Source organism: Rhodococcus sp. IEGM 1302 (genome assembly GCF_030056935.1).
GTDB lineage: Bacteria > Actinomycetota > Actinomycetes > Mycobacteriales > Mycobacteriaceae > Rhodococcus_F > Rhodococcus_F qingshengii.
Map to the genome: position 1 here is coordinate 1 of NZ_JASHKY010000025.1, position 57,465 is coordinate 57,465.

The following is a 57,465-nucleotide window of genomic DNA, read 5'->3' on the forward strand; positions in this document are numbered from 1 at the left end:
TTCAACGATCCGAGGAGTCGACCCATCGGGGTACGAGCTCCCGCAACAATCACAGTGGTCGTGTCGGTCATGCCAGTTCAACTTTCAGTTCGGTGCCGGTTGCGGCGACTACGTCTTCGACGCTGACATCGGGGGCGAGTTCACGCAGGACGAGTGGACCTTCGTCGCTCACGTCGATGACGGCGAGGTTGGTGATGATCCGATTCACCACGCCCTGGCCGGTCAGGGGCAGGGTGCACGCGTCGACGATCTTGGGGTTGCCGTCGCGGTCGTTGTGCTCCATGACGACGATGACACGCCGGGCACCGTGGACGAGGTCCATTGCGCCGCCCATGCCCTTGACCATCTTGCCGGGGACCATCCAGTTTGCGAGGTCACCCGTCTTCGACACCTGCATACCGCCGAGGACTGCGGTGTCGATGTGGCCGCCGCGGATCATCCCGAACGAGAGGGCCGAATCAAAATATGCCGCACCGGGGTTGACGGTCACGGTCTCTTTGCCGGCGTTGATGAGGTCAGGATCGACGTTGTCCTCGGTGGGATACGGTCCGGTGCCGAGAATTCCGTTCTCCGAGTGCAGGACCACACGAACGTCCGAGCCCAGGTATCCGGGAATCAGTGTGGGAAGGCCGATTCCGAGATTGACGTACTCCCCGTCGATCATCTCTGCAGCCGCCCGCGCTGCCATCTGCTGGCGCGTCCAACCCGTCACTGTCACTGGTGCGGTCATCGTGAGGTTCCTTCCGAAGCGCTGACGGTTCGCTTTTCGATTCGCTTGTTCTGAGGGCCGGTGTGGACTACGCGCTGGACGAAGACCCCAGGTAGATGCACCGATGCCGGGTCGATTTCACCGGGCTCGACCAGACGTTCCACCTGCGCGATGGTGACCCGTCCCGCCATCGCGGCGAGCGGGTTGAAGTTCATCGCGGTCTTGTCGAACACGAGGTTGCCGTCGGTGTCTCCGAGAACAGCGTGCACGAGTGCGTAGTCGGCGTTGATCGCCTCTTCCATTACGTAACGCTTGGTTCCGAAGACGCGAGTCTCCTTCGGAGGCGATGCAATAGCGATCGAGCCGTCGGCGTCGTAGCGCCATGGCATTCCGCCGTCGGAGATGGGGCTACCCACTCCGGCCGGTGTGAAGAATGCGGGGATTCCGGTTCCGCCGGCGCGCAGACGCTCGGCGAGCGTTCCCTGCGGCGTCAGTTCCACTTCGAGTTCGCCGGCCAGGTACTGCCGGGCGAACTCCTTGTTCTCGCCGACGTACGACGCGGTCACTCGTCGGATACGGCCGGCGCTCAGCAAGATTCCGAGACCGTGATCGTCGACGCCGCAGTTGTTGGAGAACACCTCGAGGTGGGTTGCACTCGTAGCTGCGATCGCGTCGATCAACACGTCGGGGATGCCGCACAAGCCGAATCCGCCGACGGCCAGCGTTGCGCCGTCGACGATGTCGGCGACCGCCTCCGCTGCGGACTCGTACACCTTTGCTGTCATGTTCTCTCCCTGCCAAGCGTTCATTGAGTAGACACTCACTCACTTCGATATCCAGTGAACTATCTCCAGTTCACAGGTTCAAGGAATCTCGAACATCAACCGAGAACTGATCGACTACTGATCGTCTGAAGGAATTTCGTTCATTGAATGGACGCTAGGATGGCTGCATGCCAACTCACGGGCAATCGCCGGCCGTGGTCGCGCGGGTGGCTGCACTTCTGCGAGCCCTCGGCGCGTCCGAACCAACGGGCACTTCCACCACGGAATTGGGCAAGGTCACCGGCCTCGCTCGGCCCACTGCGCACCGACTGCTCACGTCCCTGGCTGCCGAAGGACTGGTCGACCGTGACGCACGAACCGGTCGGTGGTCTCTCGGCCCGGAGTTGTACCTCCTGGGGGCGGCGGCCGGAAATCGGTACGACATCACCGACCGGGCTCGCGACGTCGTCGACGAACTTGCCCGGGTCACGGGGGAGAGCGCCTTCCTGTCGGCACGCCGAGGTGACGAGACCGTCTGCATCCTGAGTCAGGAAGGCAGTTTTCCACTGCGATCTCACGTGCTGCACGAGGGGAAGCGATTCCCGTTGGGGGTCGCGTCGGCGGGGCTTGCCATCTTGAGCCATCTACCGACGCGGGACGTCGACGACTATTTCGCCCGAGTGAATCTGGAATCGGAATGGGGTGAGATCCACAGTGAGGCATCACTCCGTGAGCGAATCGAGTCGACGCGTGTCACCGGGTACGCGGTCAATCCAGCCCTCATCGTCGAGGGAAGCTGGGGGATGGGTGCCGCGGTGTTCGATCGCAACGGTCGCCCGGCCTGGGCGCTGAGCCTGACCGGAGTGGAAACACGCTTCCGGCCCGCGCGTCATGCCGAGTTGGGAACGCTACTCCTCGAGTATGCTCATACGTTGTCGAACCGACTGAAAACACATGCAGTGAACTAGCTTTCGATAAACACGCTTTAGGCAGGAGCGTTCTTTACCTTCGTGCGCACGTGTGCCTTCTCGCCTTGCGGGCCGAACAGGTGCAAGATCTCCACCACCTGTTCATCGGCAGGCCCGAACCAATGGGGCTCGGCAGTGTCGAACTCCGCGACTTCCCCGGGGTGCAGGACAACCTCGTTCGCCCCCAGGATGAGACGCAGATCCCCGGCGAGGACGTAGAGCCATTCGTAGCCGGCGTGGGTGACGAGCTTCGGTGGACGCGGCCCGATCACCTGCTTGAAGACCTGCACTCGGCCGGGATAGCGCGTCAACGGAACGACGGCACTGCCGTTCTTGCGTCGGCTCGGGGTGAGATGGACCCGAGGATCGCCCGTAGCGGGGGCGCCGACGAGTTGGTCCAGCGCGACCCGGTGCGCTCGGGCAAGCGGCAACAGCAGATCGAGGGTGGGACGACGCTTACCCGATTCGAGGCGTGAGAGTGCGCTGACGGAGATGCCGGTGGCTTCGGACAGGCCCTCGAGGGTCAATCCGCGATCGCGTCGGAGCGTGCGCAGTCTCGGTCCGATATCGGTGATCAACTGCTCGAATTCAGCATCCATGCCGTCCATCTTTGCAGTTTCCGCAAAATTTCTACCGGCTTCGGACGCTGGAGAGCAACGATCCTTTCGACAGTCGAGTACGGCAGAGCACTTCGAGAGATGGAGTCCGACCATGAAACCTTCGAGCGGGATCGAACCGCAAGTGATCGGACTCGATGCAGGGCGGCGATGGGGCATCCTGGCGATCTGCTGCACGAGCCTGTTCGTCGTCGGGTTGGACACCACCATCGTCAACGTGGCCCTGCCGACGATCGGTGAGGGATTTCGCGTCGGAACCCGTGGTCTGGAATGGGTCGTCAACGCATACACACTCGTCCTGGCGAGCTTGCTGATCTCGTCCGGAGCAGTGGCCGATCGTTTCGGCAGGAGACGAGTCTTTCAGATCGGGCTCGTCGTCTTCGGGGTGGCGTCGATTGCCTGCGCGCTCGCTCCGTCCGTCGAGATGTTGATCGCGGCGCGGATCGTCCAAGGCGTCGGCGGGTCGATGCTCAGTCCGGTTGCCTTGGCGATCGTCGTCAACGTGATGACCGACCCGAAGGAGCGGGCCAAGGCAATCGGGGTGTGGGCCGCGGTCTTCGGCCTGAGTATGGCGGCAGGGCCGATCGTCGGCGGCGTGCTCATCGAAAGTTTCGGCTGTCGATCGGTTTTCTGGATCAACGTGCCGGTGATCTTGGCCGTGCTCGTCTTGACTGCTGTGTTTGTTCCGGAGTCCCGAGCGCAGCAGTCGCGACGACTCGATCTTCCCGGTCAGTTGCTACTGGTGATTCTTGTCGGCGGGGCGGTTGCCCTTCTGATCGAGGGTCCGCGAATCGGATGGTTCTCTGCCGCGGCGACGGCAGGGTATGTCGTTGTTGCTGCAGCGTTGGCCGCATTCATCCGCGTCGAATCACGCAAGCGCGAGCCACTGATGGATCTCGCACTCTTCCGCCGCAGACCGTTCTCGTCGGCTGTGGTCGGCGCTGTCGTGGTGTTCGTGGCGTTGAACGCGACGCTACTGCTCGGCACGTTCTACTTGCAGCACTCCCGCGGTATGAGTCCGGCCCTGGCCGGCGCGATCACCCTCCCGATGGCTGTTGCGGCAACGGTCTGCGCGCCGTTGTCCGGAATACTCGTCGGACGCTTCGGCCCGCGGCGACCGCTGCTGATCGCCGGTAGTTTCACGACGCTCGGTGGACTGTGCCTGGTCTCGCTCGACAACAACACGGCGATTCCGATGCTCTTGGCCGCTTACCTGTTCCTCGGTATCGGATTCGGGTTCTCGAATGCCCCGATCACCAACACCGCCGTCAACGGGTTGCCGAGATCGCAGGCGGGGCTTGCTGGTGGAATAACCTCCAGTGCACGCCAATTCGGTGCTGCTCTCGGTGTTGCGCTGGCCGGTGGCATTATCGGCGGCAGTGCACCGGTAGACGTCGCACAGGCATCGAGGCTGGGATGGATCCTGGTTGCCGGATGTGGGATCGCGGTCCTGGTGATTGCACTCGCATCCCGGAATTCCGAGGAACTCCCCGGCTGATCACCTCGCGTGTTCGTGGGAGCTTCACCCTGCGCGGGTGATTCCAAGCGCGTGCCCAACCGATACAGATGATGGGGTATCAGATCGTCGTATCCGAGCGGGGAGTGCCATGTGCCAGACACCTAAGGACGCAACACCGGCCACAGTCACGGCGAATCGCGAGGCAGTCGCACGGTATGCCATGGACGACCGGCAGGATTTTGCCGACGCGGATCGAGGGTTGATCGCTCCGTTGCCGGGCAAGGTTGTCGCCGATGACGGGCATACGGTCTTCGATCCTGATGCGATGGCATACCTCGGTGACGATGTTGCCGCGCCGGAGACAGTCAATCCGAGCCTGTGGCGTCAAGGACAACTGATGCGCCGAGGTGGTCTGTATCAGGTGACGGATCGCCTTTACCAGGTACGGAACAACGACCTGGCAAATTTGACGGTTGTCGAAGGTGGCGAGGGACTGATCGTCATCGACTGTATGGCGGGGGTCGAATCGGCACGCCAGGGTATGAAGATGATTCGTGAGCACGTCAGCGACAAGCCAGTTTCGGCGATCATCTACACGCACACCCACATCGACCACTACGGCGGAGTCAAAGGGATCGTCGATCTGGACGACGTGACGTCCGGGCGAGTTCCGATCATCGCACCGGGCACGATCGCGTCGTTCGACAAGTTCGCGATCGGGGAAAACGTCGTCGCCGGAAATGCCATGGCGAGACGGTCCTTCTACGCCTTCGGTGGATTGCTCGATCTCGATGCCAAAGGGATGGTTACCTGCGGCATCGGCACGATCAGCACGAAAGGTCCACTTGTCTCGTATATTTCCCCCACTGACAGCATCACGGAGACCGGAACGAAGCGTGAGATAGCCGGTCTGGAATTCGAGTTCCTCTACGCGCCGGATACCGAGGCCCCGGAGGAAATGCACATCTGGATCCCCGAACTCGCCGCGCTGACCTGTGCGGAGAACGCCAATCATTCGCTCCACAACATCCAGACCTTAAGAGGTGCGCGCACTCGCGACGCTCGGAACTTCGCGCGGTATCTGGACGAGACTCTCGAACGGTGGGGAGACGACGCGGCTGTTCACTACGGACCGCACACGTGGCCGGTGTGGGGTAACGAGAACCTGGTGCCGTTCATCGAATCGCAAAGGGACACTTACAAGTACATTCACGACCAGGCACTCCGTCTCGCGAACAAGGGGTACACGCCGCTCGAAGCTGCCGAGGTGATCGAACTACCGGACGAACTCGGGCGCAAGTGGTACAACCGCGGATATCACGGCACTCTGCACCACGACGTTCGCGCCGTGTACACCAAGGAACTGGGAATGTGGGACGGCGATCCGGTGTCGCTTCATCCTCATCCGCCGGTCGAATCGGCGAAGAGGTTCGTCGATCTCCTTGGCGCGCAGAAGATCCTGGACGAGGGTAAGCGGGCATTCGACGCCGCGGACTACCGATGGGCGGCAGAGATCCTGCACAAGTTGGTGTTCGCGCAACCGGAGAACGCCGAAGCGAGGAACCTGCAAGCCGACGTCTACGAGCAGATGGGCTATCAAGCCGAAGGGCCGCAGTGGCGTGGGATCTATCTCTCGGCCGCGTTGGAACTACGCGAGGGCGCCCAGCCTGCCCCGTACGTCACGGCAAGTCAGGACAGTGTCCTCGCGATGCCCATCGACATCCTCTTCGACTTCGTTGCAATACATCTCATCGGCGACAAGGCCACCGACGCGGAACTGCGGATCGATTTCGTGTTCACCGATCGCGGCGACGAGGCATGGACTGCGTGGGTCAAGCGCGGTGTCCTCAATGCACGTAAGGGTGCGTCACCGAACACACAACTGACGGTCTCGGGCCCGAAGGCGGCGCTCGTGGGAGCGCTTCTGCAACCGGGCGCGGCCGCCGAACTGGCCAAGGCCGGGCAGATTTCGCTCGACGGAGACGAATCAGCGCTCGAGACGCTGGGAGGGTTGCTCGATACCTTCGATCCCAGTTTCAATATCGTCACGCCGTAACGAAGGGATAGCTTTCGATGTGTACACGCTTGGTCTACTTGGGGCCCAACGACACTGTGATCACTGCTCGATCGATGGATTGGAAGGTCGACCTCGGAACAAACCTCTGGGCATTCCCGCGCGGCATGACCAGAGAGGGCTGTGCAGGTCCGAACTCGATACAGTGGACGTCGAAATACGGAAGTGTTGTCGCGACGGCCTACGACATGTGCACGACCGACGGGGTCAACGAGGCTGGGCTGTCTGCCAATCTTTTGTGGTTGGTCGAGTCCGAGTACCCGACGTATGACGGTTCGACCCCGGGATTGTCGATCGCGGCGTGGGCGCAATACGTCCTGGATCGCTTTGCGACAGTTCAGGAAGCGGTCGAAGTACTCGCGTCGGAACCGTTCACGGTAGTGACCGCTGCCGTTCCCGGCGAAGACCGCCTCGCAACGCTGCACATGTCGCTCTCGGACGCCGGGGGAGACAGCGCGATCATCGAGTACGTCGGTGGACGCCCGACGATTCATCACAGCCGTGAGTACCAGGTGATGACCAATTCGCCGATCTTCGATCAGCAACTCGCCGTCAACGAGTACTGGAAGCAGATCAACGGGACCGTCATGCTGCCCGGAACAAACCGTGCCGCTGACAGATTCGCTCGGGCGTCGTTCTATGTCGATGCGATACCGCAGACGGACGATCCGCGGGCGGCGTTGGCATCCACCTTCAGTGTTATTCGGAATGTGTCGGTGCCCCTCGGTATTTCGACTCCCGATGAGCCCAACATTTCATCGACCCGTTGGCGCACCGTCGTCGATCACAAACGCACGCTCTATTTCTTCGAGTCGGCGATGACGCCCAATACCTTCTGGGTGGACGTGGCGTCGATGGATCTCGCGGAAGGGACACCCGTCCGAAGGCTCGGACTCGGACCGAACGAGAGCACCGTCTATTCCGGTGACTCCACTGACCAGTTCGAACGGGCGGAGGCATTCACGTTCGCGGGAGCATAAGGCTTCGGGGCGTAGTAAAAATCCAATCGTGAAACTTCTTGACATTTCTACTCCGTTCAGATGAAACTTTGTTGCATATTCGGGTTTCGTCAACGGAGGACGGCATGGGCATCACAGTGCAGACACGGAACGATGGTGCGCAGCTCAAACGGCGCAGGGCGCTCGTCGCCGGCTCCGTCGGAAATTTCATCGAGTGGTACGAGTTCGGTGTGTACGGGTTCTTCGCGACAATCATCGCGTCGAACTTCTTCAGCGCCGACGGTTCCGGCGACCTCGAAAGCCTGATCAAGACGTATGCGTCGTTTGCGTTGGCGTTTTTCTTCCGCCCAGTGGGGGCCGCGCTGTTCGGTCGACTCGGTGACCGCATCGGCCGACGTCCCACCCTGGTGATCGTTCTTCTGCTGATGTCGGCTGCGACGACCCTGATCGGTGTGCTCCCCACCTACGAGAGCGTCGGAATTCTGGCACCGCTTCTCTTGACGGTCCTTCGAATTCTGCAGGGATTGTCGGCCGGTGGTGAGTTCGGCGGTGCGGTGTCGGTGATGACCGAGTTCGCTCCGCCCGGACGACGTGGGCTGTACGGCTCGTGGCAGTCGTTCACCGTCGCACTCGGACTGCTCGCCGGTGCGGGTATCGCAGCACTCCTCGCCACTGTCCTCGACCCGTCACAGCTCGGTGACTGGGGCTGGCGTATCCCGTTCCTCCTTGCACTGCCGATGGGGCTGGTTGCCCTGTGGCTCAGGCTCCGGCTCGAAGAAACGCCGTCGTTCGAGCGTGCTCGATCAGTCCAGTCCGAACCGACAGCTGATGCGCCGGCGCCGGTAGTGCAGCCGACTGTCGGAGAGACGGCCAGGGCGATTCTGCTCGGAATCGGGCGGTTGATGGGGTGGTCTGCTGCCGGTTACACGTTCCTCGTCGTGATGCCGACTTATCTTCAGAGTTCGCTCAACGCGACTTTCCATCAGGCACTTGTTGCTTCCGTGCTCGCCAATGCGGGCTTCGCGGTGACCATTCCGATCGCGGGTGGACTCAGCGATCGCATCGGACGACGCGCGGTCATGCTCACCGGCACCGTGATAATTCTGGTCTTGGCTCTGCCGCTGCTCAACGTCCTGCAGAACGAGCAGACGTCTTTGACAGCCAAGGGATTTGCAGTGTTTGCCGCCGGCGCCGCAGTGGGACTTGTTGCCGGACCCGGACCCGCCATGCTCTCCGAGATGTTCCCCACCTCGGTTCGGTACACCGGATTGGGACTCGCATACTCCCTGTCCAACGCGGTCTTTTCGGGCTGCGCCGGTTTGATCATCACGTGGCTGATCAAGGAAACTTCCAATCTCGATATTCCGGCCTACTTCGTGATGGCAACGTGCGCCGTCAGCGCGATCGCCTTGAGTACCTTGCGAGGGAATGCCCACAAGCGGGCACTCGTCGACTGACCGCAGTTCTTCCGAATGCCGAAACGATGCGAGTAAGGGATATTTCATGAGAGTCATCGGTCTGATGTCCGGTACTTCGTACGACGCTATCGATGCTGCCGCAGCAGACATCCGGATCGACGGGGACACTCTTGTGCTCACCCCACTGGGCATGGTCAGCGAACCGTATTCCGGTGAGTTGCGGGCTGCGGTGGCGGCTGCGGTACCGCCGGCGTCCACCACTGTCGGTCAGATCTGCCAACTCGACACCGAGATCGGACAGGCATTTGCGGCCGTGGCTGCGCGGGCGAACGAGGAACTGTGCGGTGGCAGTGCGGAATTGATCTCCTCACATGGTCAGACGATGTTCCACTGGGTCGAAGGAGCGCAAGTAAAGGGCACTCTTCAGCTCGGGCAGCCGGCCTGGATAGCCGAGAAGACCGGATGCACGGTCGTGTCGGACCTGCGCTCTCGCGACGTGGCGACGGGTGGTCAGGGTGCACCACTGGTCAGTGCGTTCGACGTATTGTGGCTCAACGGAAGAACTTCGGGTTCCGTCGCGCTCAATCTCGGTGGCATCGCGAACGTCACTGCTCCGGGAGGCGCTCCGACATCGACGGCAGATGGTGCCGCAGTACCGATTGCCTTCGACACCGGCCCCGCAAATGCGTTGATCGACGCTGCGGTAAGCGAATTCACCGCGGGGGAGCAGTGGTTCGATCTCGGAGGTGCTCTGGGCGCAGCCGGCACACCGAACGTCGATCTGCTCGCACAACTACTGAGCGAACCGTATTACGCGCAGCCCGCTCCCAAGAGCACAGGCAAGGAATTGTTCCATCGGGACTACCTACTCGCCGCACTGCGGGGCTACGAATCCTTGTCTCTGGCCGACATCGTCGCGACACTGACTGCACTGACCGCCCGGACCGTCGCCGATTCCGTCAAAGCGCTGGCGGCTACCGAAGTGGTGGTGTCAGGCGGTGGCACCAAGAACCCGACGTTGATGGCGATGCTCCGTGACGAACTGGGCGACATCGCGCTTGTCTCTTCGGACGAGCTCGGCGTCACTTCCGACATCAAGGAAGCATTGGCTTTCGCGGTTCTCGGCTATCTCACCGCACACGGATTGCCTGGAAGCATTGCTTCGTGCACCGGTGCGCGTCACGCCAGTGTGCTCGGATCTCTGACGCCAGGAAGCCGTGGGCTGCCTAGAATCACATCGGTGCCGTCAGCTCCGAAAACGATGCGAATCGAGGCGTTATGACTTTGGACCGGAGTGCTCCGGCGTCCGTCGACCTGCTTGCTCGTATTCGTGCATCACTGAGTAGCCTCTCGCCTGCCGAGCTGCGGATCGCCGAAATCATCGAAGCCGACCCCAGTCTGGCCTCCACCCTGACGGTCAACGACCTCGCCGAACGAGCGTCGACAAGCACGGCGACAGTGGTCCGCACAGCCAAACGACTCGGTTTCGAGGGTTATCCACAGCTTCGTCTCGCGCTGGCGGCGATCAGCGGGTCCGGTACAGAGAACACGATTCCGCTCGGTGTGGACATCGTTGCTGCCGACTCGGCCGGTGAGGTGATGGCCAAGCTCGCCGAGTTCGAATCCGAACAACTCAAGGGCACGGCGCAATTGACAGATCCTGCTGCGCTCGAAGAAGTTGTGTCCCGGATTCGATCCGCCCGCCGCGTCGAGGTCTACGGCATCGGCGCCTCTGGCATCGTCGCGCAAGACCTCACGTTGAAGCTCTCTCGCATCGACGTCAACTGCCGGGTTCATCTCGACCGAGACGCGGCCATGGTCAGCGCCAGCTTGCTCGGACCGGACGACATCGCAGTGGGGATCTCACATTCGGGTGAGACTTCGGATGTCGTGGAACCACTTGCCCTTGCGCGTCGAACCGGGGCGTCGACGGCTGCGATCACCGGAGGGGTACGATCGACGCTCGCCGTGCAGTCACATCACGTTCTGCTCACTGCCGGTAGAGAATTCGGTTTCCGATCGGCTGCGATGGCAAGCCGCACCGGTCAGCTGTTGGTAGTCGACACAATTTTTGCGATGGTGGCGCACTCGCTGCCCAGCGCACTCTCTGCTCTGCAACGAAGCCATGATGCCATTGCTTCGAAGCGGCACTGACGAGGAGTCGTCGCTGTGAGTACTGACGAGGAGTCGTCGCTGTGAGTACTGACGAGGAGTCGTCGTAATGAATATCGATCGAGGAGGACTCGCCACAATGCAATTGGAAATGCTCTCCACCGAGAGACCCAACCCTCTGACCCGCGATCTCGATGTCATGTCGGTGTCTGGTCTGCTGACGGTGATGAATCAACAGGACGCAATCGTGGCCGGCGCGGTGGCAGCGGTACTACCCGCCATCGAAGCCGCAGTCGACTTGATCGTCGCGGCCCGAGCACAAGGTGGTCGACTGATCTACCTGGGAGCGGGGACAAGTGGGCGTCTGGGAGTTCTCGACGCAGTGGAATGCCCTCCGACGTTCGGGACCGATCCGGGCGAGGTGATCGGCATCATCGCCGGTGGCCCAGGAGCGTTTCTGAACGCCGTCGAGGGGGCAGAGGACGATCCGCGAGCGGCTGGGGTCGATCTCGACGCAATCTCGTTGAACGCCAACGACGTCGTGGTGGGTCTGGCTGCCAGCGGTCGTACCCCCTACGTCATCGGGGGACTCGATCACGCCCGCGAACTCGGCGCTGCAACAGTGGCAGTCTCGTGCAACCGGAACGCGGCAATGAGTTCTCACGCCGGCGTGGCCATCGAAGTGGAGACCGGCCCCGAAATCCTCACCGGATCGACGAGGCTCAAGGCCGGAACTGCGCAGAAGATGGTGTGCAACATGCTCTCCACGGCGAGTATGGTTCGCTCCGGGAAGGCATTCCACAATCTGATGGTCGATCTTCGGCCGACCAATGCCAAGCTTGTCGATCGTGCGAACCGGATCGTCGCGGCAGCCACCGGAGTCGATACCGAGATCGCTGCGGAGACCATCGACGATGCCGATGGTCATGTGAAGGCAGCGGTCGTCATGTTGTTGGCCGAATGCGACTTCGCCGAAGCAACCGAACTGTTGGACCGCGCTTCGGGTTCGGTACGTGAGGCCATCGTCGGAGCCTGCAAGAGCAGTGAGGAAGTCTGAATGGAAATCGTCATAGTTCCCAGTCCGGAGGACGGCGGGCGAATCGCTGCAGATATCGTGTGCGGCGCAATCGAAAACGGAGCGCGGACGCTCGGCCTCGCGACCGGATCGTCACCGCTGCACATGTATCGAGAGCTGATCAAGAGGCATCGAGAATCGGGAGTGTCGTTCGCGGCGATGAGCGCGTATCTTCTCGACGAGTATGTAGGTCTCACGTCCGATCAGCCGCAGTCCTACGCGCACACCATCCGCACGGAACTCGTGGATCACCTCGACATCGACAATGCGCGAGTGTTCAGCCCCGACGGCGGGGCCGCGGATCCCAGTGACGCTGCCCGGCGCTACGACGCTGCCATCGCCGAAAACGGTCCCATCGACGTGCAGATCCTCGGCATCGGCCTGAACGGACACATCGGTTTCAACGAGCCCTCCTCCTCGCTTGCATCGCGCACCCGAGTGAAGACCTTGACCGAGAGGACCCGCGCCGACAATGCACGGTTCTTCGCAGACCCAGCCGACGTACCGCATCATGTGATCACGCAAGGGCTCGGAACCATCAGTGATGCACGGCATCTCGTCCTGATCGCGGACGGCGCCCGCAAAGCGCCCGCCGTCCGGGCCGCGGTCGAAGGTCCGGTCTCGGCATTCTGCCCGGCGTCGGTGCTGCAGCTGCATCCACACGTGACCGTCATAGTCGACGAGGCAGCTGCCGGCGAACTCCAACTAGCGGACTTCTACCGCTACACAACCGAGCACAAGCCTGCAGAGCAAGGTTACTGAAAAGCGGGCTGCTGAAAGCGGACTTGATCTCCAGCGCAGTTGAGGTCCTAGCCTCGGGGGATGATCAACGCCAGAGGTCCAGCGGTATCCCCGCCTGCGGCGCCCCGATTCTTCTCACCACCGCTCAGTGTCGCGATCGTCGGAGCGGGGCCGGCGGGAATCCACGCCGCCGGCGCTCTCGCCGAACTTGCGCCCGGCACCAAGACAGACGTGTTCGAGCGTCTACCGACGCCGTACGGACTGGTGCGCTACGGTCTCGCACCAGGGCACCCCGAGTCCGAAAAGTTCGCCCATTCTCTGCACACCACGCTGGTCGCCAGTGAGTTCCGGCTGTTCTGCAACGTGGAGATCGGAAAGGACCTTTCCGTCGATGACCTACGTTCGTCCTACGATGCCGTGATCATTGCAACCGGTGCGCCGCGGGATGCACCTCTCGACATTCCCGGCGTCGAGCTTCCAGGTTCTTTCGGCGGCGCCGAGTTTGTCGGTTGGTACAACGATCACCCGGACAGCTCGCCGCAGTGGCCGCTGAACGCGGAATCGGTCGCAGTGATCGGAGGTGGCAACGTCGCACTCGACGTCACCCGTATGCTCCTCGCCGAGGCGCAATCGCTGCAGGCCACGGACGTCTCCGACCAAGTTCGGGAAGGGATCGCCGGCAGTCGAGTTCGCGAAGTACACATCTTTGTCCGGCGCGGACCAGCCGACGCTCGCTTCTCCCCGAACGAGTTGCGCGCTCTCGGTGAACTACCCGGCGTAGATGTTGTCGTCGATTCTGTCGATGTCGTACCGGACCGGCATGTCGAGCGGATGACCAAACAGTTGGCGCACACCCGACTGACAGTCGAGACACTCCGTGGTTTCGCGGACGCTGCTTCTGCCGATCGGACTTCCCGGCGCCGAGTTCACCTGCACTTCTACCGACAGCCGGCGCAGATTCTCGGCAGCGGGAAAGTCGAAGCACTCCGCGTCGAGCGGACAGTCCCGGACGGATACGGTCACGTCACCGCTTCGGGTATCTGTACCGACTATCCGGTTCAAGCTGTGTACCGGGCAATCGGATTTCTCGGGACGCCACTTGCCGGGGTGCCTTTCGATCACGGACGCGGCAATGTTGCGCACCAGGGCGGCGCAGCGGTCGACGAGAGCGGCTCGCCGATCGTAGGTTTGTTCGTGACGGGCTGGATGAAGCGAGGTGCCGCCGGGCTGATCGGTGCGGCTCGGCCTGATGCACGCCAAACCGTCGAAACCTTGCTGCGACAGTTGGATTCGGCATACGAGCGTCGAGCCGGCCACGGCCGGATCGCGGAGGTCCTCAGGGCCGGCAGAGTGGTGCCCGTCGATTGGGACGGATGGCTTCGCATCGATGCCGCCGAACGTGCCCTCGGTGTGAAGCATGGGCGTGATCGGATCAAAATCAAAGAGCGCGACGAACTCGTTCGCATCGGCACGGAGTCGGCAGTTCACGCCGAATAGATTCGCTGGGGTCTGGAGTACCACCGGGGTTACGCTGAAGTGAGTCACTCCGATTCATTGTGATCGAGGTGCGGAACAGAAGTGTCATGAATGAACGTGGTGCGCAGGCCAGTGACGCGACAATCGCGAGCGGGCCCCTGACCGAACGGGGCACCGTCACCGAGTTGCGCCCCTCAACGCTGCCGGTGATGCGTGACGGCCAGAACGGTGCAGACGGCCTCGGCCGCCTTGTGGCGGATTGGGAGGAGGGACGAACTCCGTCCGACCTGAGCGACTATCTGCCTGATCCAGCCAAGATTCGTCGGGCGGCGCTGATCGAACTGGTCGGAATCGACATGGAGTACCGCTGGCTGAAAAATGATTGCCCGAAACGGCTCACGGATTACTGTGCCGAGTATCCCGAATTACTCGAAGAACCATTACCGGCCGAGCTCCTGTACGAGGAGTTCCGGCTGCGGAAGCAGGGTGGGGAGGACGTCGCAGCAGCCGAGTACCTCAGCGAGTTTCCCTTGCAGGCAGAGAGTTTCGAGCAGATGTTCGACCGTGATTCGATGGCCGGTCGCGAAGACGTGATGATGTTGGGACTCTCGGGTTTCGACGAGTTCGAAATCGGGCAGCACCTGGACGATTTCGAGCTGGTGTTGGAACTCGGGCACGGCGCATTCGCCCGAGTGTTCCTCGCTCGGCAACTCTCGATGCAGCGGTGGGTTGCGTTGAAAATCTCGCGCAACGTCGGAGTCGAGCCGCAGACTCTCGCCCAGCTCGACCATCCCAACATCGTCCGGGTCTTCGATCAACGGTTGCTCGAGGAACGCGCACTGCGAGTCCTGTTCATGGAATACGTGCCGGGTGGGACCCTGCTCGACGTGGTCAAACTTGTCCGCGTGACACCGCAGGCGCAGCGGTCCGGACAACTACTTCTCGACGCCATCGACAAGACCCTGGCGAAGAAGGGAGAGATGAAGCCCAGCGAGACGAGCCTGAGGAGCGAGATCGCTGCGATGTCGTGGCCGGAGACCGTGGCCTGGATGGGGATGCGACTTGCCGATGCCCTCGAGTATGCGCGTGAGCACGGCGTATTACATCGGGACATCAAGCCGGCGAATGTCCTGCTCAGCGTCGAAGGCATCCCCAAGCTCGCCGACTTCAACGTCAGCTCGAGTGAGGAGGTCTCGACCGAGGACGCTGCATGTTTTGTCGGAGGCTCGCTTGCCTACATGTCTCCGGAGCAATTGGAGGCCTGTGCGGTGGGGGCGCCTGGCACACTCGACACCCGTAGCGACATCTATGCACTGGGCGTGATGTTGTGGGAACTCCTCACCGGGAGTAGGCCTTTCACGGACGACGGTACGGGGGAGAGCCCACCGTCGCCCAAGAAGGCGCTCGAGGCCCGCCGGCGCGGGGTGGATCCCGCAGCCGAGGCACGGCTACCGGACGACTGTCCGCCGGCGCTCCGCCGAGTTCTGGTCAAGTCTCTCTCGCCGGAGAGAGACGGAAGGTGGTCTGGCGGCCGAAAGTTGGCTCGTCAGTTCGCACTGTGTCTGGACCGGTCTGCTCGCAATCTGGTGGACCCACCGGAAGGGAGTCCACGTTCGACGTTGTGGAAGTGGGCGCTGCCGATAGTGCTTGCCGCGATCGGAATTCCGAATCTTCTTGCGGCGGGCTACAACTACTACTACAACAAGATGCTGATCATCTCGGGTCTCTCGCCGCAGGCTCAGCAGCATCTCGAGCAGGTTCATCTGGTCATCGGGGTGGCTGCGTTCTCTCTCGGTGCCGCAGCGATCCTGTATTGGTGTCGGCTTGCACTCACCGTGCCTCACGGACTGCGCAACGGTCAGACGTACAGCGCGGAGGTCTTGAACAAAGCGCGTACCGCGACGCTGAATGTCGGACATCGCGCGGTGGTGATCGCATTCGGGCTGTGGGTTCTGGCCGGTATCGCATATCCGGTCGCATTGCAGATTGCCGCCGGCGGAATTCCGCAGCGAGCCTACGTGCACCTGATGTCGTCGCTGGCGGTGTGCGGCGCCGTCGCCGTCGCGTATCCGTTCTTCATCCTGACGTACTACTCGGTTCGATGTCTGTATCCGATCTTGTTGTCACACGGCGAGTTACGAAGCGACGACGGACGCGATATTCGCTCACTGGGTCGGAGCAGCACGCGTTACCTCGCAGTCGCGGCGTCGGTTCCCCTGGTGGGAATCGCGGGGCTCAGTTTTGTCGGTTCGGGTGCCGGTGAGGAACTCAACGCAACAGTCCGTGCGCTGTGTTTGGGCGGTATCGCCGGATTCATCGTTGTGTATCAACTGTTTCGACGGATCGAAAGTGACCTCCGAGCACTGCTGCGCGTCGTGTCTCTCGAGGTGTCGGCGTCTCCGTAAGTGCCTGACAACCGTGTTCGAGTTCGGCCTATGTGGCAGTGCTCTTGCGTGGTCGGCTGCGACGAACTGCTTTGGCGGGAGGCGGAGATTTCTCTTCCGATTCTTCCTGGGGGTCGTCGCGCCAGTGGATCTCGATTTCTATCTCGACTTCGTTGCCGTCGACTTCGATCTCGAGTTCCCACCGAACCTGTTCCGGAACACTGATTTCGATCGAGTCCCCACCCGACCCCAGCTCCACTTCCGATCCACTGGCGAGGGCTTGGCCGAGGGCGATGAGTCGGTCGGCGACTTCCTGCCGTGAGAGTTCTGACTTCCTCTTGATCTCCAGTTTGGGCACGATCACTCCTGACCTCGGCGGATTCTCCCTTTCACGGTAGTTGGACGAAGGGGAGATTGTCGGAGTTTGTGGAACCACACAGCAGGGCGCGTCGACGCGCAACAAACCTGAAGGCGGTGTGGGGACGCCAGAAACAGCGAGGAATCCGGCTCACTTCCAGCACGGACGAATCGGTCGGGAGGGCCCTGTCAGCGATGATTTTCGCGAAAGTCTGGGTTCAGTCCAGAAGATTGCGCAATAGTGGAAAGGTGCCTTCGACGCCGGATTATGCAGCCCAACTGCGTAACGCTGAGCTTCGCGTGACTCGTCCCAGAGTCACAGTGCTCGAGGTTGTGCATGCACGCCCACACGCAGCCACCGAGACTGTCTTCGATGCTGTGCGAGCTGTTCTGCCGGGGGTGTCGCGGCAGGCGGTCTACGACGTGTTGCACGCTCTCACCGACGCCGGGCTGATCAGGCGGATCCAACCGTCCGGATCGGTGGCGCTGTACGAGTCACGCGTCGGCGACAACCATCATCACGTCGTCTGCCGGTCCTGTGGGGTCGTTGCAGATGTCGACTGCGCAGTCGGAGAGGCACCGTGTTTGACGCCGTCGGCGCACAACGGTTTCGTTCTCGACGAAGCCGAGGTCATTTACTGGGGCCTGTGTCCCGACTGCTCGACAACTCAGAGTTTGCGATCACAAACGTGATCGAAGTCCGTTCTACTCGCTCATGGAGGGATTACCGTGTCCGATAGTTGCCCGGTTGCTCACGACGGAAACACCGAGAGCACCAGCGAAAGTGAAAACCCCGCAATCCCGTCTCCGACGCCTACCGGGAATCGTCCGAGAACAAACAGCGACTGGTGGCCGAATCAGCCGGATCTCTCTGTCTTGCATTCACATTCGTCGAAGTCGAATCCTATGGGTGCCGACTTCGATTACGCCCAGGAATTCGCCAAGCTCGATGTCGAGGCGCTAAAGCGCGACGTCATCGCGTTGATGACGGCGTCGCAGGATTGGTGGCCGGCCGACTACGGGCACTACGGCGGACTCTTCGTGCGTATGAGCTGGCATGCTGCCGGCACCTATCGCATTGCAGACGGCCGCGGCGGTGGCGGCCAAGGTGCTCAGCGTTTCGCCCCGCTCAACAGTTGGCCGGACAACGCCAGCCTCGACAAGGCCCGGCGCCTGCTTTGGCCCGTGAAGCAGAAGTACGGAAAGCAGGTTTCCTGGGCCGACCTGCTGGTGTTCGCGGGCAACTGCGCCCTGGAGTCGATGGGGTTCAAGACCTTCGGCTTCGGATTCGGCCGAGAAGACATCTGGGAGCCCGAGGAGATCTACTGGGGTCCCGAGGACACCTGGCTCGGCGACGAGCGTTACAGCGGAGACCGTGAGCTGTCCGGACCGCTCGGAGCCGTGCAGATGGGCCTGATCTACGTCAATCCCGAAGGACCCAACGGGCAACCGGATCCGGTAGCGGCCGCCCGCGACATCCGAGAAACGTTCGCCCGCATGGCGATGAACGACGTGGAGACAGCTGCGCTGATCGCCGGCGGTCACACCTTCGGCAAGACGCACGGAGCCGGACCGGCCGACCTCGTCGGACCGGAACCGGAAGGTGCTCCCATCGAGCAGCAGGGACTGGGCTGGAAGAGTGCCTTCGGCACGGGTGTGGGTAAGGACGCGATCACCAGTGGTCTCGAAGTCGTGTGGACTCCCACTCCGACGAAGTGGGACAACACCTTCTTGGAGATTCTGTACGGCTACGACTGGGAGCTGACCAAGAGTCCGGCGGGTGCGTGGCAGTGGATTCCGAAGGACGGCGCGGGGGCGGGCACCATCCCGGATCCGTTCGATTCGTCGGCCGGACGCACCCCGACGATGCTGACGACCGACCTGTCCCTACGCCTGGATCCGACATACGAGAAGATCACCCGGCGCTGGCTCGATCATCCGGAAGAATTCGCCGAAGAGTTCGCCAAGGCTTGGTACAAGCTCCTTCACCGTGACATGGGACCGGTCACGCGCTACCTGGGACCTTGGGTTCCCGAGCCGCAGCTGTGGCAGGACCCGGTTCCCTCGGCCGATGATCAACTGATCGGGGACGCAGACATCGCGATCCTCAAGAGTCGACTTCTCGACTCCGGGCTGTCCATTTCGCAGTTGGTATCGACGGCGTGGGCGTCTGCCGCGAGCTTCCGCAGCACGGACATGCGCGGCGGCGCCAACGGTGCGCGAATCCGACTGGAGCCGCAGAAGAATTGGGAAGTCAACGAGCCCACAGCTCTCTCCGCGGTGCTTCAGACTCTCGAGCGGGTTCAGCAGGACTTCAACCAGGCTGGTGGAGCAAAGGTTTCTCTCGCCGACCTGATCGTTCTGGGTGGTACAGCGGCCGTCGAACAGGCTGCGAAGAACGCCGGACAGGACATCACGGTCTCGTTCACTCCGGGACGTACGGACGCAACGCAGGAGCAGACAGACGTCGACTCGTTCGAGGTACTCGAACCCCGGGCCGACGGATTCCGGAACTACCTCAAGGGAGGCGAGAAGATTCCGGCAGAGATTCTGTTGGTCGACCGCGCGTACATGCTGTCGCTGACCCCGCCCGAGGTGACAGTGCTGGTCGGCGGACTTCGCGCGCTGAACGCGAACTTCGGCAATACCCGTCACGGCGTGTTCACCGATCGTCCCGAGACGTTGACCAACGATTTCTTCGTCAACCTTCTCGACATGGGTACCGAGTGGAAGCCGTCGAAGACGGACGAAAACGTCTACGACGGTGTTGATCGCGTGACGGGCGATCCGAAGTACACGGCAACTGCGGTCGATCTCGTTTTCGGATCGAATTCGCAACTGCGTGCACTCGCCGAGGTGTACGCCAGCGCAGACGCCAAGCAGAAGTTCGCCGAGGACTTCGCCGCAGCCTGGACCAAGGTGATGGACCTCGACCGGTTCGACGTGAACTGATCCAGCAGATCGTCGACGACGCCCCGCGAGCTTGTTCTCGCGGGGCGCCGTCATTTCACGCGCACGATAGCGTGGTCGTGTGGCCGATCAATTTGCGCTGGTACCAGCGGTGTACGTGATGTTCTGTCGAAGCAACCCGGTACAACGGCGCGAGGTGCTGCTGCAATTGCGCGAGGGCACGGGATTCATGGACGGATACTGGGCTCACGCTGCTGCGGGCCACGTCGAACTGGGGGAGTCGGCGATCGACGCTGCCGTTCGGGAGGCTGCGGAAGAACTTGGTGTCGAGTTGCTTTCCTCGGAACTGAAGCCGCTGACCGTGTTGCATCGCCGCCACGCGGACGGGAGCGAACCGGTGGATCATCGAGTGGACTTCTTCTACGAATGCCGCACGTGGTCGGGTGAACCACGCCGGATGGAGCCGTTGAAATCTGCAGATCTGCGGTGGTGGCCGGTTGACGAACTCCCGGAGAAGTTGGTCGACCACGAGCGTTTCGTAATCGAAGCCCATCACTCCGGTCAGCTCGCACCCATCCACAGTTACGGCTTCTGACCGGGTGACGATCTGATTCAGGCTTCGCTGGCAACGATGACCGGGCAGTGTGCTTTTCGAATCATCGCACTGCTCGTGGTGCCGAGAGCGGTGTCGTCGAACGAGCCTCGCCCACGCCGACCCACGACGAGAAGCCGTGCCTCGGTGGAGAGTTGTTCAAGAATGGCAACCGAGGGGCCGTCGAACTCGATCTGACGGATTGCGACGCCAGGGTAGAGCGTGGCCCAACCCGACAGTTGCCACGTCAGCGGCGTCGAGTGCTGGGGCGAGTGCCCGGATGCGAAGTCTCGACGCAGCTCGGCCTCTGGCGGCGCTGCGTGCACGACGACCAGTTCGGTGTTCGCTGCCTCTGCTTCCTTGAATGCGATGGCCAGAGCGCTTTCGCTGTAGGCGCTTCCGTCCAAACCGACGACAACCGGCAAGGCTGCCGCAGCGCTGCTTTCACGCGGTGTTCCGACTCTTGCGAACGAACATGTCGGTCCAGGTGCGGCGGGATCGTCCTGTGTTGCGACGATCAAGGCGGCCTCGGACGTCAACGCGGTGAGGATTGCGGTGTTTTCCCCGGAGATCAGATCGGTCCGGATCCGAAGATCTGGCGACACCGACTCGGCGATCTGAATGGCCTCCATGAACAGGCCGGTCGGCGATGCCGAGGTGTTCAGATCGGCGCTCGGAGCTACGAAAACGATTCGCATCCAGAGACCGTGGCGATGTGCGAACTCAGCCGCCCACGTGATCACGTCGGGGCGCACCGGGGATCCGTCGATGCACACGACCACCGCTCCGTCCGCGGACCACTCCGAGGTGATGAGATCAGTCGATAGTTCGGGCTTCATCGTGAACTCCTCGAGCTGTGTCTGTTGAACGCGAACTAGCTTGCAGGACAGTGCCGAACAGCAATCCTGCGACGACTATCGAGCACGCGGCAGTCGTCAGGGGCAACCACACGAGCGTCGTGACAGCGAACATGAGCACGAGCAACGGGGCGAGGAGATGGCCGGGTTTCGCTCGGCGTTCGTGGTGCTGCTTTTCTGCCCAGGCTCGGTGCTTCGTGCCGTCATTCATGTTGTTTCACCTCAGTTCTCACGTCGGAAACCGACTTGTGACCAAGCAGTCCGACATGCGCCTCGTCGCGCATTCTTTCGACCATGTGGGGGTAGTGCAGTTCGAATGCCGGCCGCTCACTGCGGATTCGGGGGAGTTCGGTGAAGTTGTGTCGCGGTGGTGGGCAGGACGTCGCCCATTCGAGCGAGTTTCCGAAGCCCCAAGGATCGTCGACGGTCACAATTCGGCCGTACCGGTAGCTCTTGAAAACGTTCCAGATGAACGGAATCGTCGAGGCTCCGAGCACAAACGCGCCGATGGTCGAGATCGTGTTGAGAAGAGTGAAATTGTCCGATGGCAGGTAGTCCGCGTACCGCCGAGGCATGCCCTGGGCGCCGAGCCAATGCTGGACGAGAAATGTTGCGTGAAAGCCGATCAGGGTCAACCAGAAATGGATCTTGGCGAGCTTCTCGTCCAACATCCGGCCGGTCATTTTCGGGAACCAGAAGTAGATTCCGGCGTATGTCGCGAACGCGATTGTCCCGAAGAGGACGTAATGGAAATGCGCGACAACAAAGTACGAGTCGGTGACATGAAAGTCCAAGGGCGGGCTGGCAAGGATGACGCCGGAGAGTCCGCCGAACAGGAATGTGACCAGGAAGCCGACGGAGAACAGCATGGGCGATTCGAAAGTCAACTGCCCCTTCCACATGGTGCCGATCCAGTTGAAGAACTTGACTCCGGTGGGAACTGCGATCAGGAAGGTCATGAACGAGAAGTAGGGGAGGAGAACGGCGCCGGTTGCGTACATGTGGTGCGCCCACACAGCGATCGACAGTGCAGCAATTCCCAATGTTGCGTAGACCAATCCGGTGTATCCGAAGATCGGCTTGCGGCTGAAGACGGGGAAGATCTCCGAGACTATGCCGAAGAACGGCAGCGCCAGAATGTAGACCTCGGGATGGCCGAAGAACCAGAACAGGTGCTGCCACAACATGACTCCACCGGTGGCGGGGTCGAACAGGTGCGCTCCCAGGTGCCGGTCCACCCACAGTCCGATCAAGGCAGCAGCGAGCAGCGGAAAAACGAGGAGGATCAGCATGCTGGCGACCAGCGCATTCCACGTGAAGATCGGCATGCGGAACATCGTCATACCCGGGGCGCGCAGGCAGACGATCGTCGAAACGATGTTGACTGCGCCGAGGATGGTGCCGACGCCACCGAGAGCGAGACCGATGATCCACAGGTCGGCGCCCATGCCGGGGGAGTGGAGTTCGCTGGTGAGCGGTACGTAGGCGGTCCAGCCGAAATCTGCCGCACCACCAGGTGTTACGAATCCGGCGGACGCGATCAGGCCGCCGAAGAGATAGAGCCAGTAGCTGAAGGCGTTGAGTCGCGGGAAACACACGTCCGGCGACCCGATCTGCAGTGGCATGAGGTAGTTGGCGAATCCGAAGAATACCGGGGTCGCGTACAGCAGGAGCATGATCGTGCCGTGCATGGTGAACAACTGGTTGTACTGCTCGTTGGACAGGAATTGCATTCCCGGAACGGTCAATTCCATGCGCATGAGTAGTGCCATCAGTCCGCCGATCAAGAAGAAGGCAAACGAAGTCACGATGTACATCAGACCGATCATCTTGTGATCGGTGGTCCTGAGGATCTCGACCAGTTTCGAACCCTTCGGAGCGGTTCGGGGAATTGCATCGGCGGGGGAATCGACCTCACCGACCGGCCGGGGCGCTAGATCAACCACGACGGCCGCCTACGCACATCGACGTGACGAAAGACCGAGAATGCCTGGGACTGTGGAACATAACGCAATGATCGTGGCGACCGGGAACTTGGACGAGGGGAAAAGGTCCCTAGGATCGGAACAGAGGCATGGCGTAGATCACGTGGTCCGGTACGGTCGAGAGAGTTGTCTTCACGAGCGGAAAGAAAGCGAGATGGTCATGGCATGTCGTATCAGTGAACTGGTGCTCGGTTGCCGGGAACCCGAGGTGCTGGGCCGGTTCTGGTGCGAGGTCCTGGACTTCGTCGTGCTCGATCGAATGGACGACGGTTCGTTGGAGATCGGCCCACGCGAAGGGTTCGGCGGTCCGCAGCCGACGATCATCCTCAGTCGCAGAGACGAACCGGAGAAGGGTAAGCCCCGCCTGCATATCGACGTCAACGCCACCGATCGCGATCAGGAGGCCGAACTGGAACGCCTGTTGAGTCTTGGTGCGCGGCCGGCCGACATCGGCCAGACAGGGCACGAACAATGGCATGTCCTGGCCGATCCGGAAGGTAACGAGTTCTGCCTGCTCAAGGCCCAACTGGATCCGCTCTGACGCTCAACGATGCTGGATCGGCAACGGACTTCGCCTGGGGCTCAGCGGAACACGCCACACCAGTTCGGTGACACCGTTCTCGCTGGTGATGTTGCTCGAGCCTCCGCACTGACGAGCGCGGGTCGCCAGGTTGTCGAGACCGTGGATTCTGGTTGCCTGGTCGATTCCCACACCGTCGTCGACGATGCTGATGACAAGCTCCTCGGTGGCCCGGATGGTGACGTCGATGGCATCGGCATGTGCATGCCGCAGAGCGTTGCTCAAGCCCTCGCGCACAACGGCTTCGGCGTGCGGGGCAAGTCGAGACGGGACGGAACTGTCGATGGTTCCCTCGAAAGTGACGCTGGGAGTGATCGACGAGTGGCCGGACAGACCGTTGACGGCATCGAGTAGTCGCCGCCGCAGGCTTGTGGGAGTAGACATCTCGCTCGTATGGAGGTCGAAGACTGCGGTGCGGATTTCACGGACTGTTCGATCGAGTTGATCGACAGAGGTGTCCAATACGGTTCGAACGGTGTCCTCGTCGCCTGGACGTTGCAGCACCCCCTGCAAACTCAACCCGGTGGCGAACAGCTGTTGGATGACGTGGTCATGGAGATCCCGCGCGATTCGGTCGCGATCTTCGAGGACGTCGACCAGTCTTTCTTTCCGTTGCTGTTCTGCGAATTCGACAGTGACAGAAGCGATGTCTGCCATCGCCGTCAGTTGCTCGATCTCGTCCACTCCCCACGGGCGGTTGCTGCGGCGTGACGCGAAGAGAACACCGCCGCCGAACGAGGTCCCGGAGAGGGGGAGTGCGACCACTGATTCGTCGCCGGAAACATTCAGTGCCGGAACGGAACTGCCATGTGGTGCAGAGATCGGCCGCCGGCTCCGCGCAGCGTCGTCGATCACGGTCCCGGACAGATCGACGGCTGATCCGGTCGCGGGGACAGGCTGGGAATCAGCAGCATCGGCGACGTGGACTACCGGCTCTCTGCCGAGGTCGTAGCGAACGACGCACACAAGATTTCCATCCGTGAGGTGCCGCGTCGTCCGAACCAGTTCCGATAGCGTCTCGTCGCGGGATCCGCCGCTGAGCAGACGTGCATTGACGGCGGCGACGGCCTTGAGCCAGGCTTCTCGCGTCCGGGATTCCTCGAACAGACGCGCATTGTCGATGGCGATGCTCGCAGCATTTGCCAGAATCTGGAGTACAGCCTCGTCGCGGTCGTCGAATGCAGTCCGTTCCGAGCTGTCCGCGAGGTAGATGCTGCCGAACACCTCGCCCCTGACGAAGATCGGAACACCGAGAAACGTGTCCATCGGCGGATGATTGGTCGGAAACCCTGCCGAGGACGGATGCGAGGAGATTCGGTCGGTTCGAACCGGGCACGGTTCTCGAACGACCAGGCCCAGCAGGCCGTGACCTTCGGGAAGATGCCCGATCTTGGCAACCTGCCCCTGAGTCATACCGGAGTGGATGAATCGGGACAAGCGTCCGTCGGGGGATTTCACGCCGAGCGCGCCGTAGTCCGCTTCGAGGAGATGTCGCGCGACGTCGACTATCTGTTGCAGGGTTTCGTCGAGCTGGAGTGTGGACCCGACGGTCAACACGGCACTGAGCAGTTTGGGAATTGCAGTCGGGTTGAGAGCAGTCAGCTCCGCGCTTCCGGCGATGTCGCCGAAAAGGCTGAGCATGAGCGCGTCGCGGCTACCTGGCATGGTGCGTGCCCGTGGTGGCGGAGAAGGGCGAGCCGGACGGCGTCAGCAGGTGAGTGGTCGCCTGGCCGGAAGGATCCGGGTGCGAAGTGCCCGCACGAAGCTTTGTCGCCAGAACTGCGGCCTGCGTTCGACGTTCGAGACCCAGTTTCTCGAGGATGCGTGAGACGTAGTTCTTGACTGTTTTCTCCGAGAGTTCTGCGTGCGAGCTGATCTCTCGATTGCTCAGTCCCTTGCCGATCAACTCGAAGATCAAGAGCTCCTGATCGGTCAACAGGGCTGCCGCAGTACCCGACTCCTGTTCGGACCGGATGCGCCGGACCAAACCGATCACCGCCTGGGTGTTCAACAGCGACTTGCCGGTAGCAACCGTGCGGATCGCCGACACCAGGTCGTGGCCGCGGATGTTCTTGAGGACGAATCCTCGTGCGCCGGCGATCAGGGCGTCGAGCAGTGCGTCGTCGTCGGAGTACGACGTGAGCATCAAAGTGGCGGCGCTCGGGTAGGTCGACGCCAGTTCTCGGCACAGTTCCACACCGTTACCGTCGGGAAGTCTGACGTCCATGACAACCACGTCGGGTCGGCATTCGGGTATTCCGGCCGAGGCTTCGCGAACACACGACGCCTCGCCAACAACGTTGAATCCCGATACCTGATTCAACAGGTCTGCCAATCCACGACGGACGATCTCGTGGTCGTCGACCAGATAGATGCCGATCGTCACGGTGGTCACCTCTTCCAGCTCACGCCTGCCGTCGATGTTACCGGACGGTAATGTCCCGACAGGATCGGGTTGTCCGACCGATGGTCGACAAAAAACCCGCGTCGAAGGGTGCGAGACCGAGTCTCGATTGCACAGAGTCAAAGGTCCCGACCGTCACGAGATCTGAATCACCCAGATCTCGTGAGGCGGTGGGTGTGAGCTGAATGTGATTGCACCGGTGGCTGTTCGATCCGCTCAGTCGACGGGAGCGAGTTCGACGGAGACGTAGACACCCTTGCCTTTTCGGTGTGCGAGTGCCTCGCCGGGGCGATCGATACCGTCCAGTTGGAGAACGATCGGACCTTGTTCCGGGTAGAAATTGCGCCACCAACTCTTCTTGTCCGGCATGGCAACGCCGATCGTCACATGGTCGCCTTTTCGTTTGTAGGACACGGGCGCGCTGAAGGTGCGACCGGACTTGCGTCCGACGTAGGTGATGACGGTCATGGAACGGCCCAATAGTTTGCCTACGATCGGAGCGCCGATCAGTGGTTGGACCACTACGTTCACGGCGGCGGATACACGTTGGAAAGTGTTCACGAGAAGCCCTTTCACGACGAATGCTGCACGAATTCGAATCCTGCACGGAAATGGTGCGTGCAGTAGTTCTATCCTGCTCGACCGGGATTGTCGCGTGGGCAGAAATTGGTACAAACCGGTGTGCCGAAGCGAGTAGCGTGGGGTACGTCGAGGGTCATTCGAATATGCGCGGTCAAGCCATGTCGTCCTCGACGCCAACCCGGTCTGTGGTCGAACGGCCGAGAACTGGAGCGCCGGTATGGCGTCGAACCCGTCCGATGTGTCGAATGCACGAGGGCAATCCGAGTCGACTGACGAGGATCAGAAAACACCGTCGATCTGCCCGGCGTGTCAGCACAGTATGAAATCCCACGATCCGCTCGGGGTTCGCTTCTGCGCAGTGACTGCCGACCGCGGTCTCGATCGAAAGTGCATCTGCGCTGCAGATCGCGAGGAGATGCAGCACTATTCGCGCTACTGAGGTGCATCCTGCATCCCAATCGGAGACGCACCGACCTGTAGTCGCCGACAGTGCTGGATGCCCCGAACCCGCCCTCGTCTATCGACGATCAGCACGTGGTGGTGATGTGTGCGTAGTGCACTTTTACCTGTACGACGTGCAGGGCTGCAATGTGTATGTGCGCTGCCCGCCGCGCTCAGAGGTGACCGGATAGACCGCCGGTCGCGGTGTGTGCTCGCTTCGCCGAACGACTACCTGCTCCAACGCTGCCGTGCTTACTCGATCAGATCCACCTCCCAATTCGTTCGTTGAATCTGTGTATCGACCTCGCGAATCTCGCGGGCGAGGTCGTCCGCGATTGCCCGAAGTTCGGTGACGGGGACTGCCGCGACATAGACCAATTCTGATCGGAGTTGACGACCGTAACCTCGCTCTTCGCGCCCCGACGCGGCGTCCGCAGCGGCATTGACTGCAGAGTGTCTCAGACGCAGCACATCTCGATGGGCGAGTGCATCTGTGACAGTGCCGTTTCCGAGGATCGCCTGCGCATTGGTTCGATTGATCGCGCGCATCAACCATTCGAGTTCGCTCAGAGTTGACGTCAGCTCTTCGAGAAGGACGGCGGCGTCTTCGGCGGGAACTTCTCCCTCCTGGTGGCGTGCATTGTCGACGATCCGCTCGCGCAAGTGCGCAACCTTGCGAGTGGTGTCACTGCGTAGCGCCAGTGCCTCTGCCAGTTTCATGGATGAAGCTCCTGCTCTGACCTGAATCGGGAACTCCAAGCTAGCACTCGGTTGACAACCTGGGTCGGATTCCATTGTCTTGCTGCGTTCTTCCCAGTTCAGCATTCGAATCACCTTGGAGACAGCTGGTGCTGCGTGTCCTTCGATGAAGCGATGCAGCCGGTGGAGCACGCTGCGCACGGTCTCGGGTCGACGGGGCGGGCGAGGCATACGATGGTCCGCCGTCGATCTCGCGGTTCAGACTGAAATAGTCGCCCCGCGACGAGTTAGAGTGCGCCTTTCCTATTTGTTCGTCTTCGGGAGGCCAGGGGGATTGACCAGCGACTTGTCGACTGCCTCGTTGGTGATCTTCCATCGCTCGAGAACTTGCTCGTATGTGCCGTTTTCGATGAGATGATCTATCGCCTCGCTGATCGGTTGTACCAAGCCGTTGTCTTTCTTGACCAGTACACCGATCTGGCCCAACGCGGCCTCACCGGCTCCGGAGAACTGACCGATCACTTCGTTCTCGCCAGTCTGTGCAGCGTGAAACTGCGATGACGGGTTGGGGCCGAAGTAAGCGTCGATTCGACCGGAAGACAGCGGCAGGTAGTAGTCAGTGGTCTTCTGGTACACGGTGATTTCAGCGGGAGCACGCCCAGCTGCGAGGTTGTCCTCATTCCACTTCACCAGCAAAGCCTCCTGATTGGTGGCAGCGCCGACTCCGATCTTCAGTCCGGCGATGTCTTCCGGCTTCTCGAGTGAGAGATTCCTGTCCTTTCTGACCTCGAACGCGAGAGTGTCGAGGCGGTACGTCGCGAAGTCGTATTTCTCTTTGCGCTCTTCGGTGACCGTCACGTTGGAGATGAACGCATCTGCGTCTCCCGAATCGATCCGCACCGAATTCTGCGCCCAATCCGCGACCTGAAGGTCGATTTTCAGCCCGAGCACCTCTGCAATCAAATACGCGAAGTCGGTCTCGGAACCGATGACAGTCTTGTCGTCGTCGGCATAGAAGCGCAACGGTGGAGCGGTTCCAGCGTTGCCGGTGATTCGGATCGTGCCCCGGTCGCGGAACTCCTGAGGGACCTTCGCTGCGATCGAATCAACCTTGTCGGTGCTGATGCGGTTCTGCTCGGCCGACAAGTTGATACTGGATGTTGTTGCACCGGAGTGTTGCCCGGTCGATTCTTCATCTGGGCTTCCGCAAGCGGTACCCAGGAGAGTAACTGTGGCCAGGGTAGAGATCAGAAGCGTTGCGGTGCGAGGACGGGTGAACATCGGGTTCCTTCCGGGAAGAGGGTTTGTCGAAGCAGGTTGTCGAGATCACGAAGTGTGGGCTAGCTCTTCCACGCATCCACGAAGTCCACCGAGTAGAGATCGGCTTGGATGCGCAGGTCGTGAACCGCGGAAGTCGTCGCGTAGATCAGCGAAGAGGCGTGCAACGGGATCGCCAGTGCCTGATCGGCAATCAGTTCCTGAATCTCCTTCAACACTCCGTTTCTCGCATCGACGTCTACGGTCTGAGATTGTTTGACCAGCAATGCATTCAGCTCCGGAGTCGAGGCGATGCCTTTGGTCGAGCCGAGAGTGGGACTGAACACCAGCAGTACGTCACCGTCGGCGCGCAAGCTCTGGAAGTAGATCGATTCCCATGTGCCGTCGGTTCTCGCGGCGTTGTCCTCGGCAGTCGAGCGAGGTTGCAAGTTCACTGCAACTCCGATGTCGCGCAGCTGAGATTGGATCAGTTCGAACTGCGATTGGGGGAGGTGGTTGCGGTAGGCCAATTCGACGGTCAGTTTCTCACCGTCCTTGGTTCGGAATCCGTCACCGCCGACTGTCCATCCACTGGCGTCCAGCAGTGACTTCGCACCCGACGGGTCATAGGTGTACTCGGACGACAGATCGGTGTAGCCGGGCGCTTTCACCGACAAGATGCTTCGCGCTTTCTCGTCACTCGGTGTGTAGGTGGTGTCGATGATCTGCTGGGTATCGATGCCCTTCACCAAAGCACGCCGCACGTTCAGGTCCGCAAGTACCGGCGCGAACGTGGGGTTGAGCAAGAGCGAGTCGTTGATGCCGGCAGCAAGGGACGGGATGACAGTGAGTCCGGCGCCTTCTGCCCGGTCGACGTCTGTGCTCGGAATGTCGATCGCGGCGTCCAGTTGTCCTGACGTCAAACCGCCGATTCGCACCGAGGATTCGGGGACCACCAAAAAGGTGATCGAATCCAGATAGGCCTCTCCCTTGTTCTTGTTGAGTGAGGATCCCCAGTGGTACCCGTCCCGACGAGCGAGGACGACCTTCGCGTTGGTCTCCAGTTCTTTCTGTACGAACGGGCCGGAAGCGATAACGCCCTGGGCGCAGCGTTCTTCGGGCGTCTTCTTCAACGATTCCGGTGCGATGATGGCGAGCGTGTCGGAGCGGGCGGCTTGAAGGAAGCCCGCTGACGGTTCCGAGAAATTGAGTGCGACAGTGGAAGCGTCGAGTACCTCCGCTCCAGTGAAGTTTGCGAGATGTGACTTCGCAGTGGTCGCGAAGCCACTGTCTCCCAGTCTCTTCTGGCTTTCGAAGTTGTCCGCGACAACCTGCGCATCCAGACGCTCGCCGTTGCTGAAGGTCACGCCGTCCCGCAGCGCGAAGACGAATCGTCGACCGTCGTTCCGGACCTCCCAGGACGTCGCCAACCAAGGCACTATCTCCCCGGTCTCGAGGTTCTGGTCGACGAGTTTGTCGTAGAGTGGATGGAATGCCGTAGCAGTTTGACCGTTCAGGGTCTTGTCGATGCACGGTGGAAACGTATTGATCGCAAAGGTCAGATCGCCCCCTGACACGGGCTCGGAGTCGGCGCTCGCAGCTGGCGTTGCAGTGCTGCAGCCGGCTGCAACTGCAAGCGTCGACGCCAGGATGGCGACTCGGATCGGTATGGATGAAAGCCGCGACGTCGTCATGGGCTGAGTTCCGTTCATCGTGGGGAAGTGCGAGTGGTGTCGAAGATGTGGGACCGCAGGGTCGTTCCGGTGTATTCGCGCCGGAACACGCCCCGATCTTGCAGAAGTGGCACGACGGAACTCGCGAAGTCGTCGAGCCCCCTGGGGAAGTGGGTAGCGGTCAGGATGAAACCGTCAGCTGCTCCCGATTCGAAGAGGTGCGTCAACTCGTCCGCCACTTCTTGCGGCGAGCCGACAATCTCGGGAGTGAGATCATTGCGCGCGAACAACTCTGCGGTTTCGGCGATGGTGAGATTTCGGGATTCGATCAGGCGTGCCAATCGACGCGAGGGGCCACTACCGCGGTTGAGAACTTCGGCGATCGGAGTGGACGGATCGAACTGCGACAAGTCTAGTCCTGCGGAGTGGGAGACCCACTCGATTGCCGCATCCGGATGGATCAAGGATCGCAGGTACTCCTGCCGTTCCTTCGCGATGCTCGTCGTCTCGCCGACTATCGGTTGCACAGCGGCGACGAGGCGCACCGAATCAGGGTCGCGTCCGGCCTCTTCCGCGTAGCCGCGAATTGCCTTGCGCTTCGCTCGAAGATCTTCCTCCAACGGGTCGATCGCAAAGACCAGATCTGCCCACCGCCCACCGAATTCGCGCCCTCTCACAGATTCACCTGCCTGGATGAAGACCGGGCGGCCCTGAGGTGATTGTGGCAAGGTGAGTGGACCCTGCACCGACAAGTATTTGCCCTTGTAGTCGGCCGCGTGAATCTTGCTTGTGTCTGCGTAGATTCCGCTGTCGCGATCGGCAGATACGGCGTCGCCGTCCCACGACGACCAGAGTGCGGTGGTTGCTTCGAGAACTTCGTCGCCGCGCTCGTACAGTTCTTCTCTCGGAAGCCGATCGACTTCGGGAAAGTTGTCGTTAGCCGGACCGGGTGCCGTCATCACGATGTTCCAGGCCGCGCGCCCACCGCTGAGTATGTCGAGGCTGCCCAGAGTTCTCGCCAGGTTGTACGGGCTGTTGAAGCTTGCCGAAAGGGTTACGCCGAGACCGATACGATTTGTTGCGCCGGCCACCACTGCAGCCAACTGCGTCGGATCATGTTGAAAGCCGGTCAGCAGACCGTATTTGGTGTGGCCGTCGACGTAGTGCACACGCTCAGGTATCAGTATCAGGTCGAATTTTGCTCGTTCCGCTGCTTGCGCGTATCGCTCGTAGAGCGCTCTGTCCTCGAAGGCATTCTCCGAGTACGAATGCCGCCACATTCCGGCACTGTGCATACTCGGAAAGACCATGTAGGCGCCGAGGATCATCTGTCGTGTCATCGCTGGTCCGGATTCCTTGGTGTGTGATGGATGTCAGTGGAGACGGGTCGTTCGGGGTCGGCGCTCCACCCCGACCACGACGCGACGTAGACCGCGGAGCTGATGCCGACCGCTGCAAGCGCCAGTGCGTTGTGCGACGCGGCAACTCCGCCGCCGCAATAGGACACGACGGTGGCACCACGCTCTATTCCGAACTGGTGGAAGTATTCTCGTAACTCGCGGTCGGGAAGTAGGAATCCGTTGTCGTCGAGTAGGTCAGTTGCCGGCGCTGAGATAGATCCGGGGATGTGGCCGGCGCGGAAACTGCTCGATCCTCGGGCGTCGAGCAATCTGCCGGCCGATGCCGCGCGCAGGGCGTCTTCTGCGTCGGCGAGTGTCGTGCTAGTGGTGGAAGGTGGTACGGGAATCGAATCGTTTGTCGATGTGCGTTTCCGGGCTGTAACCCATCCGGACGATCCGCCGTCCAAGTACCGCACTGAACGTCCTGCCCAGCGAAGCGTGAACCACGCGCGGGCCGCAAGCAGGGGGCTGTCCGAACTGTAGACCACGATGTGAGCATCGGCGGATACTTTCAGATCGTTCAGTGTTCTTCCGAATGCGGCGAGGTCTGGCAGCGGTCGATTCCCGTCAGTCCCGCCTCCACTGCTTTGAAAGTTGTTGATCGACAATGTGATGGACTGCGGCGCAGTAATGATTCCGGCTCCGCCCTCGCTGTTGTCTCGCACCACGTTGACGACGACGAGCGTCCGATCGGAACGAATGAGTTCGCGGAGTTCGGTTGCGGAAACAATGACTGCGCGACGCTCGATTCCCCCTGCTTCTGACATGAAAGATATTGTGTAACAATTGCTTCAGTCAAGAAAGAGATAAGATCGTGGCAATCTTTACTCATGGCGCCACGGCTGCCAGCACTTGTCCGGCATCGATGACATCTCCCACCGTTACTGTCACCGCCGAGACGATTCCGGGTGAGGAAGCACGAAGGGCAGTCTCCATCTTCATTGCTTCTACGACCGCGACGACATCACCTTCCGACACCCGCGTTCCAGTCTGCAGCACTGCCAGCACGGTTCCCGGCATCTTCGATGTGATCTCTCCGTCGCTGAGATCGGAATCCTTTGCTGTATAGACTTTCTCGTCCACCTTCACGGTCCAGCCACCAACGCACACCCATGTACCGGTGCCGACTCCGAGGCGCCCAGCGGTGGTTGTCAAACCATCGGCGACCAGACTGAGTGTCACCTCGTCGGTTCCACCCCTGACGACCACCGAAATGTTCCGGCCGTCGGCGGCGACAATCCAGTGGTTGCTTCGTTGTGAGATGACGGTTGTCGGCACGACGCGGGCGTCGGCAATGAGTTCGCGTCCGATCGGGTCGGATCCCAACTTGCGCAATGTCTCTCGATGTAGTCCGTGGGGGCCGGTCCACGACGACCCGGTGACCGGCGATTGTTCCTCGACGGAAGTCCACACCATCGCAACAGCAGCGGCGGTGGCCTGGAGCTCTGCAGAATCCGGGATCAACCGAGTGAGGTGCTCGTCGACGAAGGAAGTGTGAATGTCATCCGCGCGCACAGCCGGTGTCGCCAAGAGAAGTCGGAGGAAACCGATATTCGAGGTTCCACCGAAGTAACTCGAGTCGGTCAAAGCTCGGTCCAATGATTCCAGTGCGGTTGACCGCGTCGGACCGCTTGCTATGACCTTTGCGATCATCGGATCGTAGAACGGCGGAATGCTGCCGGCACCCTCGAAAGCACTGTCGATGCGAACCCCCGACGGCCAGGCTATGTCCACGGAATGTGAAGGTGCGGGCCGAAACCCGTTCGACGGATCCTCGGCGTAGATTCTGGCTTGCACCGCGAAACCCCGCAGCGCGATATGGCGCTGCTGTAACGGCAAACGGGCGCCGAGGGCGATGTCGAGTTGCAGTTCGACGAGATCGACGCCGGTCACTTCCTCGGTGACCGTGTGTTCGACTTGTAGGCGCGTGTTGACTTCGAGAAAGTAGTAGCGGTTTTCGGCGTCAACCAGAAATTCGACGGTTGCCGCATTCACGTAGCCGACGCCTCCGAGTAGTCGCAGAGCGTCGTGCTGCATGGCTCCCAGGACCGATTCGGGGACAGAACTTGCCGGTGCCTGCTCGATGATCTTCTGGTTCCGACGCTGTAGGGAGCATTCACGGGTGAAGAAGTGAACTCCTGTACCGAAGGAATCGAAGAGGACCTGAACTTCGATGTGACGCGGACGCTCCACCAGCGTTTCGATCATCAGGTCGCCGCGGCCGAAGTTCCTTTCGTTCAAACCGATTGCAGAGGTGATGACCTCTCGTGCGTCATCACCCGGATGTAGTCGAACCATCCCCTTGCCGCCGCCCCCGAACACCGGTTTCAGCAGCACCGGCACGTCGAGAGATCGAACGTGACCGAGGACGGTATCGGGATCGGCGCTTGCCTCGCCCCACGCGGTGAGAGTCGGGATGCCGGCGTCAGCGGCGGCCTTCTTCGCTCTTGCCTTGTCTCCGAGTAGAGCGATGGATTCAGCGGCCGGACCGACGAATGTCAGACCTGCAGCGACGACGGCTTCAGCGAAATCGGAGTCTTCGGAGAGGAATCCGTAACCCGGGTGCACGGCATCGCAATCCGCGGCCAGCGCGGCCGCAATGATTTGATCCGAATTGGTGTAGGACTCCGAGGGGATGTCTCCGTCCAGAAGCACGGTGTGATCGGCGAGGCGATGCCACTGTGCGTGTGAATCGACGGGGGAGGAGATCGTCACTACCGACATGCCGAGACGACGGGCCGTGCGCGCGATGCGCGTGACGATTTCACCCCGATTGGCGATGAGAAGTCGAGTCATGTTCTCACATCCTGAAGACGCCGAAGCGCGTTGTTCCGTGATTGCGGGGAAGCATGGACAGCGCGAGTGAAACCCAGGATCGCGTGTCGACCGGGTCGACGATCGCGTCAACCCATAGCCTGGATGCGACGTACACCGACTCGCCCTGCCGGTCGTAACCTTCGCGTATCGGCCGTTTGATTTCCTCGATTTCCTCTTCCGTGAGCGGAGTTCCGCGTGTGCGCGCAGATTCGATCTTCATCAATGCCATCACCGACGCTGCTTGCTCGGAACCGACCACGGTGGTCTTCGCGTTCGGCCACACGGCCATGAAGTCAGGACCTATCGAGCGTCCGCACATCGCGAGATTTCCCGCCCCGTAGCTTCCGCCGATGACGATGCTGAGCTTGGGAACCCTGGCGCAGGCAACGGCATTGACCAGTTTCGCGCCGTGTTTGGCGATACCTTCCGCCTCGTACTGCTTCCCGACCATGAATCCGTTGACGTTGTGCAGGAACAACAATGGGATGTCTCGTTGTGAGCACAGTTCGACGAAGTTCGCGGCCTTGAGGGAGTCCTCCGAAAAGAGCACACCGTCGTTCATGATGACCCCGACGGTGTACCCCTCGATGTGGCCGGTCCCGCAGACGATGGTTCGGCCGTAATTCGCTCGGTACTCGACTAATTCGCTGGCATCGAGCAGGTGGGCCAGAACGTCGCGCGCGACGATCGGGGTTTTCGAGGAAGCCGGGATCACCGTGTCGAGCTGCTCGGGGGAGTGAAGAGGTGGTCGCGGAGATCGTGACGGCGCCCGTACCTCCCGTCGATCACCGCGGGCGACGATGTCGGCGATCATGCTCAGAGCCTCGATGTCGTCGTTGGCGATGTGATCGACGACGCCGCTGATCACCCCGTGCACGTCGGCGCCGCCGAGCTCTTGCGGTTCGACGTCGACACCGGTTGCAGCCTTGACCAACTGAGGGCCGCCCAGATAGACGGTGCCGGTACCGCGGACGATGACGGTCTCGTCGCACATCGCTGGGATGTATGCACCTCCAGCCGTGCAGGAACCCATGACTGCTGCGATCTGAACGATGCCGTCTGCCGACATTTCGGCGATGTTCTTGAACATCTCGCCGAAATGGTGCTCGTCGGGGAAGATCTCGTCCTGCATCGGAAGGAAAACACCTCCGGAATCGACGAGATAGACACACGGCAGCCTCAGCCGACGAGCGACGGATTGCAATCGCAGTTGCTTCTTGACGGTCAGCGGGTAGTAGGTGCCGCCCTTGACGGTGGCGTCGTTCGCGAAGATGGCGCAGAGTGAGCCGCGGATGAGCCCTACGCCCGTGACCAGACCAGCCGACGGGAGTTGCTCGTCGTACACCTCGAATCCGGCCAGTTGTCCGATCTCGAAGAACGGGGACTGCACGTCGAGAAGAGCATCGATGCGTTCGCGAGCGGGCAATTTGCCGCGAGCCCGGTGCTTGGCAACCGACCGCTCGGGTGCCCCGTGAACGGACAAGTGTTGCGCGTCCGCAACTCGCTCGCGAATTTCCTTGTATGCCAGTAAGTTTTGCTCGCGGGTACCGGGGTCGAGTTGTGCGGTGCGTTCAATGACGGGCATGGGACGTACCTACTGTCGGTTCGGAGGAAGCTGTGCGGAGGGAGAATACGAGCGCAGTCGCTGCTGCAGTGATCAGTGTGACGATTGCTGACCACACGCGTTCATCGGATGCGAGAGGTCCGACTACAGAGGCGAAGCCGGCAATTCCCTGCTGTACGAGTCCGCAGTACGCGACGGCGATGGCTCCGCCTTCAGCAAAATGCGTCACTGCTGATGCTGCCGAGTTCGGGAAGAGAAGCGATTGCCCAAATGTCAATGCGATGTATCCGAGCAGGAAGACCGCGAGCAACGGCGTGGAACCGAGTGGGGGATACCAGCAGAGCATGAGGACGAGGCCGGCAAGCAGCATGCACAGCGCACCTCGACGCATCAACTTCTCTGAACCGACGGTTGTGGCCCTTCGATTGACGTAAAGCGCGCCGCTGAAGTAGGCGGTTCCGTAGAGGATTCCGAAGGCTCCGAATGCCCACGGTTGCAAGTCGAATCGATCGCTGAACAGGAAGGGGCTCGATTGCTGCACAAGGACTATCGCGCCGAAACCCAGGCCCCCCGCAATGGCTGGTTTGTAGAACCGGGGTGTCAGGACTATGGCATTCCACCGAACAACGCGTTCGTTGTTGTCGCGGACTGTGGTGTTCTCGGTCCTCAGTGCCACCGCAGCGAGTGCTGCTCCGAGTACTCCGAGCACGCCGAAGCCGGTTCGCCACGAGGTGAACGACGCAAGAGCGCCGCCGATCAGTTGGCCACCGCCCAGTGCCACCACAAATGCCATCGACAACAGCGACAAGCGGCTAGCCAACTCCGAACCGGTGAACTTGTCCTTCACCATCATTCGCACGATGATGGCCGCACCTCCTGCTCCGATGCCTTGAACGATCCGGCCGATCAGTAGTACGGCGGCGCTCTGGACCAAAGCCAATGCAATGCAGGCGATCACGAACAATACCAAGCTGGACAACAGTGCCGTCCTGCGTCCGAGTCGATCTGCCAACCGCCCCCACACGACCACCGGAAGTGCGGCACTGATCACGAAGAGTGTCACCGACCACTTCACCACGGAATCTTCGATGCCCAGATCCGTCGCGATCTTCGGCAGTGAAGGGAGGTAGATGGTCGTGGCCATTTGTGCTGTCAACACGACGGCACAAGCCAGCGGTGTCACTGCGACAGTGCGGTCGTCGCTCATTCCGTGACACTTCGTAGGACGTCGGCGAAGCGCTCGATCGTTGCATGTGGAAGGTCCGCCCGAAGCATCAGTCTCAGCCCGGCTTTGCCCCGGCCGATGACAGGGAAGAAGACCGCCGATGTGTAGAAACCGCTAGCCAGCAGTTTCTGTGCTGCGGTGATGGTTTGTTCTTCCTCGTGGAGCGTGACGAAGCGGATCGGGAGTCCATCGCCCGATGCCGGCGTGTCGACGAGCGAATCGAACAGTTCGACAACCGTGCGGAGTTGCCGCTGCCGCTTGTCGACCTCTCCGCTGCGGTGGAGCTCCACGGACGCCGCAATAGCACCCAGCCCGGCTACGTTCACACGCTGCGACCACGTCAACGGGCCGCCGTAGCGAAGTGCGAGATCACGATTTCGACTGCCCCCGTTCCGGCCGAGTGCGATCGCACCGCCGGAAGCACCGAATCCCTTGTTCAGTGATGTCAGCAAGAATGTTCGATCATTGAGGCTGCCGATGAGATCCAGGACCGCGCCACGCCCGTTGTGTCCGATGACCGAGGTGCTGTGCGCCTCGTCGAGAACGAGAATCAGTCCGTATTTGGCCTGTAATGCAAACAGTTCGTTCAGGGGCGCCTTCCCGCCTGTGCTGTAGACGGTGTCCGCCACGTATGCCACCTGAGAATTTGTTCGGCAAAGACTTTCGAGTTCATCGACGTCGTCGTGCCGAATGGTCACGATCGTCGTTTCGTCGGCGACGCTCGCCTTCATGGCATTGAGGCAGAAGTGTGCGTTCTTGTCGAACACCATGAGGGGAGGTTCACCGCCGGTGAGCAACCCGGACGCGACGAGGGGGAGCAAGCTCCACGCAGCGTTTGCGGCGGATCCGAGGGTGAGCACATGTGCGTCAAGCAGTTCGCTCAACGCGGCCTCTGTGTCGTCGAGAAGGCTGGAGTGGACTCTCATCCGCGAGATGGAACTGTTCAACGTTCGTTCGCGCTCGAGAGCGGCGATCGCACCCGAACGAATTCGGTCGTCGGTGTCGAGCCCCAGATACGAGTACGTGGAGAAGTTCTCGAATTCGTATCCTTGGATCGTCCGGTGTTCGAAACCTGCGACGCGATCGGCAGTGAGATCGGCCAGACCCTCACTGACTGCGCGATCCCAGAATGGGTCGCTCAAATCAGCAGCACGCCTGAGGTTGGAGTACAGATTCCTATCTTTCAAGCTCTCGGCAACCGTCATTTCGCGGCTGTTCCCTTCACTGGATTCGATAGCGGAATTACTGCGTTGATGCACTGAGGGGCATCGCCGTCAGTTGACATTGCTCATTGAGAACGAAAGACAATTCGATGTCAAGCATTACGGAATCGAGACGCCGAGAAAAAGGAAGAAACCCTATGGTTTCAAACTAGTTGAATCTGTAACTTAAGGCGTTGTTGCAGTTCGGGGACGGTGATGATTTATCACGATTTCCCGTGATAAATCGGATAATGCCGTGAGTCACAGACTTGTGTGCACTTCCGCGTGATGTTCGAAGAATATTATGATCCGCATGCGTCAAAGGGTTGGCACGGAAGCGATAAGGCTTCTGTCTCATATTTTTCGAGGATCTCGTGGAGGTTCGGCAATCAGGCGATCCTGTATCTGGAATCGATTTTCTTCTTAATGAATTTCGAAACGTGTTAGGTCCGCCTATCGAATTCTTTACTCGGAGTATGGATGATCCGGCAATGAATCATCCTTGTTGCGACCACTTGCTGCGCAGAAGCATCAGTGCGGTAAGGGTGAGGCCCCATCCGATTGTGGACAGTGCGACGCCCACGCCTGCCTGTCCGGTGATATCGGCACTGGCGTCGATGCTGAATGCTGTGGTGAATCCTGCAGCAGTGCCGGCAGCGGCCGTCATACCGCCGGCCTTCATCCATCGCGAGCAATGGGCGGAACCGAAACACGCCAGAATCACTGTCAGTCCACAGGCGACGACCTGCCAGGTGGGGAACTGTGTCGGGGCAGGCAGGCCGGGGCCGCGGAATCCGCCTTTGTAGTCGGCTGACCAGCTGAGCCAGCCCACGCAAGACAGAAAGCCCAGTGCAAAGGCCAACAGGCCGGTGCTCCACAGTCCGAGTGAGCCCGATCCCGTGTGCCCGCCGCCGAGGGCGGTCGTGGAGTGCTCCAGGCCAGTTCGTTCCGAACGCCAGATTGTCCAGATGATGCTCGCGCCGATAGTTGCGGGCACGCCGACGAAGATGAATGCAATCCAGAGAAACTGCGGCCAGGAGAACTCGAGATCGACAGTCATGGTCGGAGTATGCGCGTACTTCGAATCATGTGCGCCCATCTGTCAATCTGGCGAGTTGCGGGTCAACCTTCCTCGACCTTCTCCACATGTGTACTTGTAGGGTCCAGGTCGATATTCCGTGTGTTGATCAGTCGAAGCCTGGGAACCGGATCGCCCGTGGTGTCGTCGATCAAGATCGAGTGTGGCTCACCGTCATCGAAGGCGTGGCGCTCTCCCCACTGTCGCAGGCTAATGATCACGATGAACAGATCCATACCGCGTTCGGTCAGGATGTACTCGTTGCGGGTACCTTGCGCGTTCGGTTGGACTTCGAAGATTCCCTGCTCGACAAGGACTTTGAGCCTGTCCGTGAGAATGTTCTTTGCGATGCCCAGGTTTCGTTGAAACTGACTGAATCTCGATGACCCGTCGAAGGCGTCACGCACGATCAGCAGCGACCATCTGTCGCCGATGATGTCGGCCGCTCGGGCCGTCGGGCAGTGCGGGTCTGTCCATTGTGCGCGATCCGGCATCGAGTTCCTCATTGGTTGCGTTTTGAAACTGTATTGACGTAACCTTCAAATGGTATCAAAACGCAACCAAGTTGAGGTGGAAGTGACTGCACGTCATGCTGTCGAGAACGCGCGGGGCAAGTTGAAAATGTCTCGCGGACTTCGCCTGTTGCTCGCAGTGCTCTGCGGGGTCTCGGTAGCCGACATCTACTACGCACAGCCGCTCCTCGGGCAAATAGGCTCGGATCTTTCCATTCCTCCGGCCGGCCTCGGTTTCGTAGTCGCACTCGCCCAACTCGGTTATGTGGTGGGGTTGATCGTGTTGGTGCCATTGAGCGATCTCGTGAATCGAAAGAAATTGATCGCAATCCAGATCGTCGCTGCTGCAACGGGAACGATGCTTGTTGCTCTGGCCACCACGAATCTGCAGCTGTTGATCGGGATGGCGGTCGCAGGCACGTTCTCGGTAGTTGTTCAAGTCATAGTTGCCTATGCTGCGGCAATCAGTGACCCGGACGAGCGGGGCGCAAACATCGGTGTCATCACCAGCGGCGTTGTCGTCGGCATCATCCTCGCTCGGACTGTCGCCGGCGCAGTTGCGGATCTGGCAGGCTGGCGGGCGGTCTACGCGGGATCCACTTTCATTTCGGTACTGGTCGCGGCCGTCGCGCTGACGATGCTGCCGAAAGATCCTCGTTTGCAACACGATAGGCGTTCGTACGTGCGTGCAATGGGGTCTGTCGTGACGTTGACGCTTACGAACCGACTGTTTCGCACCCGGGCCCTGATTGCCTTGTTCCTTTTCGCGTCCTTTGGTGCTTTGTGGAGCGGAATGGCCCTGCCGTTGAGTGAGGAACCATGGCGGTTGTCGACCACACAGATCGGGCTCTTCGGAATCGCAGGATTGGTTGGAGCATTGGGCGCGGTCGGTGCCGGTCGGTGGGCCGATCAAGGCAAAGCGCAACGCGTCACCGGGGCGTCGTTGGTCGTTCTCGTGCTGTCGTGGGTACTCAACGCGCAGGCGACGCACTCGCTGGTGTTACTCGTTGTCGGTGTTGTTGCGTTGGACTTCGCCGTGCAGGCTGTTCATGTCACGAGCCAGAATCTGATCGTCGCGAACACACCGGAATCGTCGGGGCAGATCATCGGTAGTTACATGGTGTTCTATTCGTTGGGCAGCGCGGCTGGGGCGGTTTCCACCACTATGGTTTTCGACGCGGCAGGGTGGGGCGCTGCAAGTATTCTCGGCGGCGCCTACGCGTTTGCAGCCTTGATCGCATGGACGATCGATCGATTGCGGACCCGCAACACTCTAGGGAGTTGGGAGCCACGTCCTGGCCGCGACGACCAAGGCGTTCACACCGATGGTCAGGGTCGGCTCGATCACGGGAGCGTAGTGCGGAGAGTGGTTCGACGGCACGGTTCGCAAAGCCGGATCAGTCATGTCACCTGTCGTGAACAGTGAAGGGTCGGTACCGCCCAACAGCCAGTACGACAGTGGCGCACCGGCACTGGTCGCGAGAATGCCGACGTCTTCACTTCCTGCTCCCGCACCGGGATCGAGAATCTTGTTCGTCCCCAACCATTCGGCAAACGCATCGAGTGTCTTGTCCAGCGCTGCCGGATCATTGACGACGATCGGAAAGTGCTCCGTCTCGGTGATGGTCGGTGAGGTGGGTGCACCGGCGGTGGCCGCTTCGCCCCGGACGATGCGGTCGACGCTGTCCAGGATGCGCTGACGCACACCTGCGTCGTAGCTGCGGATGTTGAGTTGCAGTTCTGCTTCGCCGGGAATGACGTTGGCGGCATCTCCAGCATGGATGGAGCCGACGGTGAGGACAGCTGTGGCAGTACTCGGGACCTCGCGTGAGATGACAGTTTGCAAACGCAACACGGTTTCGGCTGCCATGACCACGGGATCGACCGAGTTCTCCGGCATAGATCCGTGGGCGCCCTTTCCGACCAGTCTCACACGAAGTGAGTCCGATCCCGCATACGAGGGGCCGGCGTGCCCGGCGATCGTGCCTGCCGCTAGCGGCGATACATGTTGTCCGAGAACGATGTCGGGCCTCGGGAATCGCTCGAACAGTCCGTCGTCGACCATGGCTTGCGCACCCGCGCCAAGTTCCTCAGCCGGTTGGAAGACGAGGACAAGAGTGCCAGACCAGGTCGTCGTATCCTGAGAGAGGATCCGGGCCGCACCGAGTAAGCAGGTCGTATGCAGGTCATGCCCGCACGCGTGGCTGACCGAGACGGTCTTTCCCTGATCGTCGGTCGTTGTCACGGTACTGGCGTAGTCCAATCCGGTTTCTTCCCGAACCGGGAGGGCGTCCATATCCGCACGCAGCAGCGCTGTGGGGCCCACTCCGTTCTTCAGGACTCCGACGACTCCGGTAGTCCCGACACCGGTGGTGGTGTCGAATCCAAGTGCTGTTAAATGTCTTTCCACCAGACTGGATGTTCGTTGCTCCTGAAACCCCAGTTCCGGATGGCTGTGGAGGTCCTTGTACAGGTCGATCAAATCCAGATCCACGGCGATCGTTTCGTGCACTGACGAGGTCATGAGTGTCCTCTCGGTAGCGTCTTTTCAGGCTAACCGGGATGACGGGTCGGTAAACAGGACCTTAGGTCCCACGGTGCCGGTGATGCGGAGTCTGGTGCTACGGCACGTAGAACGATGTGACACCTGGGGTGATGATGGATCCGGCCACAGACAGCACGGCAACAGCGACTTGACCGGTCCCGGTCTGCACGATCGCCTCTGCTGGGACTCCGTTGAGACCGTCCGAGAGCCGAGCCAAGCCGGAGGCCCCGGTCGAAAGGTTCAGCCAGCGCACTTCGGACGAGAGCAGGCATCCCCACCGGCCTTCCTTGCCTCCGGTGATCGTCACCGTGCCGGGTTGTTCGCCGACGACAGCTACGCAGCGGACGGCCGGCGCGTCGAAGCTGCCGTTCGGGTTGCCGTACGGCGCAGGGTTGACCTGGAATGGAATGGTCACCGCGGCGGATGCGAGCGCCACCGACGTCAGAGTAGAAGCGATCACGACGGATGTGCAGACGCTCAGTCGGCGAACGAGATTCATCACGGAGGCCTCCAGCCATGTCCAGGTGATTTGCTTGTCTTCCCCGACGTAACGTTTTGGTCGTAGCTTCCCTTCTTGCATCGCCGCATTGAAGACGACAGCCTCACCATATCCGGTTGCACAGGAGAATTCAGGTACTCGTCGCTATTCGCTACATGTGGCGGCCTCAGATGCCGTCCGTCGAACCGTCTCTGCCGTCGTCGAAGCACGTACTACGGCAACCGGTGTTCCGGCTGCGGGATCGAAACTCCAGTCCTGCCGATAGGACTGGAGTAGATCTGGATCTGTGATCATCGCACCTGGCGACAATCGCTGGGCGAGCGTGTTCAAAGCGTCGACATTGACCATGATCTGGTTTCAGCCTTCCGCTCCGAGATGTGAAACTCATTGTGTCCAAGGCATGTCCGTGGACCTGAGAGTTGAAAGTCAGTATCTCGAGTGCGGTTGAGATCCACCGAATATGGCGTACGTCATATGTTGCTGAGGTCGGTCAGTACCTGATCGAAGGCGCCGGTACGTCCAGGTGTCACTACCTTCTGAAACAGTGTCAGGACACATTCGTCAAGGGCGTCCGTTGCCGTGAGGGTTCTTCTGGCGACGGTGCTTCTAGCGGACCATCGGCCACGTTCCATGTGTGCCAATGCGATTCCGTCACGCCGGGCTGTTGCCTTTCGGCCCGATGAATGAACGAAGAGGTATGTTCTGCCCGCAATATCGACTTCGCACAGCTTGTTCTTGCGGCGCATGGCCTTGGGCTTCTGGTCGATCAGGGTCCCGATCGTTCCGTCGGACAATCGAAGTGATGCAGGTCGGCCTTTGCGGAATGTGAGCCTGGATCGATCCTGCTCGGCTGTTGACGATTTCCTCTTCCGCCCGCCGGCAACGCTCTCCGATCCGTCGTCGGATGCGGGAATCAGTTCGCCTTGAACGTTCCCCGACGGATCGAATATCGATACGGCCGAACCACCTTCAGCAAGGTTGACGAACCAGCCGGTCTCTGTAGGGGTGTTCCATTTCATGTAGATGATTATTCTTCATCAGTGCCGAGGAACATCAGCCGACAGCCCGAGACAAGGATCGCGGTCAGGATTCGACAGTCACCTCGATCACGCCATCGTCGCCGTTGAAGCGAACTGCCGGCCAGTACCCGTCCATGAAATGCAAACCGCACGAGTCTGTCAGACGTTGACAATCGCTTCGACGGCCAGACGGTGAAGAGCCTGGTGCTGCTCGAAGACGTGGCGTAGGCGGGGAAGCATGCCGCGTGCAAGGGTGCCGAGCGTTTCGTCGACGATGCCGAAGCTGGGATTTGTCCTCACGTGAGCAGCGTAGACATCGAAGAAGGCAAGCCGCGATTCTGCTGGGGCGGGCACAACGCCCGAACCGTGGCAGGAGCCGTTCTTCGCCAATCCACTCGCAATGTCCCGCTGACTGGGCATCCGGAACCTTCTGCGCCGCGACTGCCTTAGCGTTCTACGTCGATAACCACGTGAAGGGATTTGTTCAATGGCGAAGAATCAGGCACCCCCCGCGACACAAGCCAAGGACATCGTTGTCGATCTACTGGTGATCGGGTCCGGTACCGGCATGGCTGCCGCCCTCACCGCGAACGAGCTCGGCTTGTCCACGCTGATCGTGGAGAAGACGCAGTACGTTGGCGGTTCGACGGCGCGGTCCGGTGGAGCGTTCTGGATGCCTGCCAACCCGATCTTGGCGAAAGCCGGTGCGGGCGACACCGTTGAGCGCGCGAAGACATACGTGCGGTCGGTGGTCGGTGATACTGCCCCTGCCCAACGTGGGGAGGCATTCGTCGACAACGGTGCGGCCACCGTCGACATGCTTTACCGCACGACGCCCATGAAGTTCTTCTGGGCCAAGGAATACTCCGATTACCACCCCGAACTGCCGGGAGGTAGCGCCGCCGGACGTACCTGCGAGTGCCTGCCGTTCGACGCGTCGGTACTCGGCGCGGAACGCGGTCGCCTGCGGCCCGGTTTGATGGAAGCCGGACTGCCGATGCCGGTGACAGGTGCGGACTACAAGTGGATGAACCTGATGGTGAAGAAGCCGAGCAAGGCTTTCCCTCGCATCATCCGCCGCCTGGCGCAGGGCGTTTACGGCAAGTACGTACTCAAGCGTGAATACATCGCAGGCGGTCAGGCGCTCGCTGCCGGCCTGTTCGCAGGTGTGGTCCAGGCCGGTATCCCGGTGTGGACGGAAACGTCGTTGGTTCGGCTCATCACCGAAGATGGCCGCGTAACGGGTGCAGTTGTGGTGCAAGACGGACGTGAAGTGACGGTGACGGCTCGGCGTGGTGTCGTTCTGGCAGCCGGCGGGTTCGACCACAACATGGAGTGGCGCCACAAGTACCAGTCGGAGAGCCTCGGTGAGCACGAGAGCCTGGGCGCAGAGGGCAACACCGGCGAAGCGATCGAGGCAGCACAAGAGCTCGGCGCAGGTATCGGATCGATGGATCAGTCGTGGTGGTTCCCCGCGGTGGCAAGCATCAAGGGCCGCCCGCCGATGGTGATGCTCGCAGAGCGTGCGCTGCCAGGCTCGTTCATCGTCGACCAGACCGGTCGTCGATTCGTGAACGAGGCGACGGACTACATGTCGTTCGGCCAGCGCGTGCTCGAACGGGAAAAGGCCGGAGATCCGGCCGAGTCGATGTGGTTTGTTTTCGACCAGGAGTACCGCAACAGCTACGTGTTCGCAGGCGGTATCTTCCCTCGTCAGCCGCTTCCGCAGGCATTCTTCGACTCCGGCATCGCGCACAAGGCGAGCAGTCCGGTCGAACTTGCCCGCAAGGTCGGTCTTCCCGAGGAGGCTTTTGCCGAGTCCTTCGAGAAGTTCAACGAGGCCGCTGCTGCCGGTAGCGATGCGGAATTTGGTCGCGGCGGAAGTGCATACGATCGGTACTACGGCGACCCGACAGTGTCCCCGAACCCGAACCTGAGGAAGCTCGACACGAGTGCCCTCTACGCGGTGAAGATGACGCTCAGCGACCTCGGCACCTGCGGCGGTGTGCAGGCGGACGAGCATGCACGCGTGCTTCGTGAGGACGGCAGCGTGATCGACGGCCTGTATGCGATCGGCAATACTGCGGCCAACGCATTCGGTCACACCTACCCGGGCGCCGGTGCAACGATCGGCCAGGGGCTGGTTTACGGATACATTGCCGCTCACCACGCAGCCGAGAAAGTAGCTTCGACTCAGCAGTAGATCCACTAGGCAACAGATCGCCGAACGGGAGATCAGCACGCGTTTCCGATGCCGGGAACGTGCACTGGTCTCCCGTTCGGCTTGTAGGAGCGATGCCACCTGTATGTCCCATCTCGGTAACGCTGACGCGCCAGGTGACCAAGACGCGGTATCGTCTCCAGAAGTGACATGGGGCACTGGCGATTGTTCGAACAGATGCCATCTACCGAAGGCGCGCCTGATATCGACCGGTCGGGTCGAATGCGCAAAAACAGGTATGTACCCAGGTAATTCAACCGTGGTGTGGAGCGTCGTGAAGCGACAGCGTATGAGGTGATTCCTCATCCGCAACGCAAGGATCTCCATGTTCCACCCCCTTTCCGACCATCCGGGTAGACACCCACCCTGTCGATCTTCGAATGAGAAGCCTTCGGTTTGTTCCGGCATTCGTAGTCCTCGATCAACGATCGATTCAGGCACTGCCTCGATGTAGAACCCGTATCTCCTGTGCTGTCACCAGGAGATGCAGACCTGCGGGTCTATGCGCGCGCTCGCGTTCGAGAGCGGTCACCGTACCTCTCTCCATGGCGCGATCCGAACATTTCACTCCAACGGAGTCTTGGTGCGATACACCGAGTAGCTCAGCACGTATTGAGTGCTGTCTGCGGGTAGAGCCTGCACCTGCTCCGAGCACATCAGTCAAGGAAAACATGAGTAAGCACAGAAAACACAAGCCTTCCAGCACAAAACGATTCATCGCCGTAACTGCGGGACTGGGCGCCCTTGTGGGGGCCGGAGCAGTAGCCAATGCAGGTACCGCCGGTGCGCAGGGCTGGTCGGCGAGTTGCAATTGGGAGTGGCCGGTAAGCGGATCACTTTCGCAGGGTTACCACGCGGGACATGACGGAGTCGACTTCGCTGTCAACGTCGGCACCGCGCTCCACGCGCCCACATCGGGCACGATTTCTGTTGCCGGACCCAATGATCCGGGTGGATATGGAACGTACATCCAGTTGGAAGCGGACAGTGGCGAGCAGATTCAGATGGGCCACCTCTCCGAAACATGGGTCGGTGTGGGGCAACACGTCGAGGTAGGCGACGAGATCGGGGCAACGGGTAACACCGGTAGCTCCACCGGCCCACATCTGCATCTCCGCATTCACAGTGGAGGCGCCGTCGATCCCATGTCCTTCCTGAGTTCGATCGGGGCGTGCGATACCGGGTCGAGTATTGTTCCCGCGCCCGCGCCGACACAGGACGTAGCACCCGAATTTGCACCGGAACCGGCGCCTGCTCCCGTTGTCTACTCTGAGGCATCCGAATCTGTACCGGTAGAAAGCATTCCGGAGTCGGAGACTCCAGTGCCCGGCTCAGAGGTAGTCGTTGCAGCCGGTGATACATTGTTCGACCTCGCGACAGAACGAGGTCTCACCTGGCAGCAGGTGTGGGACATGAATCCGCAGATCGTCAATCCCGATCAGATCCTTGTGGGCGACGTGATCAACTTGTGAGAGTTGATAATTCGATACCGATCCGGAGATGAGTCAACGGCTCGTACACGACCGGTTTCAGTACCCCAGTTGACTCCGAGTTCCACTTCGTGCGCGTGAGCGCTGCAGCCGGGCCGTGCATTTCACGGTCCGGCTGTTTTGCGCGCTCCGAGAAGTGATTCCTACCGAAGTACTGATGTGTGGTGGTTCGCTTCTCGGGCAGCCACGGCCAATCGCTGTGGATCTTGCCGATACTATTGAGCCCGTGAACCGGTCCGCGATCACCTCCCTACGTCGACGTTGGTCAGATGAGGGCGTCGATAATTTACGGGCGCAGCTGCTCGATCAGTCGCGGATCGTCAAGCCGCCCCACACTCTCGTCTCCCCATGGGCGGGGACCGATGACGGGCTGATCGATGTGCGTGGCCTGACAGCGGGTAGCGCTGGATTGGACATCCGGTATCTCACGTTGGAACGGATTGATCTGAGTTTCGCTCGGGGTTCGATCTCCGTCTTCGAATCTGAATTATTCGACTGCCGTTTCGATTTCGTGGCACTGACCGGACAGCCCCGTTTCAATCGCCGATTCGAACGGTGCAGTTTCCGGGGTGCGACGCTCTCTCGTCTGGCGCTCGGAAAGAGGGTCGTCGATTGCGATTTCACTGGAGCCAAAGCACGCGGGCTCCGCTCCGTGCCCAATACTGTGTTCGAACGATGCGCATTCGACGACACAGACCTGACTGGTGCGCAGTTCGCCGATACCTCATTCGTGGAGTGCACTTTCGGCGGCGCACGATTCTCGGCGGCCACGAGTTTTGTGCGGTGTTCCTTCACCCGGACCGCTGTCGAGTTCTCCGAGGCGCAAGTGTCGCGAACAACGTGTGACGGCACCGCGATTCCGGATCAATGGGAAGGTGAGGCCGATTCAGCAGTCGCACTGGAGCGGTATGCCGGTCGATATGCCCGAGCACTTGGCGTGGGGGACACAGAGGGTATGGCCCTCGATCCTGAAATGGATGATTCGTAAAGGGGGCAGATCGATGACTCGCGGGGTCACGTTCAGGACAGTATTCGGTGGACCGTCGGTGCCGCTTGACTTCATCGAGGAGTTGACTCGGCTCAGACACCGGCTGAGGGGCATCGCGATGCAGTACGACTTCGATCTGTTTGTTGTCGTTGGTGGCGACATCTCCGTGGTGACCGATCCGACCGGGATCCGGCTTCCGCGTGTATTTCTGGGCAGGCGTACCGCTACGGCGCAGGTACAGATGAACACTGACGACGTGATGGGGGTGCCCGACCCGCGTGCATTTCTGTACACGACGATCCATGCGGCACTGACGGAACTGATCACGCGTGTCTCAGACCGCGACAACGACTTCGATGCGGACGGGGAGCGAGCGAAGATCGAGTTCTTGATCCTCGATGACATTGGCGAGCGCGAATCAAAGCTGTGATGGCAAATGACAAATGCTGCGCTCCCGAATTCGTCAGGCCGTTGTCACTCTCTGGCATCAAACACTGCGGTGACCACTTCACAGAAAATCGCCGGGTGCCGGCAATGGACGAACCTCACTATGAGTTCTGCGGTGCGCGGTAGCGGTGACAAGTAGGTAGCGTTCAGCTGCGGCGTAGTCGGTGATCGATGTTCCGTCGGGCCCGGGGGTTTGAGTGATCAGGTCGAGGTATCGGCGGCGATAGAGGTATGCGTCGGGCTGGGTCAACAGGTACTCCGCGGCAGCGACGACGTCCAGGCTCGGTGCGGCTCGTCTGAGCCGGGTGCGCGTCGGCTGGTACGCAGCTCTGGCGTGTTTGGTCGGCCCGGTGGCCGTGTAGTGCCCGTCGCTGTGGTCGTCGTCTCGGGCATTGTCATTCATATCGTCGCCTTGGTGTGAATGAGCTCGACGTTGCCGTTGTAGTAGCCGAGGACACGGTGATCCATCATCCGCCGCCACAGTGGTGGTACGGCAGCGCAGACGATCATCACCGCGTATCCGGCAGGGAGTTGCGGAGCGGTTGGAGCGCTGCGCAGAGATTGGTAGCGCAGACGCGGATTCGCGTGATGGTCACTGTGTCGTTGTAATTGGTACAGGAACAAATTGGACAAGAGATGATCACTGTTCCAACTGTCTTCGGGCCGGGCTTTGACAAAGCTGCCGTCTTGTCTTCGCGCACGGAGCAATCCGTAGTGTTCGAGGTAGTTTGCGGCCTCGAGGAACGTGATCCCGGCCAAGGCTTGCAGGAGCAGCCAGGGCAGTATCTGCCACCCGAATAAGGTGATCAACGTCCCGAACAGTGCGGCGCTCAGCGACCATGCCTGCAAGATGTTGTTTCGAGGCGACAGTGCGGGTGAACCCTGCCGGCGCAGGCGTGCTGATTCGATCCGCCAGCCCGATTTCAGACCTCCGAATACGCTGCGGGGCAGGAATATCCAGAACGATTCCCCGAAACGAGCACTGGCGGGATCGCGCGGCGTCGCAACGTTGACGTGGTGGTGACCGTGATTGTGCTCGATGTAGAAGTGCCCGTAGAACGATTGAGCGAGCACAATTTTCGCCAACCGCCGCTCGAGGCGGCTGCTCTTGTGGCCTAGTTCGTGTGCGGCATTGATACCGACGCCCGCAACGACGCCGACGGTCATCGCCAGTGCGATCTTCTCTCCGGTTGCCATCGGGGCGTGCGCCCAACACCATGCGGCGAAGACGAGGCCAGCGTATTGAAGTGGCACGAACAGGTAGGTACACCAGCGGTAGTAGCGGTCGTCCTGCAATGCCGCGATCACGTTGTCGGGTGGGCTGCGGCCATCTGCGCCGACTGCGACGTCGACGATCGGGATGACGAGAATCAGGATCCAGGCACCGGTCGCCCAGAACAGGCCGAGGTGCAAATATTCGACCAGCAGCCAGGACAGGAAGGGACTCAGCGGGATCAGCAATCCCAACGGCCACCAGTAACGCTTCCGATCCCGCCATGCAGGAGCGTCGACACCTGCTTCGGCGCTCGCTCGAATGTCGTCGGTGTCTGTCATCGAAACTTCTCGAGCACGGGAAAGTGGAATACGGTCATTGCTCTCCAACGGTTCGTGCGGACTTTCGAAGTGGTGTGCTGCGGCGTCTCAGGCGGTTAGGCCAGGTCGGCGAATGCGATGATGTTGTCGTTGTAACTGCGTGCGGTTTCGTCGAAGGATCCACCGCACGTGATGATCCGGAGTCCGGGGTGGTCGATGTCGCCGTATACGACGTCGGTGGGAAAGTCCTCTTTGGGGAAGTGTTCGACACTGGTAGCGGTGAACACTGCGCGACTTCCGTCTTCGCGGGTGACGATGATGTCGGCTCCTGTTTCGAGATTCCGCAGATCGAAGAAGACCCCGTCGGTGCCTTGCCAGTCGACGTGGCCGGCGATGATTGCCGGTCCGACCTCACCGGGTGCGGGAGCGCCGGTGTACCACCCTGCGTCCTTCCCATCCGGTGGGACCTCGAGTGCTCCATCGGTATCGAGTCCGAGATCGATGATGTCGGTGTCGACGCCGATGGACGGGATTTCGAGGCGCGCGGGGCGGTGTTCAGCAGTTACCGGCGCCCTTTCGGGCAGTGCAGAGTCAGTGGCGCGTGGCGCGGATGTGGTGTCTTGTCGAGGCGACGAGTGTGGTTGTGAATTTCCGCTGTCGGATTGTCCACCGGCGCATCCGACCACCGTTACGAGTACTGAAACAGTAAGGGCGAGAGCCGTGATGGCTCGGCGAGTTCGCGGAGCCATCACGGAGTTTTCGTCTTTCATCTATCGACTTGTCCGACGGATGACGAGGGCCGACATAGCCACGACGCTGAAGAAGCCGACGAGCAGGGCGATCCACCCTCCACTGGACTGTCCGTCGCGTTGGGATTGTGTGCTTCCGTCACCGGTGTCGACCGACCCTCGTGGTACCTGCTGCACCTGAGGGGCTCGAACATTCGGGGATTCCGGGCCTACCGGTTGAGTGGTCGGGGTACCCGTTCGAGAAGCTGACGTCGTCGGCACCCGAGACGGGACGGTTACCGTCCCGGGAACGGTGGGAGGTATTCCCGGCAGTGGTGGGAGACCGGGAATCTCGGGTATGGACGGAATGTTTCGGCTGGTCGTGATGATCGGCGGTACGTCCACAGTGGTTGTAGTCGTGCCGTTCGGCCCTGGTGTGGTGGTCGTCGCTTCCACCGGTGTACCAGTCGTGGTTGTAGTCACCTCCGGCGGGACGACCGTCGTGGTTGTAGTCACCTCCGGCGGGACGACCGTCGTGGTTGTAGTCACCACCGGCGGGACCACAGTCGTGGTGGTAGTCGTCGCGGTGTCAGGCGGGACTGTAGTCGTCGTAGTGGTCGGAGTCGTGGTCGTGACAGGAGGCGCACAGGTCGGGATCGTAACGGTGTTCGTATCCAGAGTGACCGCGCCATTGATCGCCAACAGTCGACCCTCGACGGTTGCCTCGGTTGTGGCAGTAATGTCTGTCAGCGCCAACAGGTTTCCTCGGAAGACGGAGTTGGTGCCCAGGGTGGCGGAACTTCCAACCTGCCAGAAAACATTGCACGCCTGCGTTCCGTTGATCAGTGCAACGGTGCTGGACGACGATGTGATCAGCGTTGATCCCGCTTGGAAGACGAAGACTGCATCGGGGTCACCTTGCGCGTCGAGGGTGACGGTTCCCGACAGTGCGATCGACGAACCGGAGTTGTAGACACCCGAAACCAGTGTCCGACCGGTCAAGTCGTCTCCCGTCGGTTGTGTGGGTCCCTGACCGGCAAGAGTGTTGTAGGCAGTCAACACGTCGGGTTTCGCTCCCTGCGATACCGCGTCGCCACCATGATTGGTGCCGGTAATCGTCAGGTCCGATACACCGGTGATGGTTGGAGTCGGATACGTGCCGATATCGCCGCCGAGGGTTGTCGGTCCGGTGTTGGTGATTCCTGCTCCGGCAAGGACTGCAAAGGGCTCAGCGGTGCCGAGTCCGACAGCAGTCGCTTCCGCGCCGGCAGTGCCGGCCGGCAAGACGAGAATGCCGACGGAGAAAACGGAAATCGTTGCAATACCCGAGAATTGAAAGAACCGCGAGCGTCGTGTTGCGGTGGGTGCTGTCATGTTCTGTTCATCTTCGATCCTTTGAAGAAGGGACTCATGCGACGAAAGTGAGTCCGTACGTCCGCGCCGACTCCGGCGCCGGGACGTATCGATGAGCGCCCACGTAAATCCGGACATTCCGGGTATACGATGTGTGTATACGTTGTATGCATAGGGCGTATCCGAACAGTAAACCAGCCGTACTGTTCTGTCAACGCGTAGGCATACGATGTATGTTTTGTGAATGACCGGACACTCGCCAGATCGCACTAAGGGTTTGATTCCCGCCGCGGACCGCGAGGAGCCCCTCACCAGGGCGCTCGTACTCTCGACGGCGTTGGCGATCATCGACGAGGAAGGTGCCGACGGCCTCTCCATGCGCCGACTGGGCAAAGCGCTCGACAGAAATCCGATGACTCTCTACAGGTACGCGGCCAACAAGGCGGCCCTGCTGGACGGGGTCGTCGAGACCGTGCTCGAACAACTGGTCGTCGACCCGTCCGATCGCGACTGGAGGGGGCAGCTGCACGCAGTTGCGTACGGGTATCGCCGCCTCGCGCTCGCGCACCCCAACGTGGTTCCTTTGCTGGTCACTCGGCCGCTGTCCACCCCGCTCGGATTGCGTCCTCCCGGGACGTTGCGCTACGTCGAAGCGATTCTCGAACTGCTGATACGGGCCGGTTTCACTCCTGAAGACGCATTACACATCTACCGAGCAGTGTTCGGCTTCCTCAACGGGCACATTCTCAACGAGCTTCAGGAAATAGTCGAAAATCCCGAGGAGACGGACGATCTCTTGCGGCTCGGTCTGCATCGGCTTGCGCTTGCCGAGTTTCCGAGACTGCGGTCGATGGCTACGATCATGGCTCACTACGACGGGCAGGACGAACTCGAGCGCGGTCTGGCAATCCTTCTGGAGGGTCTGGCGACGGCATCTCCTCCGACGAGGGTTGAGGGCTGACCACTTTCAGTTTGGGTATAGACATGAGACGACCTCGACGGCCACACAATTCAGGGGACCGACGAGGTCGGTAAGCGTCAGCGCAGTCACTGACGTCTACATTTCAACCGTACGAGTCACGGTTGGCAGGTGGCGGCGAGCTTCGTTCTTGTTGTGTGAGTGTTTCGTCCTGCTTCGCCCATTTCGGGCGGTTCCTGACCTGCTGCAGGTGATGGCTCTTCGGTTCGGCCGGAAGGCTTCATCGAGCTGAACGTGTGTAGAGCGCCTGTAAATGCCTTCCGTCCGCCTCGGTGGACGGACGGAAGGCATCAATTCATTTGTGGGTGACCGTATTCGGCGAACACGGTCTGGTTTTGTCAGGGTTGAAATTCTTCGTTGGTGGGGTTCTCGGGCGGGGTGGCCGCGAGGATGCGCTTCCACCAGCCTTGCCGCTGCGGGTCTTCGTTCCAGACGACCGGTTCAGCCAGAGCTGCGGCGGGGGCCATGATTGGCGCGGGCATAGTGGACCTCCTGGATGAAAGGCTCTCGTACAGTCGATTTCGTGCAAGCCGTTCAGGTCAGGCTTCGATCTGTCCTTGGGTTTTCACCTCGGAGTTTGCGGTGCGGGACGGCGGTCTCGACGAGATTTCGATCCGCCGCGGTTTCGCCTTCTCTGCGATCGGCAAGGTCACGGTCAACACGCCGTTGTCGTATGAGGCGACGATCCGTTCGGAATCGATGTCCTCACTGATGGACAGCTGCCTTCTGTATGTTCCTGTGAAACGCTCACCGGCCAGCCACGTCACTCCCTCTTCGGAAATGGCGCTGCGGTGCGCGGTCAGGGTGAGGGTCGAGCCGTCTACCTGTACGTCCACTGATCCTGGGTCGACGCCGGGAAGATCGGCGTGAAGGACGTAGTGGTCATCGATCTTGTAGAGGTCCATCGGCATGAAGCGTGGACTTCGGCTGCTGCCGGTTCCGGTGGCAAGCAGGGACTTGGTGATCGCGTCGATGTCGGTGAAAGGATCGAAACGAAGCACAGCAACACACCTCCCGTATCGTCTAAGAAAGGTCACCGTCACCTCGACGGCGACCGAACTTACTGTGCGAGAACATGATAACCAGCCAAACTGGCACTCTGCAACCTCGAGTGCCAGATTTTTTCGGTGAACTTCGGTCCGATTTTCGGAAGTATCCGAAATGGCGCGATCAGTTCGCCAGGGATGTCAGAGGGTCCGGCGAAACACCTTGTCTTCGTCGACTGTGACGGCACCGGATGCGATGAGTCGTTCGAGGTGTAGCTGAGCTGTCCGTCGTTCGACGGCGTCGACGTACGGGGCCGATACGTGGGGGCGGTAGACGAGTCGATGAGCGACTATGTCTTCCAAGAGTTTTGGTTCGCCGAGGAATTGGATGAGACGGTCTTCGCGGCTCAGTAATTTGTCGCGGTATGCGGACAACCGGCGACGGAACTCGTCGCTGCCCTCGACCACGCCCTTCTGATGGAATGTTCCGTACCAGCGTGCGTCGATCGTTGCGACGTGGTCGATGGAGTCGAGGAAGTCGTTGACGCTGCTACCCAGGTCGCCGTACATCGGGCCGAAGGAGGTGAGGTCGATGTCGGCGACGTAGAAGAAGCCGTCTGGTTCGACGAGGACCCCGCAGTGTCCGCGGGTGTGCCCTGGCAAATGAATGACTGTCGCAGTGCGGTCGCCGAGGTCGAAGACGTGGCCGCCCGCGATCCCCGACACGTTCTCGTGGGTCGGGGGTATGCCGTATTGCGTAGCAATCGACTGCTGGACCTCGACTCGTTCGTTCGGAGGAAGGCCGTAATTGGTGAGCATCGTGTCGAGGGATGCGACTGCGGGTGCGTCGAGATGGTGCGCATAGGCCGGGGTGTCGAAATGGCGTAGTCCGGCGATGTGGTCCTCGTGCCCGTGGCTGACGAATACGAGGTCTGCGCCGACGGGGTCGCGGTCGAGGGAGAGCGAAGGGTCGATGACGAGCGTGCTTTCAGATCCGTGCACTACCACGGTGTTCCCGTAGGGGACGGCACCACCGTTCTCAGGAACCAGTACCGAGACCTTGCCGAATTCTGCAGGTGTGAACATCTTTCGCCTTCCTCGTGACGATCGTGTCGTGACGACACCGGCTTGCAGGCTCGAATCAGTGGAGATGTTGTCGAGACGTCTCGACAGTATCCGTTGCCCAAGCGGCGAGGTGCATCGGATAGTGGCAGTAGATCCAGTCAGTGTGCAGTGCCGGCTATTTCGTCGAGAGTCCGTTCGACGGCTCGGGCGATCTTGCTTGCAGGTGGGAGATGCTCGGCATCGGCCTGGATTCCGATCCAGAATGTGTCGTTGTAGGACGCTGCGGTGAAGCCGACGCGGACATTGCCCGCCAACGGGCCCAGAGGCCAGAGTTCGACTAGCGCTGCCCCGTCGAGCGTGAGCGGGCCGCGCGGTCCATGGACGTTGGACGCGACTGCACCGATCATGTGCTGCCGCTTTGCGAGCTTGTCGAAAACGCCGGCGATACGCGGTGACCGAAAGGTTGTTCCCGCAGCGCGTGCGGAAGGTTTGGCCGCAGCGGTTTGCTTCGCGACGATCGCGACTGTGCGTTGTGGGTCGGTTTCACGAAGTGGAAGGTCGATGATCATGAACCCGACGGCATTGCGTGCGCTACCGATCGCTGTGACTGCGACGGGTACCGATACCGCAATCGACTTGGGGATGGGCTCGCCGCATTCTTGGAGGATGAATCGCAGTCCGCCGCCCACCGCAACGAGATAGGCATCGTTCAAAGTGCCTC

54 protein-coding genes and 1 pseudogene (1 of these 55 only partly in view) are annotated in these 57,465 nt (G+C 60.8%); 22 read left to right on the forward strand and 33 right to left on the reverse strand.

Annotated elements, in window-relative coordinates; all coding sequences use genetic code 11:
• Positions 1-67 precede the first annotated feature (67 nt).
• On the reverse strand, positions 68-730 hold the full coding sequence (locus QM609_RS23995) for a 3-oxoacid CoA-transferase subunit B (protein ID WP_020906493.1): 663 nt from the start codon (positions 728-730) through the stop codon (positions 68-70).
• Complete coding sequence (locus QM609_RS24000; protein WP_179090791.1) at positions 727-1,494, reverse strand: CoA transferase subunit A; 768 nt, start codon at positions 1,492-1,494, stop codon at positions 727-729. Before QM609_RS24000 ends, QM609_RS23995 begins: the two co-directional genes overlap by 4 nt.
• A 167-nt stretch (positions 1,495-1,661) precedes the next feature.
• Here QM609_RS24000 and QM609_RS24005 point away from each other — a divergent pair, with 167 nt between their 5' ends.
• Positions 1,662-2,441: an IclR family transcriptional regulator gene (locus QM609_RS24005; RefSeq protein ID WP_042452404.1), complete on the forward strand. Its 780-nt coding sequence runs from the start codon at positions 1,662-1,664 to the stop codon at positions 2,439-2,441.
• A gap of 17 nt (positions 2,442-2,458) precedes the next feature.
• Here QM609_RS24005 and QM609_RS24010 read toward each other — a convergent pair whose 3' ends face one another.
• Entirely contained in the window at positions 2,459-3,040 is a 582-nt protein-coding gene (locus QM609_RS24010; protein WP_042453490.1) for a helix-turn-helix domain-containing protein, read from the reverse strand.
• Between the two features lie 112 nt (positions 3,041-3,152).
• Between QM609_RS24010 and QM609_RS24015 the strand changes: the two genes are divergently transcribed.
• The 10 genes from QM609_RS24015 (at position 3,153) to QM609_RS24060 (ending at position 16,777) form a co-directional block, all read left to right on the forward strand.
• On the forward strand, positions 3,153-4,556 hold the full coding sequence (locus QM609_RS24015; protein WP_058227599.1) for an MFS transporter: 1,404 nt from the start codon (positions 3,153-3,155) through the stop codon (positions 4,554-4,556).
• A 109-nt stretch (positions 4,557-4,665) separates the two neighbouring features.
• A complete protein-coding gene (locus QM609_RS24020) occupies positions 4,666-6,573 on the forward strand; it encodes an alkyl/aryl-sulfatase (protein WP_042452401.1) in 1,908 nt (635 codons plus the stop codon).
• A 17-nt stretch (positions 6,574-6,590) separates the two neighbouring features.
• Positions 6,591-7,571: a linear amide C-N hydrolase gene (locus QM609_RS24025; protein WP_042452399.1), complete on the forward strand. Its 981-nt coding sequence runs from the start codon at positions 6,591-6,593 to the stop codon at positions 7,569-7,571.
• 104 nt (positions 7,572-7,675) lie between these two features.
• Positions 7,676-9,007: an MFS transporter gene (locus QM609_RS24030; RefSeq protein ID WP_042452397.1), complete on the forward strand. Its 1,332-nt coding sequence runs from the start codon at positions 7,676-7,678 to the stop codon at positions 9,005-9,007.
• A 46-nt stretch (positions 9,008-9,053) separates the two neighbouring features.
• Positions 9,054-10,250, forward strand: coding sequence for an anhydro-N-acetylmuramic acid kinase (locus tag QM609_RS24035; RefSeq protein ID WP_042452394.1), 1,197 nt, complete (start codon positions 9,054-9,056; stop codon positions 10,248-10,250).
• Complete coding sequence (locus tag QM609_RS24040; RefSeq protein WP_047269009.1) at positions 10,247-11,122, forward strand: MurR/RpiR family transcriptional regulator; 876 nt, start codon at positions 10,247-10,249, stop codon at positions 11,120-11,122. The genes QM609_RS24035 and QM609_RS24040 overlap by 4 nt, the downstream gene beginning before the upstream one ends.
• Positions 11,123-11,219: 97 nt before the next feature.
• Positions 11,220-12,137 carry an N-acetylmuramic acid 6-phosphate etherase gene (gene murQ / locus QM609_RS24045; protein ID WP_076948766.1) on the forward strand — a complete coding sequence of 306 codons (918 nt, stop codon included), beginning with the start codon at positions 11,220-11,222 and terminating at the stop codon, positions 12,135-12,137.
• Entirely contained in the window at positions 12,138-12,917 is a 780-nt protein-coding gene (gene nagB, locus QM609_RS24050; protein WP_076948767.1) for a glucosamine-6-phosphate deaminase, read from the forward strand.
• A 60-nt stretch (positions 12,918-12,977) separates the two neighbouring features.
• On the forward strand, positions 12,978-14,393 hold the full coding sequence (locus QM609_RS24055) for an FAD-dependent oxidoreductase (protein ID WP_149357790.1): 1,416 nt from the start codon (positions 12,978-12,980) through the stop codon (positions 14,391-14,393).
• A gap of 86 nt (positions 14,394-14,479) precedes the next feature.
• Positions 14,480-16,777 (forward strand): serine/threonine-protein kinase, encoded by a 2,298-nt coding sequence (locus QM609_RS24060; protein ID WP_054187591.1) that lies wholly within the window; start codon positions 14,480-14,482, stop codon positions 16,775-16,777.
• 28 nt (positions 16,778-16,805) lie between these two features.
• On the opposite strand, the gene QM609_RS24065 is transcribed toward QM609_RS24060, so the two are convergent.
• Positions 16,806-17,114: an amphi-Trp domain-containing protein gene (locus QM609_RS24065; protein WP_070160341.1), complete on the reverse strand. Its 309-nt coding sequence runs from the start codon at positions 17,112-17,114 to the stop codon at positions 16,806-16,808.
• Between the two features lie 248 nt (positions 17,115-17,362).
• On the opposite strand from QM609_RS24065, the gene QM609_RS24070 reads away from it, so the two are divergent.
• The 3 genes from QM609_RS24070 to QM609_RS24080 all read left to right on the forward strand — a co-directional run bounded on the left by QM609_RS24070 (position 17,363) and on the right by QM609_RS24080 (position 20,618).
• The gene (locus QM609_RS24070; RefSeq protein WP_037129600.1) at positions 17,363-17,806 is read left to right on the forward strand and encodes a Fur family transcriptional regulator; all 444 of its coding nucleotides are present in this window, start codon (positions 17,363-17,365) and stop codon (positions 17,804-17,806) included.
• 36 nt (positions 17,807-17,842) lie between these two features.
• Positions 17,843-20,065 (forward strand): catalase/peroxidase HPI, encoded by a 2,223-nt coding sequence (gene katG / locus QM609_RS24075; protein WP_149357789.1) that lies wholly within the window; start codon positions 17,843-17,845, stop codon positions 20,063-20,065.
• A gap of 79 nt (positions 20,066-20,144) precedes the next feature.
• On the forward strand, positions 20,145-20,618 hold the full coding sequence (locus QM609_RS24080; RefSeq protein ID WP_003941446.1) for an NUDIX hydrolase: 474 nt from the start codon (positions 20,145-20,147) through the stop codon (positions 20,616-20,618).
• Between the two features lie 17 nt (positions 20,619-20,635).
• Here QM609_RS24080 and QM609_RS24085 read toward each other — a convergent pair whose 3' ends face one another.
• Genes QM609_RS24085 through ctaD form a run of 3 tightly spaced genes read right to left on the reverse strand, consistent with a single transcriptional unit; the run spans position 20,636 to position 23,418 of the window.
• Entirely contained in the window at positions 20,636-21,454 is an 819-nt protein-coding gene (locus tag QM609_RS24085) for a universal stress protein (protein ID WP_064114278.1), read from the reverse strand.
• On the reverse strand, positions 21,432-21,683 hold the full coding sequence (locus QM609_RS24090; protein WP_076948770.1) for a hypothetical protein: 252 nt from the start codon (positions 21,681-21,683) through the stop codon (positions 21,432-21,434). The genes QM609_RS24085 and QM609_RS24090 overlap by 23 nt, the downstream gene beginning before the upstream one ends.
• On the reverse strand, positions 21,676-23,418 hold the full coding sequence (gene ctaD, locus QM609_RS24095) for an aa3-type cytochrome oxidase subunit I (RefSeq protein WP_007726434.1): 1,743 nt from the start codon (positions 23,416-23,418) through the stop codon (positions 21,676-21,678). Before ctaD ends, QM609_RS24090 begins: the two co-directional genes overlap by 8 nt.
• 199 nt (positions 23,419-23,617) lie before the next feature.
• Between ctaD and QM609_RS24100 the strand changes: the two genes are divergently transcribed.
• On the forward strand, positions 23,618-23,998 hold the full coding sequence (locus QM609_RS24100) for a VOC family protein (protein ID WP_007726436.1): 381 nt from the start codon (positions 23,618-23,620) through the stop codon (positions 23,996-23,998).
• A 3-nt stretch (positions 23,999-24,001) separates the two neighbouring features.
• On the opposite strand, the gene QM609_RS24105 is transcribed toward QM609_RS24100, so the two are convergent.
• From QM609_RS24105 to QM609_RS24115, 3 genes are all read right to left on the reverse strand, one after another.
• The gene (locus QM609_RS24105) at positions 24,002-25,702 is read right to left on the reverse strand and encodes a sensor histidine kinase (protein WP_039972680.1); all 1,701 of its coding nucleotides are present in this window, start codon (positions 25,700-25,702) and stop codon (positions 24,002-24,004) included.
• Positions 25,692-26,423 (reverse strand): response regulator transcription factor, encoded by a 732-nt coding sequence (locus QM609_RS24110; RefSeq protein WP_039972719.1) that lies wholly within the window; start codon positions 26,421-26,423, stop codon positions 25,692-25,694. The genes QM609_RS24105 and QM609_RS24110 overlap by 11 nt, the downstream gene beginning before the upstream one ends.
• Before the next feature lie 234 nt (positions 26,424-26,657).
• The gene (locus tag QM609_RS24115) at positions 26,658-27,002 is read right to left on the reverse strand and encodes a PNPOx family protein (protein ID WP_037129595.1); all 345 of its coding nucleotides are present in this window, start codon (positions 27,000-27,002) and stop codon (positions 26,658-26,660) included.
• A 238-nt stretch (positions 27,003-27,240) separates the two neighbouring features.
• Here QM609_RS24115 and QM609_RS24120 point away from each other — a divergent pair, with 238 nt between their 5' ends.
• Positions 27,241-27,462 carry an RGCVC family protein gene (locus QM609_RS24120; RefSeq protein WP_042925672.1) on the forward strand — a complete coding sequence of 74 codons (222 nt, stop codon included), beginning with the start codon at positions 27,241-27,243 and terminating at the stop codon, positions 27,460-27,462.
• 254 nt (positions 27,463-27,716) lie between these two features.
• On the opposite strand, the gene QM609_RS24125 is transcribed toward QM609_RS24120, so the two are convergent.
• The 11 genes from QM609_RS24125 to QM609_RS24175 form a co-directional block, all read right to left on the reverse strand.
• Positions 27,717-28,184 carry a DIP1984 family protein gene (locus QM609_RS24125; protein ID WP_007726442.1) on the reverse strand — a complete coding sequence of 156 codons (468 nt, stop codon included), beginning with the start codon at positions 28,182-28,184 and terminating at the stop codon, positions 27,717-27,719.
• A 282-nt stretch (positions 28,185-28,466) separates the two neighbouring features.
• Positions 28,467-29,444, reverse strand: a complete 978-nt coding sequence (locus QM609_RS24130; RefSeq protein ID WP_007726443.1) for an ABC transporter substrate-binding protein — start codon at positions 29,442-29,444, stop codon at positions 28,467-28,469.
• 59 nt (positions 29,445-29,503) lie between these two features.
• Positions 29,504-31,114, reverse strand: a complete 1,611-nt coding sequence (locus QM609_RS24135; RefSeq protein ID WP_065352861.1) for an ABC transporter substrate-binding protein — start codon at positions 31,112-31,114, stop codon at positions 29,504-29,506.
• Positions 31,115-31,128: 14 nt separating this feature from the next.
• Positions 31,129-32,433 (reverse strand): NtaA/DmoA family FMN-dependent monooxygenase, encoded by a 1,305-nt coding sequence (locus tag QM609_RS24140; protein WP_007726446.1) that lies wholly within the window; start codon positions 32,431-32,433, stop codon positions 31,129-31,131.
• Positions 32,430-33,260, reverse strand: coding sequence for a sulfurtransferase (locus QM609_RS24145; RefSeq protein ID WP_073513445.1), 831 nt, complete (start codon positions 33,258-33,260; stop codon positions 32,430-32,432). Before QM609_RS24145 ends, QM609_RS24140 begins: the two co-directional genes overlap by 4 nt.
• 61 nt (positions 33,261-33,321) lie before the next feature.
• Positions 33,322-35,289 (reverse strand): acetyl/propionyl/methylcrotonyl-CoA carboxylase subunit alpha, encoded by a 1,968-nt coding sequence (locus QM609_RS24150; protein WP_076948772.1) that lies wholly within the window; start codon positions 35,287-35,289, stop codon positions 33,322-33,324.
• A gap of 4 nt (positions 35,290-35,293) precedes the next feature.
• Positions 35,294-36,895, reverse strand: coding sequence for a carboxyl transferase domain-containing protein (locus tag QM609_RS24155; protein WP_003943673.1), 1,602 nt, complete (start codon positions 36,893-36,895; stop codon positions 35,294-35,296).
• A complete protein-coding gene (locus tag QM609_RS24160) occupies positions 36,882-38,081 on the reverse strand; it encodes an MFS transporter (protein WP_047269020.1) in 1,200 nt (399 codons plus the stop codon). Before QM609_RS24160 ends, QM609_RS24155 begins: the two co-directional genes overlap by 14 nt.
• Entirely contained in the window at positions 38,078-39,304 is a 1,227-nt protein-coding gene (locus QM609_RS24165; RefSeq protein WP_076948773.1) for an aminotransferase class I/II-fold pyridoxal phosphate-dependent enzyme, read from the reverse strand. Before QM609_RS24165 ends, QM609_RS24160 begins: the two co-directional genes overlap by 4 nt.
• A 493-nt stretch (positions 39,305-39,797) precedes the next feature.
• Complete coding sequence (locus tag QM609_RS24170; protein WP_083745022.1) at positions 39,798-40,400, reverse strand: hypothetical protein; 603 nt, start codon at positions 40,398-40,400, stop codon at positions 39,798-39,800.
• Between the two features lie 23 nt (positions 40,401-40,423).
• Positions 40,424-40,873 (reverse strand): winged helix-turn-helix transcriptional regulator, encoded by a 450-nt coding sequence (locus QM609_RS24175; RefSeq protein ID WP_007726458.1) that lies wholly within the window; start codon positions 40,871-40,873, stop codon positions 40,424-40,426.
• A 127-nt stretch (positions 40,874-41,000) separates the two neighbouring features.
• Between QM609_RS24175 and QM609_RS24180 the strand changes: the two are divergent.
• Positions 41,001-42,098: pseudogene (locus tag QM609_RS24180) on the forward strand (MFS transporter); the annotation flags it as partial.
• Between the two features lie 66 nt (positions 42,099-42,164).
• Here the strand turns inward: QM609_RS24180 and QM609_RS24185 are convergent.
• The 4 genes from QM609_RS24185 to QM609_RS24200 all read right to left on the reverse strand — a co-directional run bounded on the left by QM609_RS24185 (position 42,165) and on the right by QM609_RS24200 (position 45,254).
• The gene (locus QM609_RS24185; RefSeq protein WP_149357787.1) at positions 42,165-43,415 is read right to left on the reverse strand and encodes an amidohydrolase; all 1,251 of its coding nucleotides are present in this window, start codon (positions 43,413-43,415) and stop codon (positions 42,165-42,167) included.
• A 97-nt stretch (positions 43,416-43,512) separates the two neighbouring features.
• A complete protein-coding gene (locus tag QM609_RS24190) occupies positions 43,513-43,935 on the reverse strand; it encodes a hypothetical protein (RefSeq protein ID WP_042925682.1) in 423 nt (140 codons plus the stop codon).
• 470 nt (positions 43,936-44,405) lie between these two features.
• A complete protein-coding gene (locus QM609_RS24195; RefSeq protein ID WP_064443219.1) occupies positions 44,406-44,954 on the reverse strand; it encodes a hypothetical protein in 549 nt (182 codons plus the stop codon).
• A gap of 159 nt (positions 44,955-45,113) precedes the next feature.
• Positions 45,114-45,254: a hypothetical protein gene (locus QM609_RS24200; protein WP_156423194.1), complete on the reverse strand. Its 141-nt coding sequence runs from the start codon at positions 45,252-45,254 to the stop codon at positions 45,114-45,116.
• A gap of 187 nt (positions 45,255-45,441) precedes the next feature.
• Here QM609_RS24200 and QM609_RS24205 point away from each other — a divergent pair, with 187 nt between their 5' ends.
• The 4 genes from QM609_RS24205 to QM609_RS24220 all read left to right on the forward strand — a co-directional run bounded on the left by QM609_RS24205 (position 45,442) and on the right by QM609_RS24220 (position 50,083).
• Positions 45,442-47,157: a 3-ketosteroid-delta-1-dehydrogenase gene (locus tag QM609_RS24205; protein WP_003943733.1), complete on the forward strand. Its 1,716-nt coding sequence runs from the start codon at positions 45,442-45,444 to the stop codon at positions 47,155-47,157.
• A gap of 689 nt (positions 47,158-47,846) precedes the next feature.
• A complete protein-coding gene (locus QM609_RS24210) occupies positions 47,847-48,647 on the forward strand; it encodes a peptidoglycan DD-metalloendopeptidase family protein (protein WP_228232484.1) in 801 nt (266 codons plus the stop codon).
• A gap of 175 nt (positions 48,648-48,822) precedes the next feature.
• Positions 48,823-49,653, forward strand: coding sequence for a pentapeptide repeat-containing protein (locus QM609_RS24215; RefSeq protein ID WP_228232486.1), 831 nt, complete (start codon positions 48,823-48,825; stop codon positions 49,651-49,653).
• 13 nt (positions 49,654-49,666) lie between these two features.
• Positions 49,667-50,083: a hypothetical protein gene (locus QM609_RS24220; RefSeq protein ID WP_042452357.1), complete on the forward strand. Its 417-nt coding sequence runs from the start codon at positions 49,667-49,669 to the stop codon at positions 50,081-50,083.
• Positions 50,084-50,161: 78 nt separating this feature from the next.
• On the opposite strand, the gene QM609_RS24225 is transcribed toward QM609_RS24220, so the two are convergent.
• The 4 genes from QM609_RS24225 to QM609_RS24240 all read right to left on the reverse strand — a co-directional run bounded on the left by QM609_RS24225 (position 50,162) and on the right by QM609_RS24240 (position 53,735).
• On the reverse strand, positions 50,162-50,503 hold the full coding sequence (locus QM609_RS24225; protein ID WP_064114314.1) for a hypothetical protein: 342 nt from the start codon (positions 50,501-50,503) through the stop codon (positions 50,162-50,164).
• The gene (locus QM609_RS24230) at positions 50,500-51,654 is read right to left on the reverse strand and encodes an alkane 1-monooxygenase (RefSeq protein WP_283337554.1); all 1,155 of its coding nucleotides are present in this window, start codon (positions 51,652-51,654) and stop codon (positions 50,500-50,502) included. The genes QM609_RS24225 and QM609_RS24230 overlap by 4 nt, the downstream gene beginning before the upstream one ends.
• 95 nt (positions 51,655-51,749) lie before the next feature.
• Complete coding sequence (locus tag QM609_RS24235) at positions 51,750-52,403, reverse strand: class F sortase (RefSeq protein ID WP_003943710.1); 654 nt, start codon at positions 52,401-52,403, stop codon at positions 51,750-51,752.
• On the reverse strand, positions 52,404-53,735 hold the full coding sequence (locus QM609_RS24240) for an ice-binding family protein (protein WP_064689434.1): 1,332 nt from the start codon (positions 53,733-53,735) through the stop codon (positions 52,404-52,406).
• Between the two features lie 223 nt (positions 53,736-53,958).
• Here QM609_RS24240 and QM609_RS24245 point away from each other — a divergent pair, with 223 nt between their 5' ends.
• Complete coding sequence (locus QM609_RS24245; protein ID WP_042452349.1) at positions 53,959-54,675, forward strand: TetR/AcrR family transcriptional regulator C-terminal domain-containing protein; 717 nt, start codon at positions 53,959-53,961, stop codon at positions 54,673-54,675.
• Between the two features lie 356 nt (positions 54,676-55,031).
• On the opposite strand, the gene QM609_RS24250 is transcribed toward QM609_RS24245, so the two are convergent.
• From QM609_RS24250 to QM609_RS24265, 4 genes are all read right to left on the reverse strand, one after another.
• The gene (locus QM609_RS24250; protein ID WP_165639161.1) at positions 55,032-55,175 is read right to left on the reverse strand and encodes a hypothetical protein; all 144 of its coding nucleotides are present in this window, start codon (positions 55,173-55,175) and stop codon (positions 55,032-55,034) included.
• 57 nt (positions 55,176-55,232) lie between these two features.
• Positions 55,233-55,694 (reverse strand): Hsp20/alpha crystallin family protein, encoded by a 462-nt coding sequence (locus QM609_RS24255; RefSeq protein ID WP_058038924.1) that lies wholly within the window; start codon positions 55,692-55,694, stop codon positions 55,233-55,235.
• Between the two features lie 186 nt (positions 55,695-55,880).
• Complete coding sequence (locus QM609_RS24260; RefSeq protein WP_042452347.1) at positions 55,881-56,765, reverse strand: MBL fold metallo-hydrolase; 885 nt, start codon at positions 56,763-56,765, stop codon at positions 55,881-55,883.
• 137 nt (positions 56,766-56,902) lie between these two features.
• Positions 56,903-57,465 carry the 3' end of a wax ester/triacylglycerol synthase domain-containing protein gene (locus QM609_RS24265; RefSeq protein ID WP_054780856.1) on the reverse strand. 691 nt of this gene lie beyond the right edge of the window, so 563 of the gene's 1,254 nt are visible here — the last part of the coding sequence; the start codon falls outside the window, past its right edge — the gene reads right to left on this strand; its stop codon occupies positions 56,903-56,905.

Coding starts and splice junctions, on each gene's coding strand:
- QM609_RS24020 (WP_042452401.1), top strand. CDS start 4,666: ATGTGCCAGACACCTAAGGACGCAACACCGGCCACAGTCACGGCGAAT.
- QM609_RS24250 (WP_165639161.1), bottom strand. CDS start 55,175: ATGCCCGCGCCAATCATGGCCCCCGCCGCAGCTCTGGCTGAACCGGTC.
- QM609_RS24060 (WP_054187591.1), top strand. CDS start 14,480: ATGAATGAACGTGGTGCGCAGGCCAGTGACGCGACAATCGCGAGCGGG.
- QM609_RS24165 (WP_076948773.1), bottom strand. CDS start 39,304: ATGACGGTTGCCGAGAGCTTGAAAGATAGGAATCTGTACTCCAACCTC.
- murQ (WP_076948766.1), top strand. CDS start 11,220: ATGCAATTGGAAATGCTCTCCACCGAGAGACCCAACCCTCTGACCCGC.
- QM609_RS24005 (WP_042452404.1), top strand. CDS start 1,662: ATGCCAACTCACGGGCAATCGCCGGCCGTGGTCGCGCGGGTGGCTGCA.
- QM609_RS24170 (WP_083745022.1), bottom strand. CDS start 40,400: ATGGGCGCACATGATTCGAAGTACGCGCATACTCCGACCATGACTGTC.
- QM609_RS24140 (WP_007726446.1), bottom strand. CDS start 32,433: ATGACACGACAGATGATCCTCGGCGCCTACATGGTCTTTCCGAGTATG.
- QM609_RS24155 (WP_003943673.1), bottom strand. CDS start 36,895: ATGCCCGTCATTGAACGCACCGCACAACTCGACCCCGGTACCCGCGAG.
- QM609_RS24100 (WP_007726436.1), top strand. CDS start 23,618: ATGGCATGTCGTATCAGTGAACTGGTGCTCGGTTGCCGGGAACCCGAG.
- QM609_RS24025 (WP_042452399.1), top strand. CDS start 6,591: ATGTGTACACGCTTGGTCTACTTGGGGCCCAACGACACTGTGATCACT.
- QM609_RS24000 (WP_179090791.1), bottom strand. CDS start 1,494: ATGACAGCAAAGGTGTACGAGTCCGCAGCGGAGGCGGTCGCCGACATC.
- QM609_RS24145 (WP_073513445.1), bottom strand. CDS start 33,260: ATGTCAGAAGCAGGGGGAATCGAGCGTCGCGCAGTCATTGTTTCCGCA.
- QM609_RS24175 (WP_007726458.1), bottom strand. CDS start 40,873: ATGCCGGATCGCGCACAATGGACAGACCCGCACTGCCCGACGGCCCGA.
- QM609_RS24030 (WP_042452397.1), top strand. CDS start 7,676: ATGGGCATCACAGTGCAGACACGGAACGATGGTGCGCAGCTCAAACGG.
- QM609_RS24195 (WP_064443219.1), bottom strand. CDS start 44,954: ATGAAATGGAACACCCCTACAGAGACCGGCTGGTTCGTCAACCTTGCT.
- QM609_RS24135 (WP_065352861.1), bottom strand. CDS start 31,114: ATGACGACGTCGCGGCTTTCATCCATACCGATCCGAGTCGCCATCCTG.
- QM609_RS23995 (WP_020906493.1), bottom strand. CDS start 730: ATGACCGCACCAGTGACAGTGACGGGTTGGACGCGCCAGCAGATGGCA.
- QM609_RS24120 (WP_042925672.1), top strand. CDS start 27,241: ATGGCGTCGAACCCGTCCGATGTGTCGAATGCACGAGGGCAATCCGAG.
- QM609_RS24035 (WP_042452394.1), top strand. CDS start 9,054: ATGAGAGTCATCGGTCTGATGTCCGGTACTTCGTACGACGCTATCGAT.
- QM609_RS24055 (WP_149357790.1), top strand. CDS start 12,978: ATGATCAACGCCAGAGGTCCAGCGGTATCCCCGCCTGCGGCGCCCCGA.
- QM609_RS24205 (WP_003943733.1), top strand. CDS start 45,442: ATGGCGAAGAATCAGGCACCCCCCGCGACACAAGCCAAGGACATCGTT.
- QM609_RS24190 (WP_042925682.1), bottom strand. CDS start 43,935: ATGAATCTCGTTCGCCGACTGAGCGTCTGCACATCCGTCGTGATCGCT.
- QM609_RS24220 (WP_042452357.1), top strand. CDS start 49,667: ATGACTCGCGGGGTCACGTTCAGGACAGTATTCGGTGGACCGTCGGTG.
- QM609_RS24215 (WP_228232486.1), top strand. CDS start 48,823: ATGTGTGGTGGTTCGCTTCTCGGGCAGCCACGGCCAATCGCTGTGGAT.
- nagB (WP_076948767.1), top strand. CDS start 12,138: ATGGAAATCGTCATAGTTCCCAGTCCGGAGGACGGCGGGCGAATCGCT.
- QM609_RS24150 (WP_076948772.1), bottom strand. CDS start 35,289: ATGACTCGACTTCTCATCGCCAATCGGGGTGAAATCGTCACGCGCATC.
- QM609_RS24235 (WP_003943710.1), bottom strand. CDS start 52,403: ATGAAAGACGAAAACTCCGTGATGGCTCCGCGAACTCGCCGAGCCATC.
- QM609_RS24160 (WP_047269020.1), bottom strand. CDS start 38,081: ATGAGCGACGACCGCACTGTCGCAGTGACACCGCTGGCTTGTGCCGTC.
- QM609_RS24230 (WP_283337554.1), bottom strand. CDS start 51,654: ATGACAGACACCGACGACATTCGAGCGAGCGCCGAAGCAGGTGTCGAC.
- QM609_RS24245 (WP_042452349.1), top strand. CDS start 53,959: ATGACCGGACACTCGCCAGATCGCACTAAGGGTTTGATTCCCGCCGCG.
- QM609_RS24010 (WP_042453490.1), bottom strand. CDS start 3,040: ATGGATGCTGAATTCGAGCAGTTGATCACCGATATCGGACCGAGACTG.
- QM609_RS24090 (WP_076948770.1), bottom strand. CDS start 21,683: ATGAATGACGGCACGAAGCACCGAGCCTGGGCAGAAAAGCAGCACCAC.
- QM609_RS24105 (WP_039972680.1), bottom strand. CDS start 25,702: ATGCCAGGTAGCCGCGACGCGCTCATGCTCAGCCTTTTCGGCGACATC.
- QM609_RS24130 (WP_007726443.1), bottom strand. CDS start 29,444: ATGTTCACCCGTCCTCGCACCGCAACGCTTCTGATCTCTACCCTGGCC.
- QM609_RS24015 (WP_058227599.1), top strand. CDS start 3,153: ATGAAACCTTCGAGCGGGATCGAACCGCAAGTGATCGGACTCGATGCA.
- QM609_RS24210 (WP_228232484.1), top strand. CDS start 47,847: ATGAGTAAGCACAGAAAACACAAGCCTTCCAGCACAAAACGATTCATC.
- QM609_RS24260 (WP_042452347.1), bottom strand. CDS start 56,765: ATGTTCACACCTGCAGAATTCGGCAAGGTCTCGGTACTGGTTCCTGAG.
- QM609_RS24240 (WP_064689434.1), bottom strand. CDS start 53,735: ATGACAGCACCCACCGCAACACGACGCTCGCGGTTCTTTCAATTCTCG.
- QM609_RS24040 (WP_047269009.1), top strand. CDS start 10,247: ATGACTTTGGACCGGAGTGCTCCGGCGTCCGTCGACCTGCTTGCTCGT.
- QM609_RS24225 (WP_064114314.1), bottom strand. CDS start 50,503: ATGAATGACAATGCCCGAGACGACGACCACAGCGACGGGCACTACACG.
- QM609_RS24085 (WP_064114278.1), bottom strand. CDS start 21,454: ATGAAGCCCGAACTATCGACTGATCTCATCACCTCGGAGTGGTCCGCG.
- QM609_RS24125 (WP_007726442.1), bottom strand. CDS start 28,184: ATGAAACTGGCAGAGGCACTGGCGCTACGCAGTGACACCACTCGCAAG.
- QM609_RS24185 (WP_149357787.1), bottom strand. CDS start 43,415: ATGACCTCGTCAGTGCACGAAACGATCGCCGTGGATCTGGATTTGATC.